The sequence below is a fragment of the Chitinophaga sp. genome (assembly GCF_039596155.1).
Classification (GTDB): Bacteria; Bacteroidota; Bacteroidia; order Chitinophagales; family Chitinophagaceae; genus Chitinophaga.
This window is the reverse complement of the sequence record NZ_JBCNKF010000019.1, coordinates 115344-161911: the sequence shown is the minus strand read 5'-3', so window position 1 is coordinate 161911 and position 46568 is coordinate 115344. Positions and strand designations below refer to the sequence as shown.

At 42.6% G+C, this 46568-nt stretch carries 39 protein-coding genes (1 of these 39 only partly in view); 33 read left to right on the top strand and 6 right to left on the bottom strand.

Features of this window, described 5'->3' with window-relative positions; all coding sequences use genetic code 11:
- The first annotated feature begins 835 nt into the window (after positions 1 to 835).
- The 18 genes from ABDW33_RS19080 to ABDW33_RS18995 all read left to right on the top strand — a co-directional run bounded on the left by ABDW33_RS19080 (position 836) and on the right by ABDW33_RS18995 (position 16760).
- Complete coding sequence (locus tag ABDW33_RS19080) at positions 836 to 1510, top strand: hypothetical protein (RefSeq protein ID WP_343691683.1); 675 nt, start codon at positions 836 to 838, stop codon at positions 1508 to 1510.
- A 221-nt stretch (positions 1511 to 1731) separates the two neighbouring features.
- Positions 1732 to 2004 carry a hypothetical protein gene (locus ABDW33_RS19075; protein WP_343691682.1) on the top strand — a complete coding sequence of 91 codons (273 nt, stop codon included), beginning with the start codon at positions 1732 to 1734 and terminating at the stop codon, positions 2002 to 2004.
- Complete coding sequence (locus ABDW33_RS19070; protein WP_343691681.1) at positions 2004 to 2450, top strand: hypothetical protein; 447 nt, start codon at positions 2004 to 2006, stop codon at positions 2448 to 2450. Before ABDW33_RS19075 ends, ABDW33_RS19070 begins: the two co-directional genes overlap by 1 nt.
- 722 nt (positions 2451 to 3172) lie before the next feature.
- Positions 3173 to 3460, top strand: a complete 288-nt coding sequence (locus ABDW33_RS19065; RefSeq protein WP_343691680.1) for a hypothetical protein — start codon at positions 3173 to 3175, stop codon at positions 3458 to 3460.
- Between the two features lie 681 nt (positions 3461 to 4141).
- Positions 4142 to 4744: a hypothetical protein gene (locus ABDW33_RS19060; protein WP_343691679.1), complete on the top strand. Its 603-nt coding sequence runs from the start codon at positions 4142 to 4144 to the stop codon at positions 4742 to 4744.
- Positions 4745 to 5041: 297 nt separating this feature from the next.
- Positions 5042 to 5551 carry a hypothetical protein gene (locus tag ABDW33_RS19055; RefSeq protein WP_343691678.1) on the top strand — a complete coding sequence of 170 codons (510 nt, stop codon included), beginning with the start codon at positions 5042 to 5044 and terminating at the stop codon, positions 5549 to 5551.
- 181 nt (positions 5552 to 5732) lie between these two features.
- A complete protein-coding gene (locus ABDW33_RS19050) occupies positions 5733 to 6056 on the top strand; it encodes a hypothetical protein (RefSeq protein WP_343691677.1) in 324 nt (107 codons plus the stop codon).
- Positions 6057 to 6059: 3 nt separating this feature from the next.
- Positions 6060 to 6473, top strand: a complete 414-nt coding sequence (locus ABDW33_RS19045; RefSeq protein ID WP_343691676.1) for a hypothetical protein — start codon at positions 6060 to 6062, stop codon at positions 6471 to 6473.
- Between the two features lie 565 nt (positions 6474 to 7038).
- Positions 7039 to 7398, top strand: coding sequence for a hypothetical protein (locus ABDW33_RS19040; RefSeq protein ID WP_343691675.1), 360 nt, complete (start codon positions 7039 to 7041; stop codon positions 7396 to 7398).
- 531 nt (positions 7399 to 7929) lie between these two features.
- Positions 7930 to 8199 carry a hypothetical protein gene (locus tag ABDW33_RS19035; RefSeq protein WP_343691674.1) on the top strand — a complete coding sequence of 90 codons (270 nt, stop codon included), beginning with the start codon at positions 7930 to 7932 and terminating at the stop codon, positions 8197 to 8199.
- 611 nt (positions 8200 to 8810) lie between these two features.
- A complete protein-coding gene (locus tag ABDW33_RS19030; RefSeq protein WP_343691684.1) occupies positions 8811 to 9611 on the top strand; it encodes an IS4 family transposase in 801 nt (266 codons plus the stop codon).
- Between the two features lie 1333 nt (positions 9612 to 10944).
- Positions 10945 to 11184, top strand: coding sequence for a hypothetical protein (locus ABDW33_RS19025; RefSeq protein ID WP_343691673.1), 240 nt, complete (start codon positions 10945 to 10947; stop codon positions 11182 to 11184).
- Between the two features lie 611 nt (positions 11185 to 11795).
- On the top strand, positions 11796 to 12623 hold the full coding sequence (locus tag ABDW33_RS19020) for a hypothetical protein (protein WP_343691672.1): 828 nt from the start codon (positions 11796 to 11798) through the stop codon (positions 12621 to 12623).
- Between the two features lie 1280 nt (positions 12624 to 13903).
- Positions 13904 to 14332, top strand: a complete 429-nt coding sequence (locus tag ABDW33_RS19015; protein WP_343691671.1) for a hypothetical protein — start codon at positions 13904 to 13906, stop codon at positions 14330 to 14332.
- A gap of 50 nt (positions 14333 to 14382) precedes the next feature.
- Positions 14383 to 14655, top strand: coding sequence for a hypothetical protein (locus tag ABDW33_RS19010; RefSeq protein WP_343691670.1), 273 nt, complete (start codon positions 14383 to 14385; stop codon positions 14653 to 14655).
- A gap of 4 nt (positions 14656 to 14659) precedes the next feature.
- A complete protein-coding gene (locus ABDW33_RS19005; protein WP_343691669.1) occupies positions 14660 to 15019 on the top strand; it encodes a hypothetical protein in 360 nt (119 codons plus the stop codon).
- A gap of 166 nt (positions 15020 to 15185) precedes the next feature.
- Positions 15186 to 15773, top strand: a complete 588-nt coding sequence (locus ABDW33_RS19000) for a DUF1801 domain-containing protein (protein WP_343691668.1) — start codon at positions 15186 to 15188, stop codon at positions 15771 to 15773.
- 30 nt (positions 15774 to 15803) lie between these two features.
- Positions 15804 to 16760, top strand: a complete 957-nt coding sequence (locus ABDW33_RS18995; RefSeq protein ID WP_343691667.1) for a family 43 glycosylhydrolase — start codon at positions 15804 to 15806, stop codon at positions 16758 to 16760.
- Between the two features lie 44 nt (positions 16761 to 16804).
- Here ABDW33_RS18995 and ABDW33_RS18990 read toward each other — a convergent pair whose 3' ends face one another.
- Positions 16805 to 17353, bottom strand: a complete 549-nt coding sequence (locus tag ABDW33_RS18990) for a hypothetical protein (RefSeq protein ID WP_343691666.1) — start codon at positions 17351 to 17353, stop codon at positions 16805 to 16807.
- A 237-nt stretch (positions 17354 to 17590) separates the two neighbouring features.
- Here ABDW33_RS18990 and dusB point away from each other — a divergent pair, with 237 nt between their 5' ends.
- On the top strand, positions 17591 to 18628 hold the full coding sequence (gene dusB, locus ABDW33_RS18985) for a tRNA dihydrouridine synthase DusB (RefSeq protein ID WP_343691665.1): 1038 nt from the start codon (positions 17591 to 17593) through the stop codon (positions 18626 to 18628).
- Here dusB and ABDW33_RS18980 read toward each other — a convergent pair.
- Positions 18588 to 19310 (bottom strand): protein phosphatase 2C domain-containing protein, encoded by a 723-nt coding sequence (locus tag ABDW33_RS18980; RefSeq protein WP_343691664.1) that lies wholly within the window; start codon positions 19308 to 19310, stop codon positions 18588 to 18590. The two genes, dusB and ABDW33_RS18980, sit on opposite strands and share 41 nt — an antisense overlap.
- Before the next feature lie 145 nt (positions 19311 to 19455).
- On the opposite strand from ABDW33_RS18980, the gene ABDW33_RS18975 reads away from it, so the two are divergent.
- The gene (locus ABDW33_RS18975) at positions 19456 to 20583 is read left to right on the top strand and encodes a Fic family protein (protein WP_343691663.1); all 1128 of its coding nucleotides are present in this window, start codon (positions 19456 to 19458) and stop codon (positions 20581 to 20583) included.
- A gap of 191 nt (positions 20584 to 20774) precedes the next feature.
- Here the strand turns inward: ABDW33_RS18975 and ABDW33_RS18970 are convergent, their stop codons facing one another.
- Positions 20775 to 25397, bottom strand: a complete 4623-nt coding sequence (locus ABDW33_RS18970; RefSeq protein WP_343691662.1) for an alpha-L-arabinofuranosidase C-terminal domain-containing protein — start codon at positions 25395 to 25397, stop codon at positions 20775 to 20777.
- 87 nt (positions 25398 to 25484) lie between these two features.
- On the opposite strand from ABDW33_RS18970, the gene ABDW33_RS18965 reads away from it, so the two are divergent.
- A complete protein-coding gene (locus ABDW33_RS18965; protein WP_343691661.1) occupies positions 25485 to 26006 on the top strand; it encodes an exonuclease domain-containing protein in 522 nt (173 codons plus the stop codon).
- A 32-nt stretch (positions 26007 to 26038) separates the two neighbouring features.
- Here the strand turns inward: ABDW33_RS18965 and ABDW33_RS18960 are convergent, their stop codons facing one another.
- A complete protein-coding gene (locus ABDW33_RS18960) occupies positions 26039 to 28693 on the bottom strand; it encodes a TonB-dependent receptor (protein WP_343691660.1) in 2655 nt (884 codons plus the stop codon).
- Positions 28694 to 28804: 111 nt separating this feature from the next.
- Here ABDW33_RS18960 and ABDW33_RS18955 point away from each other — a divergent pair, with 111 nt between their 5' ends.
- From ABDW33_RS18955 to ABDW33_RS18920, 8 genes are all read left to right on the top strand, one after another.
- A complete protein-coding gene (locus ABDW33_RS18955) occupies positions 28805 to 29392 on the top strand; it encodes a sigma-70 family RNA polymerase sigma factor (RefSeq protein WP_343691659.1) in 588 nt (195 codons plus the stop codon).
- A 789-nt stretch (positions 29393 to 30181) separates the two neighbouring features.
- Positions 30182 to 31120, top strand: coding sequence for a FecR domain-containing protein (locus tag ABDW33_RS18950; protein WP_343691658.1), 939 nt, complete (start codon positions 30182 to 30184; stop codon positions 31118 to 31120).
- Positions 31121 to 31160: 40 nt separating this feature from the next.
- Positions 31161 to 34613: a SusC/RagA family TonB-linked outer membrane protein gene (locus ABDW33_RS18945; RefSeq protein WP_343691657.1), complete on the top strand. Its 3453-nt coding sequence runs from the start codon at positions 31161 to 31163 to the stop codon at positions 34611 to 34613.
- Positions 34614 to 34631: 18 nt separating this feature from the next.
- Positions 34632 to 36089: a SusD/RagB family nutrient-binding outer membrane lipoprotein gene (locus ABDW33_RS18940; protein ID WP_343691656.1), complete on the top strand. Its 1458-nt coding sequence runs from the start codon at positions 34632 to 34634 to the stop codon at positions 36087 to 36089.
- Positions 36090 to 36102: 13 nt separating this feature from the next.
- The gene (locus ABDW33_RS18935) at positions 36103 to 36786 is read left to right on the top strand and encodes a glycerophosphodiester phosphodiesterase family protein (RefSeq protein ID WP_343691655.1); all 684 of its coding nucleotides are present in this window, start codon (positions 36103 to 36105) and stop codon (positions 36784 to 36786) included.
- Positions 36786 to 37598: a glycerophosphodiester phosphodiesterase family protein gene (locus ABDW33_RS18930; RefSeq protein WP_343691654.1), complete on the top strand. Its 813-nt coding sequence runs from the start codon at positions 36786 to 36788 to the stop codon at positions 37596 to 37598. Before ABDW33_RS18935 ends, ABDW33_RS18930 begins: the two co-directional genes overlap by 1 nt.
- A gap of 26 nt (positions 37599 to 37624) precedes the next feature.
- Positions 37625 to 39187, top strand: a complete 1563-nt coding sequence (locus ABDW33_RS18925; protein ID WP_343691653.1) for a metallophosphoesterase family protein — start codon at positions 37625 to 37627, stop codon at positions 39185 to 39187.
- Entirely contained in the window at positions 39184 to 40908 is a 1725-nt protein-coding gene (locus ABDW33_RS18920; RefSeq protein ID WP_343691652.1) for a cytochrome c peroxidase, read from the top strand. Before ABDW33_RS18925 ends, ABDW33_RS18920 begins: the two co-directional genes overlap by 4 nt.
- Here the strand turns inward: ABDW33_RS18920 and ABDW33_RS18915 are convergent.
- Positions 40905 to 41600, bottom strand: a complete 696-nt coding sequence (locus tag ABDW33_RS18915; protein WP_343691651.1) for a hypothetical protein — start codon at positions 41598 to 41600, stop codon at positions 40905 to 40907. The genes ABDW33_RS18920 and ABDW33_RS18915 overlap by 4 nt on opposite strands.
- Positions 41601 to 41606: 6 nt before the next feature.
- On the bottom strand, positions 41607 to 42680 hold the full coding sequence (locus ABDW33_RS18910) for an acyltransferase (protein WP_343691650.1): 1074 nt from the start codon (positions 42678 to 42680) through the stop codon (positions 41607 to 41609).
- Positions 42681 to 42809: 129 nt separating this feature from the next.
- Here ABDW33_RS18910 and ABDW33_RS18905 point away from each other — a divergent pair, with 129 nt between their 5' ends.
- From ABDW33_RS18905 to ABDW33_RS18890, 4 genes are all read left to right on the top strand, one after another.
- Entirely contained in the window at positions 42810 to 43397 is a 588-nt protein-coding gene (locus ABDW33_RS18905; RefSeq protein ID WP_343691649.1) for a carboxypeptidase-like regulatory domain-containing protein, read from the top strand.
- Positions 43398 to 43491: 94 nt separating this feature from the next.
- The gene (locus ABDW33_RS18900; protein ID WP_343691648.1) at positions 43492 to 44094 is read left to right on the top strand and encodes a DNA-3-methyladenine glycosylase; all 603 of its coding nucleotides are present in this window, start codon (positions 43492 to 43494) and stop codon (positions 44092 to 44094) included.
- Between the two features lie 345 nt (positions 44095 to 44439).
- Positions 44440 to 46044 carry a Na+/H+ antiporter gene (locus ABDW33_RS18895; protein WP_343691647.1) on the top strand — a complete coding sequence of 535 codons (1605 nt, stop codon included), beginning with the start codon at positions 44440 to 44442 and terminating at the stop codon, positions 46042 to 46044.
- Positions 46045 to 46165: 121 nt separating this feature from the next.
- Positions 46166 to 46568: the 5' portion of a M2 family metallopeptidase gene (locus tag ABDW33_RS18890; RefSeq protein ID WP_343691646.1), read on the top strand. Its footprint extends 1421 nt past the window's final position; 403 of the gene's 1824 nt are visible here — the first part of the coding sequence; the start codon lies at positions 46166 to 46168; its stop codon lies off the right edge, out of view.

Genomic DNA, 46568 nt, shown 5'->3' with positions numbered 1-46568 from the left:
GGATCTATTTGAAAAACTTTCCTTCTCAAAACGATTACCCAAAAATCAATATAGGGCGACCCTTAAAATGCTATATAACTCAAAAAAATGAGAGGGTGCCTCATTTACTTATGAGACACCCTCTTCTATTTTAACCTCTGTTAGCTTAATAGATGTTTCTTCTCCATCTGGTCAGTATGCCATTAAGCGATTAATCTTATGCTTATAGCATATTTTATCATATAAGAGACTCACTGTCGAACAACATGCTTCCCTCTATCACCTACCTGATGAGTATGCACTTGTAGATAGTGCATATGACGGTACGGTAGGTTTACATGTTTGCCCACAGGCATTATCTCCTGAAGCATTTGCAGCGCACTTCAAACCATCCTGAGCAAAGGTGCGGGTTCAATTCCACCCTGAGTACTGCCGTTACCTGGTTACCTGAAATATACTTCTTATGAAAATGCATTACAATGAGACATAACCTTTGAAGAAGTTGAAACATAGAGATTCATCCGCATTGCTGTCATGAAAATATGGACCATCAGGTCAACCTGATCCATCGCTGATCTTTAAGACCAATTCGTCCCGGGATAACACCATTAATCCAGTGTAATACAGCACCTGCTTGTACCAGCTGTCAGGAGTTATCAACACTGTATGCCAGCTATAATGCTACCTATCCTGGGCTGGCACCTGCTTATGAGGATACGAGTAGTCTGCAGCAACAGAAGAACAAGCTGTTTGCCGCGTATATCAATAATGCTACGGGGTATAATTATCAGGCGTGGCAATATTTTGCATTCAGGGATACCTGTGCGTTGTCTCAATTAACGGATTCTGTAGCTGTATGCACCACTGCCAATACGGTTCTACACTCCAGACCTATAACAGGAATGGTTACAGTAGTGTCTTTTATGATATAATTAATACAACAGATAATGGTATGCTGCTCGCGGGGCAAATCAAAAACGCTTCTGGGAATTATGACGCATATCTTGTGAAAACAACTGCAACAGGGCAGGTAAGCTGGGCAAAGACCTATGGTAATAATGGAAATGATTATTTCAATAGGATTCGCATTATTGGCGATAGTGGCTATATTGCACTGGGTACTACCAGTGTTGGTGTTACTAATTCTGCATTTATTGTCAAATTACAGTCTAATGGTGATACGACCTGGAGTAGGGTACTTAATGATAGCAAGGGTATAACCGGACAGGATATTATACAGACAGTTAGTGGATATGTCATGGCATTAAGGCATAAGACACTTTCTGGTCATGTCAGTGGCCTGGTGGTGTCATTGAAACCTAATGGAGATGCTCGTTGGGCATATATACTGGATTTGAAAGGAAATGGTAATGAAGGCTATTCAATCGTTCAGAATAAAGACACACTGGTGATGGTAGGATGTTCCTTTGCGAATATTTTCAAGACTTCGATGTATAATATGGTAGCGACCAAACTGTATTTATCGACGGGAAACGTCATCCCTAATTCTACCATTATGAGTTTCAAATAGATTTTAAGAAAACTAAAATTCAGGAAAATAGTACTAACTTATATTCATTGAGAAATGGATATATAAAAGCAAACCTGATGAGGTTGATAGAAAGGATGCGAGTGCAGTTATGGATGTATACAATATTGATGATAATTGCAAAAAGACTACCGTCGGTTTTGGAAAACAGTTTGATAAGACACAATATGTAAAGATGGAGATGGTTGGCTATATTTCTGGGTATGATATTCAATTTACATCCTACGAAAAAAATTGAGCAAAAAATCGACTCTTATTTGTCGTCTTTAAACGCTACGGCAGGTATTAAGGATCCTGAAATACTTATTAATATGTCGACTCCGACATTTTTTAAGGAAAAATATAGACCTGATTTCGAGAAAAAATTAAAAAAAAGATTTGAGGAAAAAGTACAAATCCAGTGGCAGTTTTTTCAGGTAAAAAAGGAAACAAAAAAAGAACATAATGCTAATATTTCAATTACAATTAAAAAATAATGAAACACTTTTTATTACACTCAATTTTTTTTATTTGTTGTTTTTGTCGGGCAGTTTCTCAAGATACTGCAACAGTTTCCTTTCTTGGAAGAAATGTAACGATATTACCCAGCGACGGTAGTGTGAAATGGTGTGCCAACAACCCAGAGAATAACGATACAATAATATCCCTAGGAGCGGATAAATATTTTTATCTGAAAAGATCAAATAACGATAGCCTTCCAGTTTTAACTGGACAACTTGGGTTATATAAAATATCCGATCAACTTATTTTATTTCGCGAGGGATTTTGGATTGTAGAAGATGAAGATCGGAAGATAATGTTTTCTAATAATCATGAACCTGATCAAATAATATTGGAATATCCTGTTAGTACAGAACCGGCAAATATTAATATGCCCCAACGCAAAAAAAGTAGGAGTAAAAGGGGTGGGAAAGATATTTGAGAAAGAAGTGAAAATTTAGTGAAGTGTAGGTAAGGAAACCGTTCTTTACCTGCATTTTTTTTGATACTTAGTATCCGTTTGAACTAGGAATTAATATAAGAGAAATGGTCTTAGAATAGCGAGCAAAAGAGACATTTTCGTATAATAACGAGGATTTTTTCTAATTATAATTTTTAAAATAACTATATGGGTATCAGCACTCCCGATGACTTCTTTACCCACGTTTCCCAATGAAAACCGAACTCCTCACACTCCGCAAAATCAATTCGTAGTAACAACGAACCTACAGAATATGTTGCAAGAGAAAATATTACCTTTGAAGCCGGTTTCGTAAGTATTTAAATGCGTATGAAAATTGTTTAAGTGATTTGGGACTTGAGCAGGAATGTAATTTTATTTGTAGTTCCCAGTTTTAGATACCAGAGCGGTAGTAGCTGTTTATGGAAGCTCTTATATTTAAAATCATTGTTGTCCGGGCAAACCGTTTTTAAACTCTTTTTATTCTATATTAATTGATGAGACAATATTACATCCATTTACTACAAGACAATCTATAAATAAAGCAACATGAATGGAGTTCACAGTTTTTATCGAGAGGATGGACATTACGTAATAAGGGAAAATAACACTAATGATATTATTCTAATTAGCAATGGGTTAGATCTTGATTGGAAGCCTGATCCAACTATTATTAACCCATATATTCCTAAAAAATAGCAAAAATGAATAAAGTTGAGAATCTATTTATAGAAAAAGCAATTGATGTATGTGGAATTATTGTTTATTCAAAAAAAGAAACGTTGGATTTTATCGAAGCGTGTAGAAATTTTGAAATTGGTATTCTTGGAATAGATGCATTTTTTATAGCAGAAAAAATGACTCAGCCAAGAATGGAGGATAGCATAAATTATTCAAGATATACAAAGGATAAGAATATTTATTATAGTGCATTGGAATTTATTTCAGAACGAGACGATAATCTATTTTTTGAAATAGTATGTGATTACTAGAAAACATCAATTTATTATTGAGCAGTTTTGCGCTATAGTTATTTTATTTAAATCATAATCTCAGCAATGCATCTAGAACTGATTTCATAATTGCTATTTGGATTTTTTGGGAAAGTGTTAAGTTAACTGTGTAAACTATCGTTCTTAGATTTGAAGGTTGCATCGTTCTTGACCAAAGCTATTGATAAATTGTAATAACATATTGGGCCATTCCCTTTGGGGCATGGTCCATTTTTTGCAATTGGACTAAGATTGTTAAAAGTTGTAGGTAGTGTGTATTAGGTACTGTAAATTTTAGGGGCAAATAGTGGCACGTTGACATTTTTTAATCACAGACGATGAGAATAACAAGCGGTTACCAAATGGTGTACCTTTAAAAAAAAGGTCTTTCGCAATTATACCCCTGGTACAGATCTGACGACGAATGCAGTTGTAAAAAATATCGAAGCTTCCTTTTCTATCACCTTTAAGAAGAGCCAAAAGAGAAAGAACATTTTACGATTTCAAAGATAATATATGTCTATAACTAAAAGTTATTTTTTTCTTCCTCCTTGATTCTCCAGTTTTATGAAAGGCTTTGCATAAGAATGAATTAAAATCTAGGAGAAAAGTATAATTTAAAACCGATTTTTGGGGAATTAGGACTTTTAGGGAAAACGGTACTTTTAAAATTAAAAAATAATGGAATTATTAGATGAATTAAATAAATATTATCCTGATGACAGGAGAATATTTGTAGAGAAAGTTGATTTTGTAGGTGAGACTCCCTATTTAATCTTAAGATTTAAATTGGCGGATTATATTGATGAAGAGGATGGTGTAGATCAACGCTGGAAAGTAAATATAAAAGGATTTAAAGAAGCAAACATTAAAGCAGAAACCTCTACAAGTGTTGAATGTGAAATGGAGCATCCATTATCTTGGCAATACCAGGATACAAATACAAGTTTGTACTTTAGAGGAGTGCCGGAGGACATATGGAAGTTATATTATGATTTGACTCTATTGCATAATAAATTATTTGAGTATTATTTAGAGGTTGATCGTTTTTTAAATCCAGTATACTTCGATAAGTTATTAAATGCAGGTGCAGGACTTATAGCGAAAGGGCCGCATCGACTTATGTTAGAATATGCAGCGTTATTGGAAAAGCATAATGTTAAAACGAGTATGATATTAAATAAGGGATTGAATCAGGACTTGGACAATTCACCTCTTATTGTAATGTTTATTGCGAAAACGTATATTGTAGCGGAAGAATATAATGCAATAAGACTATTATAAAATCACATAAGCGTAGCATAAATTTCGTTATTATAATACAACTGTCGGAAATAAGCACTATTTCAGAGAACTTTATAAATGATCGAAATAGAAATTGTTTTGGTATTATTCTTAAAAAGCTTCAATAATTTTAAATATTTTATAAAGAGCACGGGATCCTACCGGATTCTTTCAATTCATGTTTTGCCTTCTAAATTTATTGTTATTTGAAGGTGAACAGAGAGGTCGCTCCTGGCATTGAGGCAACTCCAATAAACCCCAATCCACCGATAAATATTTCATTAAAAAAAGGATAATATGCGATTCCCAATTTTGATTATATCATTTATATCAATATTTTGTATTTCAACAAATGCCCAGGTTATTAAAGAAATGCCTGATCTTCCGCCAATTCCAATGCCAGCTGATAGTTCTGATCCTCATGATGGTAAGGATCCTGGAATGATTAATCCTCCAATTCCGCCTGGTTTTCCGGGAGGGACTGATTCATTGGTCGTTTATTTAAAACGGCATATAAAGTTGCCACTTCTAAAATCAAATAATAATAAATTTTTCTGTTTGATTGTAGGAATTAAAATTGATTCCTGTGGTAATTTTACAGAAGTTCAAACATATTGGGCACCGGAAAACGAGTGGCCAGAAATGGAAGAACTAATCAAAGCAGCAATAAAACAAATGCCCCAGTGGATTCCTAGGATGTCATACGATAGAAAAGAACAGTTAAAGTCAATTGAATCTTTTGTATTTTATGCACAAAATAATCATCTTGTATTCGAAGGGGATCGAAGGTACTTGCAAATTTTTTAGATAATTGGAATTTAATAGATGATGGGAGTATTCATTGTATAGGTACGGCCTGGCTGCACCTGTATTATTCCCGAGTGGTAGTATATCTTTAAAGTCTTTATTTTTTTTTATACAATGAAAAGTGTTTTTGTTGGAATGTTTGTGGATGCGACTGTTCAAACAGTTTTTCAGGTGGTCGCTAATGGCAACGTACAAATCGATAAATACGATTATTCGAGTATGGAAGCAAACTTTTTCTTTTTCAAATCCATTTTTGACAGTTGCAATTGGTTCTGGTCCGGAGTATACTGCAGAGAGCGGAATTTCTAATTCTTCATTGGTAAATAAAACCGCTACTCGTTGGGGCCTTGAAACTTTTGTAGGAGGAACTTTGAATGTCGCTGCAGGAAAAGGAGCAAGTGCGATGACCCCAGATTTGGGCAAGGTAACAGCAAAGGCAGCTTCTTTCTTTTGGGGTAATTCATATGGAAATATATTTATTAATAGTTATGATGAAAAAATATAAAAGATGCTTCTAAAAAAAGCCAATGAGATGAAAAGTAATGAGAAAGTTCTAATGGTGGTTTTGGCGATGGCCCTTATTGCTTTTGGCTTCTGGATGGGAAACAGGCGAGCAAACAGGCTCTATGAATATGGCTATTGGACAAAAGGTGTCATTTTTGAACTGGGTACCGATTATAAAGGAAGATCTGCCTTTAATTACGAATTCTATGTTGGTGGAAAAAAGTATACTAGTCAGGCTTCTGGAGTTGGGATACGTCATGGAGCGTTTCAGGACTTTATCGGTAAATCGTTTCCTGTAGTTTACAATTCAAAAGATCCAATGGAATGTAACATGTTGGTGCGACCCAGTGATTTTTCATCTCATGGAAGAGAATTACCTGATAGTTTATTATGGGTTTTAGGTTGTATGGAAAAATGATTGGAAGTACTATGTAAAGATTGCAAAGGAAACACAATCGTTATCTCATTATGATTTTGATGAAATACCAGGTTATACAGAAGTGAAGAGTTCTTGGCAAAATTTTGAAGGATCATTACTTATGCAACAGATGTAGTTCTAAATACGAATGGTAGAATGTTATTTAATCTGAGTGGTGTAGATCATGATTTCGCATTAACGATAAAATCAAGTCCTTGGCTTTATGATCAGTTAGCAGAATATGGAGGTCGTAGCCTATGGGAGGAAAGCAAGATTACAGAATGGGCGCTTAGCCGAATTCTAAATAATAAAAAGCTATTAAAACATACTGAATTTTACGAGGGAGGAGAGACAGTTGATATTAAACAGTTGTTGAAAAAAAGTTGTAGGATCAAGTAGTGGAAACGTAACATGGAAATGTCAACGCGCCACTACTTGCCCCTACATTTAAAAGACAAAACCCACACTGGTAATTTAAAAGTGAATCTAGAAGGGGCTCAAGGCATTGAGCCAACTTTAAAGACAGATAACCCTTCTGTAAATATTTCATTAAAAAAAGGATAATATGCGATTTCTACTTTTAATTATATTAGCTACATTATCATTCTGTAAATCAATAAATGCCCAGTTTATTTCAGAAATGCCTGATCTCCCAGCAATTCCAACAAAAGATGATAATCCGAACTATCCTGTTGGTAAAGATCCAGGGATGATTAACCCTATTATTCCAGCTCATTTTCGAGGGGGGACAGATTCATTAGTCGCTTATTTAAGGCGCCATATAAAATTACCACTTTTAAAATCAGATAACAGGAAAATGTACAGTTTGATTGTGGCAATTAATTGGATTCTTGTGGGAAGACAACAGAAGTTGATACACCTTGGGAGACTGAAAATGAGTGGCCAGAAATGGGAGAACAAGTAAAAATAGTGATAAAAAAAATGCCAGATTGGATACCAGCAACGTCGCAGGATAGAAAAGATCGGTTTAAGTCACTTGAAGTTTTTGAACTTTACGCACAAAATAATCATCTTGTAGTTGAGATAGCTAGAAAGTACTTTAAAATCTATTAGACATTAAGATTTAAGTACTTGATACCTTTGTCGTGATTTAATCAAGTTTTAAATTGTCTAGGTACTGTTCTTTTGAATATTGACCTAAAAAGACGATTTGAACGCTAGTTATAAAATAGCAAGGCGATTGTTGCATTAGTTTTAAGCAATGATATAAATAAGTAATAAGCCCCGGTCTGCTCTGGGGCTTATTATTTTGTGCAAACGCCTTCTATAATACTCCGCAAAAAAATCCATACTCCAACTACTATTGATTATTTGTTGCCTGATCAATGGCTGATTTGTCCGGGTTGGTAACTATTCAACAGCCGAAATAGGATCAGATACATACTATCAAGAACAACGGATACAATTTATTTATAAAAATTACAAGTTTAATGGTTTGGCGGATTTTGGAAATTATCATGCAGGATATATGGGGATTCAAGCAGGAGTACCTGAATCTGATCAATACATGTGGGCTGGGCTAGGTGAGTTGTCTAAGTTTCATAGTAATTTCTTGGAGCGAATTAAACAACTTGATGAGGGACGAGCTCCATATGGAGATCAACCAATAGACTATCTTTGGAATAGACAAGGAATGAAAGATTCTAAAGCTAATTTAATCCAGAATCCTACTATCCATGGATCCAATTTTGCAATCTATCCTTAAAAGTAAAAAATATTTTCATGAGAATTTTTATAGGGCAATTGGTTCTTTTTGTAACTATTCTTTTTTGTTTTTGTTCGAGTTTTAGTGACTATAGTTACAAAAATGCATTTAATTTAGAGATGTTTGTATGGACAATCTTTCTCGTGGGGTTGGGGATATGGACATTATGGTCGCCAAGGTTAGCTTTTATTTTTATTTTGATTTACTATTCATGTACTGCTATCTATAGATTCTTTATTTTAGAAATTGATATACTTTTGTATGTTCTGTGGCATATTATTTTTATCATTACTATGTGCTTGTCGATATCGGGGGCATATGCTACAAAAAGGGAAAAAAAAGGAGTTAATAATGAGCAGATATTGAAAATTTTCTTTAAAAAGTTAATGAATGATTAACGTCGATTTTAGTTTTAATTTTAGACAGAGTAACTTGGTAAATTGTTATTTTAAATAAATTAGGATCCAAGTTTACAGTGATTCACAATCATGGTTAAATAGCAGTGAATTCTAGTTAATAATTGTTTCCATAGTGGTGTTAGTTCTTAAGTCTATAGATTTTCCATTATTTTTAGATGGAGATTATGTAATTATTAATTGAGTTAAGAAAGCCTGGTAGCCACCAGGCTTTCTTATTTAAGGATCTCCTGCTGTGCAGATTTAGCAAGGAGGGCATCGCAGAGTGGGATAAAAGTACACGCGATGATGGATGCATTTAGCGGAGTTACTGAGTTTATCAGGATCACAGCAGCTAAAGAGCATGACAGGAAGTTCCTGTATCATTTGAAATTACCTGCCGGTAGCTGGTTGGTATTTGACAAAGCATATAATACTTACCACCATTTTGCCAAATGGACTACGCAAAAAGCATGGTTTGTGAGTCGCATGAAAGATAATGCAGTCTTCCAAGTAACCAAAGTATTGATAGATAAAACCAAACGAAAACAGTCGATTGGCGTGATAAAGGAACAATATATTACTGTCGGAATTAAAACAAATGGAACGGTAACAGAACGGCTAAAGCTGCGGCGGGTAACTTATAAAACAAAGGAAGGAAAGAGGTTGGTGTATATCACAAATGATTTTACACTGCCAGCATCAAAAATCGCTACTATTTATAAAAACCGCTGGATGATAGAGTTGCTCTTTAAACAGATCAAGCAGAACTTCCCGCTACGATACTTTTGGGGAGAAAGCGATAATGCCATCAAAATGCAGGTTTATTGCGTACTGATCGTTCAATTGCTAATGGTTGTAATCCGTAAAAAAGCAAATACCAAAAAATCATTTGCAAATATGATTACGGTAATCCGGTTACATTTAATGAGTTATGTAGGCCTGTTGGAGTTCATCAAAGACACTTATAAGGCTTGGCGGAAAACTCATAATGCGTCGTTTGATTTTTCAACCTAGAAAATATGGGGGAGCTACCCCATATTTTTAACACATAATATTTACCCTTGCATGCCTTGACTACAAAGCATACAAGGATCTTTTAACCCGGTTTTACACGGAAAATAATGATATTATTATTATTATTATTTATTCAAATTTGACAAAACAGCGTTAAGTTTATTTTATGAGAATTATTTTAGGACAACTGGTTCTTGTATTAACTATACAATTTTGCTTTTTTTTAAGTTTTAATGATTATCGTTTTCCAAACCATATTAATATTGAAATACTAGTGTGGACGATATTATTATCAATAATGGGAGTTTGGACAATCTGGTCTCCGAAACCAGCATTTATCATAATTTGGATTTACTATCTGACAACAGCTATCTATCGGGTTTATTTTTTGGAAATTGAAATTCTTTTATATTTTTTGGGCCATTTTTTTTTTATCTCTGTCATTAGTTTATCCATTTGGGGGGCATTTAGTAATGAAAAACGAATAATTGATTATAAATAATAAATTGAGAAAATCTTAATATTTATATGATTATGCGTTCAGCTAAGAGCATTTTTAAAATTTCGAACGACTCATTTTAGAAGTATATTAATGAAGGCTACTTGGATGAATGCAACAGATGATTCAGGTAGCCTTTCATGATCCTTATCGAAGCTTCTGAAAAAATTCAGCCACGTGAATGATCGTTCAACCTGCCACCAACCGGTTTATGAAACAAAACCTTTTACTGTCGGCGGTTTCTGAGTTATTTCTATATTCCATTTAGTACTTTTCAACAGTATCACTAAATTCACCCCTGTAGGCCATGTCAGTACGAATGAGCTTCATTCTTGAATTATTTTTTTTCTATTCTTCACAATAAGTCAAATCCACCTACTGAGTCATGAATATCTGCTGCACTGACACTGATCGCTATTGGTAAGCCCAGACTATCCACCGCCAGGTGCCTTTTTCGTCCATTAATATGCTTTCCGCCATCAATGCCTGTTTCAATATTTATAAATGGACTTTTTTTATACTCTGGCTATCAATCGCTGCTGCAGAAGGTGCATAATTTCGGCCCTGCCTCATTCGTTCTTTTCTTACAACCTTACTCATAACCTTTTCAAAGAATCCATTTTTCTTCCACTTGTTAAAATAATAGTAAACGATCTGTCAGTAAGGGAATTCGCTGCTTAAATTGCGCCATTGGCAACTCGTTCTGCAGATTCATAGAATAGCATTGAATATCTTTCGAAGACAATATTTACGCTTTCTTTCGTCTGTTAATAATTTTTCAATAGAATCGATAATGTCGGAGTTACGAGCTATAAAGAGAGAGTAGGAGCGAGCTTGAATGCTTTAGGTAATTTTGCTCTTCCTGCTTTAGAAGAACGTGGATTAACCCTTGGAGGAAATCTTATTGACAATGCTGAGTTAACACTTTTTAGAAGAGGAAATATAGGTGCTTTTTCAGAATTGGAAGTGCCGATGATATTAAAGGACGTGAAAAACGCTGCAGAAAGGGCTGGGGTTGGATTAAAAGGAGTGAGGCTTAGGGTTGATAGAGATATAAGTACAAAACCTAATTAACTATCTATGAAATATAGTGTTTTTTTAGTTTTATTTTGTCTTGCAGGTTTAAACAGGATGGAAAGTTAACTGGGATTCGCTTAACTGAGAAGAACTGCCTGTCATGTCATAGAGAGATACTATTAAATCCAACAATTATCGGAGCACTATAGTACAATAACCTTGTGCAAGATATTAGGTTGTAGCACACCTCATATAAATCACAACTATAAAATGACTCCTTGTATCTAAATATGAAACTAAATATTGTAGAAGGTATTTTTCCTCTGCAAACAGATCATCTCCTTATCAGTGGGATGCCTTTTTTCGGAAAACGCTTTGGTCACTTGCTGCACATGTTACTTTTTCTAAACATAAAGCATGTTAGGTCCTGTAATCAGGGGTAAGTAGATTTAATATTAATGAATTCAAAAGAATAGATCGTCTCAAATGTTCGAGCGTCCCCTTTTATATTTTTATATGGCTACGTCCGCACAAAAGGTAGGTGTGTTGAGTAATGTATTGGACGTGAGTAAGAATAAATTGGTCCGGAATAACTTATTACCTTTACGGATGCCGGTTTCCTGGATACAGATGCTTCGAAGCGATGACAAAACTCAATACCGTTGGAAATGAAATATCTAAGTATAAATCCGATTTATAAAAAACGTGAGCCATTGTTATTTCTTTGGCTATTTTTTAGCATTTTTTCTTGTCAAGTAGTAGCACAGAACCTTCCGTTTTGTAGTTTTCGGCAGCTAAGCCATGGGAAAAAAACTGCGGTAGTGGAAGAATTGAAGCTATATCCCGCGTTATTAAAGACTGAATATTTGAATCTTCCGATTGTAGACACCTTTTTGTCATTCAAAACTTGGATTCTTAACGATTCATTCAGAATTGAACATAAGGTGCCAAGCTATGGTTTAAGACTGTTCCGTGATTCGATAGCGGACACTTTAATAATAAATAACCAAAAATATGATTTAGAAAGAATTGTAAGGAAGCCCATAGTAGCTATTATCAGTAAAGTAGTAGCATTTAAGCTCGGCAGCAATAATTTCTTGTGTTTTAAAGTACTTAATGCAGGAGATGGACGCATTTTAACCTGCAATTTATTGATTTTTAACATAACTGATATTACTCATGTTGTGTGTTTAAATGAACTTGCAGATGTTCCAGGTGAAACTTGGATGGTAAAAGAGAACCTTATAACTGATTTGGATAATGATGGGGTATTGGAGGTGAATCTGGTTGACTCGTTAGAGGTAAGGCCATATTTGATTTATCCATCATTACTATTGAAATCAGATAAGCATTTAGTCTTGCGACAAGTTGAGGATATGAAATATTGCGTGGATTTACAGCAATCACGGTGGTACTTTGATATTGGCAAGCATTTGCAGGAATGTCGTATTTGTGATTTTGATTTTGATGAAGAGTCACAGGAAATGAGTTATTAATATCTCAAATCATAAAAAAATGATTCTAGTCACTATTGGCTTTGCTTATGGGTTTATTTTCTTGTAGTGATGGATATGTTACCAGAAGTAGTAACGGCCGGTGGCATTCTTCAGTAGAGATGAAGAAGGATAGTATAGAGAAAGCAGAGGTGTTGCATGTCCTAACTCAGGTTACTACTGATGATGTAACCAATTGATGAATCGTCTTGTTCAGAGTAGTTCTTTCAAATCTGTTTCGCAGAAAATGAGCTTGTTATTGCGGCGGGCGTCGATATTCCTTGTCATCAGATCCAGCCGACAGGATGAATACTCTGAGGGGACTAGTTTTTCCTGGAGGGGGTAGTGAGAGATATAATTTTACGTTAACAGATAAATTTATAAAATGGTGAATCCACGGTGGATGGTCATTCGAGCGATTGAAAAATTCGCCAACTTATAACTTCATAAATACAGCTATTCAAGTATGGGCGTTTTTTTTTGTTGACAGCTGCAATTGTTTCTGGGCTTGATTATACGACACAGAACAAATTTCAGATTCTTTATTTGGAAATAAGACCGCTTCTCGTTGGGACCTTAAGAATTTTGTAGGATGATTTCTGAATGTAGCAGCCGGAAAGAGTGCAAGTACGATGACTCCACATTTGGACGAGGCAACACGAAATGCGGCCTCTTTACGCAACCATGGGTTACTGGATGCTTTCTTTGCAAATTATTCAGCCTGAATCTCCTGACGCGGGAATATTTAAGGATTTACCAGCCTTCGGGGATCGGCCACGTAGAAGATAAATAACATTAAGCAATATGAGTAATAACTATATTAAAAAGATAATAACATTTAATTTAATAATTGGGCTTACAGGAATATCTGTATTATGGATGTTGATATTATTGATGCGAATGACTAAGAGATTTGTAAATATATTTTTTCTGTTACCCCATATAATTATTTATATGCTTTTTTTAAATGTTGGTTATTTTATTCTTTTAATTTACTCGGAAAAAATTGAAAAGGTTCTCAATGTTAAGTACAGTTTAAAGAGAATTTATTTATTAGCGTGTATTATAATTAATTTCTTGCTTGGTATAGCTTTGATTTTAGAGTTTTCTTTATATTGAAATCCTTCTTGTGTAAAAGCATTGTAGCTGATGTTGATTATTAAGGCTTGGTACTAAAAGTAGTAGAATAAATAAAAAGTCCCCGTTCGAATTAGGTAGGGGATTTTATTTAGTACCATCCGGGAACGGAACGGCATTTTTGAAGTATTCCTTATTGGAAAATATTGGGAGCTAAGAATGGTGGTGTAACTAAAATAGAATGGAAAAAATCTGGTATGGAACATGTAAATGAGTATAAATCATTGATAGAAAGCTTAAAGTTATTAGCTTGTTCTTATTATGAACAGGAACTACTACTGCCGGATTTTGTAGATGTACAGGATGAAGTATTAAATACTTTTTACGAAAGTTTTTTATTGTTACCTACTCTTATTGAAGGAGATTGTATGTCTATGCGAGGCATTGCAGCAATTGTTCGATTAAATAATTGGATAACTTTAGCGGAGCAAGATGAATCTTCGATGAATTTAGTATCTTTTAAGGAAGGTTCAGAATGGAGTAAGGTAAGGGCATTAGCTAAAATTGCGCTTGATGAATTAAATGAAGGGTTGACTTTGCCTGATCTAAGTTCGATTAGTTGGTTGCCAAAGTAATTTGAAAAATGGATAATCAAAGAAAGGATATCCACTGATAATCTTTTTAAATGAAGAGCCTTGTTGCAAAGTCAAACATGGAGCCTTCAATTTTTAAATGCGATAACGTAGTATCCCTTGCAAATAAAATCTCTCAAAGTTTAAAATGCATATTGACAGCAATAGTAGATAGTAAGCCAAAATTGAGGTTTATAAGACAAATTGAATTTAATAGTCCTATTGGATATTATAAATTTAAGAACTGGAAGCTTACTCCAACAATGACAGTTATGCCAAATATTAATGTCGATTTGATTACAGCAACACCAGAAACGATAAAATAATATAATGAAGCTTATTGGTAGTAAAATAGAAAATGAACTTAGGACGTCACTTACAGCGTCGAACTTGTCATTGTTTAATTCTAATAATGAGGTAATTAAGAAATTGAAGTTAGTTTATCCTGAGATGATTAGCGCCTATATCCTTAATTGGATACCTGAACAGGGAGAGGATATTTACTTTATATTAATTAACGGTTCTATTATTGTGCAGATTGAATACAATCGAGAGGATGACGAATGTTATATTACAGAAACATTTAGCATACCTGAGTATTATAAAGGAATAACTAAGACTAGCAAACTTAAACTAACAATTGCTCTTGAACTAGCCACTAAAGAAATGAACAAGAATGCAGGTAAGTAATTAACTGATTCCTCTGTGCTTGTTTAATGAGCAGATATCGAAAGTTTTCTTTAGAAGGTACCTAAATGATTAATATCTATTAGTTCTTGCTAATACCTCTTAGATTAACACACCCTCAAAAATCACTAACAAGGATAAAATCCTACCTTTATACAAATCACCTCTCATGCCTACCATCGCCACCCCCAACGACTTCTTCACCCACCTTTCCCAGTGGAAAGCCGAACTCCTCATCCTCCGCAAAATCCTCCTCAGCACCGGCCTGGAAGAAACCCTCAAATGGGGTAAGCCTACCTACACCGCCAATGGCAAGAACATCGTCGGCATCAGCGACTTCAAATCTTACTGCGGCCTTTGGTTCTTCCAGGGAGCTTTATTAACAGACAAAGCCAAAGTATTGGTCAACGCCCAGGAAGGCACTAAAGCCATGCGTTCCATGCGTTTTGCCTCTGTCAAAGACATCAATGAAAAACTCATCAAAGCTTACATCGCCGAAGCGGTTGCCAACGAGGAAAAAGGAATCAAAATCACGGCTGATAAAAATAAACCCCTCATCATCCCCGAAGAATTACAATCCCTCTTAAACACCCACCCGATCCTCAAAGAGAAATTCGCCGCCTTCAACAAAACCAATCAACGCGATTTTGCAGAGCACATCGCCACCGCAAAACAGGAAAAAACCAAACTGGCAAGATTAGAAAAAGTCCGCACCCTCATCGAACAAGGCATCGGCTTGCACGATAAATATAAATGATTATATTTGTCTAACTGACAATTATAATACATGAAACACATTCTAACAGGTCTCCTTCTTATACTTGCAACTCACCTGCATGCACAGATTATTCCCGGCGCCAAATGGCCCGATAACAACGGTGATCATATCCAGGCGCATGGTGGCGGCATCATCAAAATAAAAGATACCTATTACTGGTATGGCGAAGAAAGACGCCAGGGATTAGATACGGGTTACCGTTATGTAAGCTGTTACGCCAGCAAAGACCTCATGCACTGGACATTCAAAGGGGATGTTTTAAAATTATCAGATCCTGAGAAACTTGGGCATCACTGGGTACTGGAAAGACCCAAAGTATACTTCAACAAGAAAACTAAGAAGTACGTCATGTACTTCCACCTCGATAGCCGCGATTATAAATTTGCCCGTGTAGGGATTGCAGTAAGCAATAAACCTGACGGCAACTATACTTACGTAAAGAGCTTCCGTCCACTGGGCTTTGAAAGCCGCGATATCGGGCAGTTCATCGATGACGATGGTACCGCCTACATTGTATTTGAAGACCGGCCCAATGGTTTCCACATCGCGAAGTTATCAGATGATTATATGACCGTGGAGAAGGATATGAGCCTGGTAAAGGCGCCGATGGAAGGCGGAGCGATTGTGCATTATAAAGGACTGTATTATTCTATCGGCTCCCGTCTCACTGGCTGGGATCCTAACCCGAATAAGTATGCAACCGCACCCACGCTGGAAGGACCGTGGACGGAATTCGAAGACATCGCACCCCCTGAAAAACGAACCTATGGTTCACAATCTACCATGCTCCTGAAAGTAGATACCACCGTTATCTTCATGGGCGACATCTGGAAACCCAGGGAACAATGGAATTCTGCCTACCTCTGGATGCCTTTGCAGATAGGCGACGGCAAACTCTTCCTGCCACAACCGGAGCCCTGGACGATCGATGTGAAGACAGGGGCCTGGAAACGACTGGACAAGTAAGCGGCGCTTTATATACTAGAGCAAAAATTGGTAAAGGCAACGGCTTAATCACGCCTTAGCAATAACTCCTTCAACGTCGCATTTCCCAGCAAATCTACTGCTACAGCCAGCACCCTGCCTCCTGCAGGCAGGGTAGCTGGCTTATAATACCAGTCTACGCCATTCCTTCCCTGGACTGCCGCGCCCCGTTCCAGTAAAACACCTTCCGCATCCACTACCCGGACCTCTACCTCGGCTACTTTGAAGTCATCTTGCGCCGTCACGATCACCGTCTCTTCTTCCAGCCTGATACGCTGAATTTCCGGCGAATTATAAGCGTCTTTCACCGCCATATTATAGGCATTCTGCTTCGATCCCACGGCTTTGGCGGCATAATACGCCTTCATTTCCGGATCTTTCAGGATCTCATTCGCATAAGCGGCAGCTATTTTTAGCTTATATCTCGCCTCAAGTTGTTTGGCAGAAGGCTTTTTCGTGGAGGGGCAAGGCCTTTTGGCCAGGATGATCTGCCCATTCCTTTCATAAATAACGAATAGATCACCTAATGCTCCCTGGAGGAGCAGGAGTAGTGTCCTGTCTTTAACAATTGCCATACAGTCAATTTTTGGGGTACACTATAAATATAATGCATAGCTCGCTATATTAGATCAACTACGCTACTAATAGTGTACTAAATCAGTACTAATGTATCACTAAAAGGGCACCGCTATATCAATTTGATATAGCGGTGCCCTTTTAGTGCCCTTATAGTGACCTGTTGATATACTTTTGGCTATGCCGTCGTTATGGTATCGGCTACTATTTACTACCTTTGCATGCTTATTTTAAATATGGTTAAGATCGATCAAATAGTGCTGCCCGACTTCCCCCTCCTCCTTGCGCCCATGGAAGACGTGAGCGACCCGCCATTTCGCGTGGTCTGTAAGGAGAATGGTGCCGACCTGATGTATACGGAATTCATTTCCAGCGAAGGATTGGTAAAGGATACCGAGAAATGCCGCCGCCGGCTGGCCATATTTGGAGAAGAAAGGCCCGTGGGCGTGCAGATCTTTGGGGGGGACGAAGAGAAGCTGGCCATGGCTGCAAGAATTGTCGATATGACCCAGCCTGACCTGCTGGACATCAATTTTGGCTGCCCTATTAAAGGAATTGTGAACCGCGGAGCCGGATCAGGGGTGCTCAGGAACATTGACCTCATGGTTCGCCTCACAGAAGCATGTGTAAAGGCCACTCATCTGCCCGTTACGGTCAAAACCCGGCTTGGGTGGGATGAAGATTCGAAGAATATTGAAGAAGTCGCAGAACGGCTGCAGGATGTCGGGATTAAAGCACTCGCCATTCACGGTAGAACACGTTGCCAGTTGTATAAGGGCCAGGCCAACTGGGACCTCATTGGTAAAGTGAAAAATAACCCACGCATCACGATCCCGATTTTCGGTAACGGAGACATTGACAGTCCGCAGAAAGCGCTGGAATATAAGAACCGGTATGGCATAGATGGTATCATGATCGGTCGTGCCGCCATTGGTTATCCCTGGATCTTCAGGGAAGTAAAGCATTATATCCAAACAGGAGAGCTGCTCCCCGGACCGAACCTGGCTGAAAGAGTCGCTGCCTGCAAGCTCCAGTTAAGTAAGTCTATCGAGTGGCGAGGTCCCCAAATGGGCGTTTTCGCCATGCGTAAACACATGACAACCTACCTGAAAGGATTGCCTGAATTCCAGGAGTTCCGTAAACGGCTCGTGTCTTCCACTATCCACGAAGAAATTGTGCAGGTGCTGGATGAGATCCAGGCTGCCTACAATGGGTTTGAGTTTGAAAACAAACCTATTGAGTTGGTGAATTATCATGAGAATTGCGCACTCTGATGATGGCTACATCATCTGTAGGCATTAATCCGGCCTGATGTTCCAGGTATTTTAGCTTTTTATCTAATGTTCCGGGGTCAGAGAGTAAATAGGAGAGAGGATCTATATCTGGTTCTCCACCTGCTAAAGCGGTAAACGAGCTGATGCCGTCTGTGGAGATGCTGACATCCGTATATGCAGGAATATGGATGAATGCCTGTTTCGTATACCAGTGCGCAAAATCTTCCTGCAAATGATAGCCTACATAGTCTGGCTTGTTATCCTGTTCAAATATACTCACCTGACCATCTATGCTTACGACACCATCGCCGACTACCAGCCCTGTACCGCCTTCTTTAGTCAGCAAGCACACAATAATTGTCGTCAACATCTCCCGCTGCTCTAACTGCAATTGATTTTTAACGATTTTCAGTTCGTTAAATAACTGGTGAATGATACTCTCTAACTGTTGCGATAAAGGTTGTGGTGATGGCTGGATGAATGCCAGGTAGTGACGTTCTTTGGCGATCTTTCGTAATAATTTCCCTACGAGGGTAGCAATTAGGTAGCTGTCGGTGCCCATTGTACAGCCATCCATCACTGCGCATAATAATGTGCCTGTGCCGATGTAGTCATGGAATAAATAATCTTCGCAGTGGTGCAAGTGGTAAGCGCCTATTTGAAGGGTAGAATCGATGTGCATAGGTGATAGGGTAAAGATAGGATTTAATTAGAATTACCGAGTTATGCAGTCTATAAGTGTACATTGCTTAATCTACGCAGAAAGTGCGTTGAATATTTCATTGTGCGAAGATTAAGTCGTATATTCGACGCAAATATTGCGTAGAATGAGCGGCATATACATATATCAATTAAAGGGCTGGCCAAATTTTCAATGGAATAACGAGGTGTTGACTGGCATTCTTGGTGATATACGTTTCCGACAGGGGCGTTTATTAGGTAGTATGGAAGGACTAGGCTTTAATTTACAAGATGAGGCGACACTTGCTACCCTTACCCTCGATGTATTGAAATCAAGTGAAATAGAAGGTGAGATCCTTGATCATGACCAGGTGCGCTCTTCAATAGCCCGCCGTTTGGGTATGGAAGTGGCCGGGTTAATCCCCGCTGACCGAAATGTAGAAGGTATTGTTGAAATGATGCTGGATGCCACCCAACACTATGATAGAACATTGACCACTGAACGCCTTTTTGGATGGCAGGCCTCCATGTTCCCAACTGGTTTCAGTGGCATGTATAAAATTGTAGTGGGTACCTGGCGTAACAATGCAAAGGACGATCCGATGCAGGTTGTCTCCGGAGGTATGGGCAGAGAAAAGGTGCATTTTCAGGCTCCTGATGCAGATAGCCTGGAAGCGGAAATGAATCAATTCCTCCGTTGGTTTAACTCCGAAAGTACAATAGATCCAATCATAAAAGCAGCCGTTGCCCATTTATGGTTTGTCACTATCCATCCCTTTGATGATGGTAATGGCCGCATTGCACGCGCTATCACCGACATGCAGCTGTCCAGGGCAGATGAGACCAGCCGCAGGTTTTACAGTATGTCCGCACAGATCAGGATAGAAAGAAAAGCTTATTATGATATGCTGGAACGAACACAAAAAGGAACAATGGATATTACTGAATGGATAACGTGGTTCCTTGGCTGTCTTAGTCGTGCATTCAATGCTACAGCACTTACACTGACGGCTGTTATTAAAAAAGCCCGCTTCTGGAATAACACTGCTATGCAGGAACTAAACAGCCGTCAAAAGCTGATGCTTAATAAGCTGTTGGATGGATTTGATGGAAAATTCACTTCTTCTAAGTGGGGGAAAATCGCTAAGTGTTCACATGATACGGCTGTCAGGGATATACAAGACCTGATAGACCGCAATATTTTGCTGAAAGACGGAGCAGGAGGGAGGAGTACCGGGTATTTGCTTAACGAAGCTATATTTGATGCAAAATGATCTGAAGATTTAATTGTTGTAGCATATCAGGTAATAGGCTATGCTGACAGGTGGAGTACAGTTTAAGCATTTTTATTTTCAAAAGAGCACCCCGGAAGGTATACAATGCTTGATAAGCATGTATGTACAGCATATCCAAACCCGATTTATTACAAGCTGGTTTTTCTTACAAAGAAAAACCAGCCCACCTGCTAAAGCTCCTTTATCCTGATCACATTCACCGAATTCGGCTTCAACAGCACCTGCAATGCATCCCCCATCACCACCGATGGTACATACTGCACCGGCGCCTCCATACTATTTTCTGCCGTCGCATCTCCCGAAATCGTACTAATAGTTAACGAATGCTTTCCGCCTGTCGCCAGCTTAAGATCTGCCAGTACTGCCGTCCCATAGCCATTCACCGCCTTTACAATAATATCCCCATTCTTTGCCTTCCCGGCTATGCTATAAAACTTCTGCGGAGGGATATAGCTCATGATCAGCGTATCGTTCAAGAAGCATTTCACCGTATCCCTGCCCACTACTAATTTCACATCATACCAGCGACCGGTTTCTAACGGATGCAGGCTCTTTTGATCCGTTATACCCGCTACATCATATCCATTCGTCACACTTTCAAACACACAATGACTATTCCAGTACGAACCAATATGTGCACGCAAATACGTATTGCTGTCCAGCACCGCAAACGGGATCATGAATGCATTCACACCGCCCGTTTTACGCGCCTTCAATGTCAATGTATAGGTGTCGAAGGTATGTCCTTTCAACATGGCCAGTTGCTGTGCACCCTCTGCCGTCTGCGCGATTGAAGTGTCTGATACCTTCCAGGTACCTCGCGGGAAAGTCCAGTCTGCAGACGAAAAGGCCTGCCCGTTTACTTTGATATCTTTAAATTCCGCTTCTGTATCCCAGGTACCTAATCCAATACCACCTGAGAAAAGTGGCCGCTCATTATCTGCCGTAATATGTACTGTAGCAGGTACATTGAAGTCTGCTCTATTATCCGCCAGTAGTTTAATCGCATAATAGGAGATCCGTGCATAACTCTTCGCTGCATCAAAATGTATCAAATTCACCGGCCAGTCTACATCATGTTCATTAACCAGTAAGGGCGCGTAAGAAGACATCCTGACAAGATCTGCATTCTTCTCCATGCTCAACACGTAAATGGCATCACTTACCGCGGCCTGCATATTACCTGTGCCTACGCCTGCATTCGTCGCATATTCGCCCACATACATATCCCAGTCACCACGTTTATATTTATCAAAATGATCGAAATTGCGCATGCTCCAGTATGCATCTTTGTAAGCATGTTCATCTACCCGCTGCACATGTTTCATACTGTCGAGTGTATGCCTGTTCACATCTCCGATCCCCATGCTGGCCAGGATAATGATATCCGGATATTTAGCATGTATCGCATCATAGAAGAGATTGTAGCGACGGGCATATACCGGTCCATGCTGTTCATTGCCTACCTCTACATATTTCAATGGGAACGGTGCGGGGTGTCCATTTGCTGCACGTACCGCCCCCCATTTGGAGGTCACTGGTCCGGTAGCATATTCGATGGCATCCAGCGCATCCTGGATGTAGGGTGTGAGTTGTGCATCAGGAACGGATGTCCCACTGCGATATTCACAGGAAGTGCCTGCGTTAAATACAAACAATGCATCTGCATGAATGTCTTCGCAGAACTGCAGGTATTCATGATAGCCAAATCCATCGCTGCTCCAATATCCCCATGGACTGAAAGTGCCAGGGCGATCTTCTAGTTTGCCTATTGTGTTTTTCCAGTTAGGCGCACTTTCAATCGTGATGCCTTCTACAAAACAGCCCCCCGGCCATCTTACAAATGAAGGATGGAGACTGTCTATCAGCGTTGCGATATCATTGCGTAAACCATTCGGCCTGTTATGAAAGGTATGCGCCGGGAATAATGAGACAAAGTCTACATAGGCGGTGCCTTTTGAACCAAATTCCAATACAAATTTTGCGGTGTCAGAAGAGGTAGTGGGGATGAACGTACATTCGTATTTTTTCCAGTCAGCACCACCCGCTATATCAAAATTGTGGGCAGCTATCAGTTGGTTCCCCGCTTTCAGTGCGGCGGTCACTGCTCCTTTGTAGCCCCTTAAATAAAAGGATAACTGGTAAGACTCACCGGCTTTTACTGCGATTCCCCAGAAACCATTGTTGATCAATACAGCAGGCGCCTTTAATTGTAATGAATGGGGCGTAGCAGCAGACAATGGGTGATCGGTTGTTAAAGCGGCAATGCCGGTAACAGGTATGGAACCAGCAGTATTGGCAGCATCAGCAACCAACACAGTATCATCAATAGCTGCGGAAACTACAGTCCTCGCACCCACCTTTTTTGCCGCACCTGACTCTAAGCGCCTCACCGACCATGCAGGCCAATCACTCTTATATGGCCACTCCATTTTCCATTCGGTCGGCGGCACCTCCAGCATACCATTTACCAACCGCGTGCCTGCTGGTATACGGCTTTCTTCAAATCCCCTGTTCTGGATCATTTCTCCATACAATCCACCTTCTCCTGCATGACTGATCTCTTCAAAAAAGATCCCATGTAATGTAGATGGAATGGCACTGCCTACTTCCTTGTCGCTGACTGCGATCCTGGCGGAGAGCACTGGCGTGGCTTTTATAAGCCTTACGCCATGGGGTGGTATTTTTGCATGATAGGTTCCTTTAAAAACACCTTCATCCTGCTGCCTCCATACATTCCGTATCAATACCGTTTCTTTGAGAGGAATTGATATATCCTGATACACCGTATCCAGGTTAAATATCCCAATGGCCTTACTGCCATCTGCCAACTCCTTCACCCACACCTGCTCATTCACTCTTACTGCCTGTTTCCCTAATGTATCCTGATCGATGGCGATCACTTCATCATTTGTCAATAAATTTAACGTGAAACTATCCAGCTTACTCATATCGCAACCAATCAGCAAGGGGGCCGACAACAGGCTCCACAAGCTGACATGCGTATACTGTTCGTCTGGTGTTAATCTGGAAGGATGCAGACTTTCACCCCAACCCACCTGGCCCACTATCATCATATCCGGATCATTCCACCTGCCCGGTCCCGCATAAGTGGCCAATGGCCCCTGCGAAAACCCGATATTGTATAAACTTTCCCAGGTGTCTTCAATATCCTCTGTCGTACGCCAGCTTTGTGCCCCTACAGTGGCGCCCCATTCCCACACCCGTTTCATTCCATACTGGCATAGGTTGTATACGATATCCCGCGGCTGCTGTGCCAGCGCCTCGTGCATCACTTTGAACGGATAGATGTAGGCGGCCAATGAGGTATCTGTTTGTACATAACTACACCAGTCATATTTTAAGTAGTCCACGCCCCATGCACCATATGCCTGCGCATCGGCTGCTTCATGCTGGTAAGCACCTACAAATCCACCGCAGGTCAACGGCCCAGGAGAGGAGTAGATCCCATATTTCAAACCCTGACGATGCAGCCAGTCACCCAGTGCTTTCATATCAGAGAAATGCGCATTCGGCGGTAAATGACCATCTGCGTTCCTCGCTGCTGCCTGCCAGCCATCGTCTATATTGATATAACTCCATCCATGATCCGCCAGCCCTTTGTCTATTAATGCCTGTGCCGCCTGCTTTACTTTATCCTCGCTGATATTTACGCCCCAGCAGTTCCAGCTATTCCATCCCATAGGAGGCGTTAATTGTAAAAGGGTGTCTACTTTGATCAATATGTTTTTGGTAGTGCGACCATGCGCATTGGAGACCTGTATATCGATATAATAATTGCCTTTGGCAGCGATGTTCCCTTTTATAATATTGCCTTCCTGCACCAGGCCCGCCGGCAACCCGGTTACCTGGTAAGATAACGGTGCCTCACCCGTAGCTGCTATCCTGAATAAAACAGGATGTCCCGGGCGGGCGCCTATCACGGGGGCATTGTTAATCTTAGGATAAACACCTGCCGCCGGCGTTTGTATATAAGGTACGATGATCTGCCCGGAAGTCTTCAACCCCGTGCCTGTTTCTTTAAAGGTATATTTGAATATGATCCCATCTTTCTGTGGCACATCATACGTGAATGCCTTGTCTTCAAAAGGTGCCAGGCTATACACATTCGCTGCCTGCTTTATAGGCTTGCCCTCATCTGTTATCTCATAGCTAAATGTACCGTCTATACGTACGCCGAAATTGTTTTTAAGGTGTCCTAAACTGACATGCACGCCATCCACTTTTTCCAGCATATCAACAAATGGCTGTCCCATGAAAATACCGCCCGTTCCCCCACCGTCATATACTCTTACTGCTATTACATTTTCCTGCCCCCACCTGATGGCCGGGTGATTGGCCGCCAGGTGATAAGACCGGGTGTTCGGCCACTTCGTTACGTAGCCCCCGGGGTCTTCCGGCATCCTCCCCGTCTTTCCAATCAATACACCATTTAAGTATGTTGCGTCCACATCATTTACATGTGCCAGGAAGATCCGCAAACTATCTTTCCAATGCCCGGTTTTCTGTAAACGCACGTGAAACCTGTACCATGCATAACCATGATAATCAGGATACCCCTGTTCCTGCCATACCTTGCCTGCCTCCACATGATTCCATGAACGGTCATCATAAGTGGCCGACGCCCATACCGCACTGTCGCCAGTTTTAAACTGTGCTTTAGACAACATCACCGCCCCGGTATGCTGGGCCAGCAGGCATTGTGGCAAGAGGATCTGCGTGATTGAAAAAGTAGAAAAAAACAACTGCAGGAAGGTCAGGCATCTGGTCATATCGCAATTTAAGCCGCGCCTCCCTTTGGGTGTTTACACATTTTGCCGTATCTTGCGCAGATTTTAGTAAAATTAAATGGTAACCCCATGCCTTACATTATGGTAGACATCGAGAGCGATGGCCCTATACCCGGAGATTTTTCCATGATTTCTTTTGGTGCCGTTCTCGTAAAAGAAAATTTAGACCAGACCTTTTACGGTCAGTTAGCCCCCATCTCTGAGAACTACATCCCTGAAGCGCTCGCAGTATCTGGTTTTAGCAGGGAAGAAACAAAAGCATTCAATGATCCGAAAAGTGTCATGACTGCATTCAAAACGTGGATTGAAACTGTCTGTGGCAAAGATCGCCCTATCCTGATCAGTGACAACAATGGGTTTGATAGTATGTTCATTGCATGGTACTTCCATCACTTTATTGGCGTCAATCCCTTTGGACACAGCTCACAGAATTTGGGCAGCCTGTTTAAAGGAATGGAGAAGGATATGTTTAAAAACTTCAAACATCTGCGTGTGACGGAACACACCCATCACCCGGTAGCAGATGCGAAAGGGAATGCGGAAGCACTGCTGACAATGAAAAACAAAATGGGACTTAAGATCAGGTTGTAATATGTGAAAATTTAATCATCCCCACCATTCATCTAAAATGCCGCTGGCATTGCTGCTGCTGTCTTCGCTCCACCGAACTGACTAATATTGTATGTAAATGAAAGCAATGCATATCGTCCCCTCATTTGCGTCCAGGTATCCGTCACACTCGACGGCCCTACCATCCTGCTCGCACCTGACTGCTGATTCAACAGATCCTTCACTGAGATACTCAACTGCCCTGCTTTCTTTTTCAAAAAGCGATACCGCACGGAAGGCGACAAATATGGGAAATCCGGCTGGTAATTAGCCGGCAGACTGCTGTTGTAATTATAATACATCGACAGCCCACCTTCCCAGTCCTTCCATGAATAATCTGCCTTTCCTGTGAGACCTGTACTGAAGAAAGAGGTGTTTAATCCAACACTTGTTGACATGAAATTATACCCGGGTGATACACCGAACATCATATCCAGCCCATTTTTATCTTGATAGTTCCAGGTGAAGCTGCCATTGCAATACAAAGCGCGGCTATCATTCCTCACGTTATTGCTCAACACCGGGTTCTTTGAATAATTAACGTTGCCGGAAATATTAAAACCCGACTTACCACTCCCTGCCGGTATCGCATAATTCACCATCACCCCGATATTTTCCTGCCCCTCCAGGTTTACGGGTTTACTTACACTGGCGCCATTACTCAGCAGGGTAGTTGCGGACCCGATACTGTGTGAAACAAAACTACCCATCACTGCAAAGGACAACATCTTCATGTCTTTCATTCTTATGTAAGTGGCGTTCAGACTATGTGTATAAGGTTGTTGCAGGTTAGGATTTCCCTCCTGTATAAACAGTGAATCCGTCGTTTGAGTCACAGGCTGCAGCTGCTGAATCATCACCTGGTTAGGTTGCCCGCTATAGGTTAGCTGCAGGGAATTGCTGACGGCAGGGCTATAAGTAAACGAAAACTGAGGCAGCACATTGATATACCGTTTTGATAAACTCGTATGATTGGTTTTATTCTCTCCGTGCAACCAATCACTTTCTATGCCTGCGCCTGCCATTACACCAAATTTACCCATCGTTCTGGTAATGCTTCCTTTCAGGGACCCGGCATGATAAGTACTTCCAAACGTATTGCTCTGTGTCGTATCCAGCTTGTCAAAATGCCCGGTGGCTTCATTGAACTTCAGGGTCCGGTATTTATTATTATCCTTGCTCAATGTATATCCTCCCTGTACCTGCAGACTAAACTTACTTGTCAACGGCAGACTATAGCTGGCGTGCGTATTTACATTCAGAGACTGGTTATTACTCTTATTCTGCTGATGAATTTCATTACTGTAAGTCGTATACTTTGTCTCCGTATTACTCGTTGACACAGACTCGTTATTATTGTTCATCACGTTCATCATCGCCATCAGTCTTTCTCCGGTCCGTTTGAAACCGTGTGAATAATGCATACTGGTACCCAATGACGTCCCGGTATTATTACTGCTATTGGTACCTGTTGACTGGTAAGTCTGCACCCCTGTTTTTTCAAGCTGCTGTGACGACTGTTGTGTAGAGATATTTTCCGACTTGTTAATTCCGAAACTCGGGCTCATCACAAAAGTAGACTTGCTACCTTTGCCTATATTCAGATTTCCGTTGAACTGGTGACTGTAATTATTCATCACACCTCCTGAATTGCGGTCCTGGATAGTGGAAGAGTCATTGGGGTAAATATTCAATACATGTGTGCGGCTTGCGTTCTCATTATGCATATTGGTCGTGAGCACATTGCCTGAAAATCCAACCTGCTTGTTCCTGCTATCCCTATAGTTCGCTCCACCATTGATCAGCCGTTGTTTACCGCTGTTCATGGCAGGCATGGCATCCATCCCCATTCTTTCCCGTTCCACATTTCCCAGGTCACCCAGTATAGAATATTGTTGCCCGCTATTCATCCGGTTCACGTCTCCTGATAACGTATAGGTTTGTGCAGTGCCTACACCTGCGCTGCCTTTCCCGAAGGTGCCTTTTCGTTTATTTGCCTGTAATACGATGTTCAATGTCCTGGGGCCGTTGATATTTTTATTCTCCGGGTCTGTAGCGTATACCTGGATCTTCTTGACAATTTCCGCAGGCAGGTGCGTCAATGCCATCTCTTTGTCGCCGGTAAAGAACGGCTCTCCGTCTACCGTCAGTTGATCGATGGTGATCCCATTCACCTTCATCGTACCATCGTTATTAATCTGTATACCGGGTAATAGTTTCACCAGCGACGACAATGCTGCATAAGGTTTAGTCGGAAAACGGCTGGCATTGAACTCCAACGTATCTTTTTTGATGACCATCGGCGGTTCGGCTACAACAATAGTATCCAGCGTTTTCGCGGACAGGAACATATAAATCGTGTCCATGTTCAGCGACGCATGCTGCGCATCGAGAGAAACAGCTTTCTGAACAGGTGCTAATCCCTGAAAGGATATATGTACGTTGTAATCGCCATAAGGTAAATTGTCACAACTAAATCCACCCGTTGCATTGGAGAAGACTGATTTCTGCACCGTGGTGCCTTTCAGGATCGTGATATAAGCGTCTTTCAGTGTGAGATGAGTAACGGTATCTGCCAATTGCCCGTAGATCTTACCCGTTTTCTGGGCAATAGCAGGCGTTGATACAAATAGTACCAGGTACAGCAGAATATTCTTTAACGATGGCATCCAGGTTAAATGGTTGGGTTTGATCGGCGAAATTACTGAATAAACACGGTTAACAAAAAGTTAATATGCTACAACTCCATATTAGAATAGCTTTGCACCTACTCAAGTCGTATGGCAGTGGGACAAAACGATGATATACTACTTTGGGAACAGTTTTGCAAAGGGGATAAGCGGGCATTCGACAGGGTGTGGGCTTATTGGTTCCCTATCCTATACAAATACTGTAACAGGTTCACTGACGACAAGGGCCTGATCAAAGATGTATTACAGGATTTTTTTATTGACCTGTTTACCAGCCGTTCCCAGCGTAATCATGTACAGCATCTGAAGAGCTATTTGATGATTGCAGTACGTCGTAAACTGTTGCGCGCTATCAGTCAACAGAAAGCCCGTTCCACAGAAGACCTGGGCAACGAGGAAAGCTACGGCTTTTACCTCGATCTCTCCGCCGATCATCCCATCATCCAGCAACAGGAATTGCATCATCGCAAACAGGTTGTACAACATGTAATTAATGGGCTGAGTAATCGTCAGCGGGAAGCCATTTATCTCTATTTCTTTGAAGACATCGGTTATGAAAGTATCGCTGAGATTATGTCTATGAAAGAAGTAAAGTATGCCAGGACCCTTATCTACCGAGCGCTGGATGAAATGCGCGAGGTGATCACACGTAATAAACAACTCACCGAATTATTGTAATCTTTAAAGGTTTGGAATTGCTGCAGGTGTTTTATGCACGAGTGGTTTCCTGTTGTTGAAAAGGAGATCAGACACTAGCAGGAATGCACTTGACAATTTCGTTAATTGGGGATTGAGGGTGTTCAATTTCGTTAAATCGGCATTGAGCATGTTCCTACCTTTTGTTAATGAATGGAGCAGCATGTTATCAAATACCATAAATAATGCACTTGATAATTTTGTCAACCGGCGCCTGAAGGTATTTAGAGTACTTCGTACCACTTATTATATGAAAAGGAAATAGTGGATGTCATCCATGTATAAGACTAACTACGCTTAACAATTTGTTTAAATAGCGGCTGAGGGTATTTGCATCACTTCCTGCCTCTTATTAAGTGAAAGGGAAATAGCAGACGTGATCCATGCATAACACGCTTAACAATTTGTTTAAATAGCGGCTGAGGGTATTTGCATCACTTCCTGCCTCTTATTAAGTGAAAGAGAAATAGCAGATGTGATCTATACATAACACGCTTAACAATTTGTTTAAATAGCAGCTGAGGGTATTTGTATCACTTCCTGCCTCTTATTAAGTGAAAGGGAAATAGCAGATGTGATCCATGCATAACACTAACTACGCTTAACAATTTGTTTAAATAGCGGCTGAGGGTATTTGCATCACTTCCTGCCTCTTATTAAATGAAAAGGAAATAGCAGATGTGATCCATGCATAACACTAACTACGCTTAACAATTTGTTTAAATAGCAGCTGAGGGTTTTTGCATCACTTCCTGCCTCTTACTTATAACAATGGACCAAGAACAATATACAGTAGCGGAACTGATGACAAATCTCAGTTTCAGGGCATGGGCCAATCAATCTGACGATGAGGCCCGTGTATACTGGGAACAATGGTTAGCTGCCCACCCGGATAGTCGTGGCGATATAGATACCGCACTCCTTTTACTTTCTGTATTGAAAGCAAATGAAAACGGTCCCACCACTGCAGACCTGTCCGAAATGCAGGAGAGATTTGATACGGCCCTCGGACGACGCCGCCGTATCTCGTTGTATCGCTGGACAGCCGTTGCCGCATCACTGTTATTCCTTATAACTACAGGTTTCTACTTTTATAATAAACGAACCACTATCCATACCGGCATCGCTATGACTAAGACCATACAATTGCCGGATGGTTCCAGTGTCGTACTGAATGCCAACAGCACCCTCCAATATAAAGGACATGATGTATGGATCGACGGGGAGGCCTACTTCAGTGGTGAACACCATGACCTGAAAGTGCACACAGGGGGGATGGACGTAGCCGTGTTAGGTACAGCCTTCAACATCTACAACCGTCATCAGCAGATTGAAGTATTGCTGGAATCCGGTAAGGTCCATGTAACAGGCGCCGGTTGGGCGGCTACTGCAGGAAGTATCGACATGGCTCCCGGCGAGATGATCCGCCTCGACGCCGTCCATAAAAAAATGGAACGCATCACCCCGGAGTCTTATACCTCCTGGAAGAGCGGTCGACTCATCTTTAAAAATACGCCACTTTATAAAGTAGCAGCCTTACTGGAAGAAAATTACGGTTTTCATGTACAGTGGAAAAGCAACAAGTTAAAAAATGAACGCTTTTCCGGCTCCTGTCCTTTAGATAATACAGACATTCTCCTGGCTGCTATCAGGTCAGTGTACAATGACCAGCTATCAGTCCAGGCTAATCATACGATTGTATTCGAATAAGCTATTATCACTTCGTAAACAGAAAGCGCATTAATTTTTTATGAAACGCAAATTGAACAGGTACGTTGTCCTGACTGTCCTCCTATTGCTGGAAGTCTGGCAGGTTAGGGCTCATACTGCTCCCATCGCCTATAACTATGTGAGTGAAAAGGTCTCGCTGATTGCAGCACTCCAGAAAATGGAAGACATTTTTCATGTGAACTTTAACTACAATGACGCCACTGTGGCCAACAAATATGTGTACCTTGAACAGTTCCCGCAGCAGGGTACTTTCAATGTAAACAAGGTCGCACAAGCCCTGCAGCCACTGGGCCTCACCATCGTGAAACTGGGCCATACAGATTATGCTATTCAGCGGATCACGGCTGCCCATACCATCACCATCACCGGTGATGACCACAAGGTGATCAATGGTACCGTTACCAACGACAAAGGTGAACCTGTACCAGGCGCACTCATCACCGATCAGGCTACAAAGAAAATGGTGGTGGCAGACGATCAGGGCCACTATTCTATAGAAGTTGATGGCGCTACCACCCTGGTTATTCACGCTGTTGGTTTCACCAACAAAACCGTGAAAACCGGTAATAGCAACATGCTGAACGTACAGCTGCTGCCCGATGTGAAAGACCTCTCTGCCGTAGTCGTGACTGCCTTAGGTATCAAACGTGAGGAGAAAGCACTGGGTTACTCTATCGCTACTATGGATGGCTCTAAACTCAACACCGTAAAAGATGTGAATGTGGTGAACAGTCTTTCCGGTAAGGTAGCAGGTGTTGACATTCGTGCTGCCAGCTCTGATCCGGGTAGTTCTGTGTTAATCACTATTCGTGGCGCCAGTTCTATTGCTAACAACAACCAGCCACTGTTTGTCGTAGACGGGGTGCCTGTCGCCTCGGCTAACAGGAGTCCCAATACACCGGTAGGCCAGGTAACGGTTGACTATGGCAGCCCGATCTCCGATGTAAGTCCCGATGATATCGCCAGCGTAACTGTACTGAAAGGTGCCAGTGCTGCAGCATTATACGGCAGCCGTGCGGCAAATGGTGTGATCCTCATCACTACCAAAACAGGCAATGGCAAGAATAAAAAAGGTTTAAATGTGAGCGCGAACTTCAGCGCTCTCTATGATAAAGCGTGGCAGTTCCCCGACTTCCAGAGTGAATATGGTGCCGGCGATGCGACCGGTTCTGTAGATCCTTCCAATACACTTTCTACTGCATCATGGGGACCTAAGCTGAACGATGGCTCCAAGCATATCCAGTGGAATAGTCCTACCGATGAAAACGGTAACCTGGTTGCGACGGACTGGATTGCTTATCCTAACAGGGTAAAGGATTTTTATGAAACCGGTTCTACCTATACCAGCAACGTTGCGGTGACGGGCAGTAACTTCCGGCTCTCTTATACCAACCTGCAGAATAAAGGCATCACGCCTAACACAGGTCTGCAGCGGAATAACATCAACCTGGCAGCAGGGTACGATCTGAATCCGAAGATCAAGGTGACGACCAATATCGCTTACACCAACAATAACAGTAATAACCGGCCTACGTTCAACAGGGGTAGTTCCAGTTATATCCTGTATACCATGCCGGCGAATATTAACTCCGAACTGCTGAAAGACTACTGGCAGAAAGGGCAGGAAGGATTGCAGCAGTTTTCTCAGGACCAGGGGAGTACAGATAATCCTTACTTCGTAGCTTACCAGCTCACGAATGCCTACAACCGTCACCACGTAACGGGCAACGTTCAGTTGACCATGGAACTCGCGAAAGGACTTACATTAATGGGGCGTACAGGTCTCGACTGGTATACTGAAACCGACGAAAGCAAACGTGCGGTAAGTGCCGTTAAGAATCCTAATGGTGGTTATTATATCGGTACTCTTTTTGGCAGCGAACAAAATACAGACTTCCTGCTCACGTATAAGAAAAGTCTTCAACACGATTTTGCATTTTTCGTAAGCGTAGGTGGTAACCGCATGGATCAGCGTTCTAACTCGCAGTCACAGTCCGCCAGCAAACTGGTAATGCCGTCCGTATACAACATCTCCAATGCGGCTGCAGGTACCATCACCAATGCATCTTATAAGGCCACCAAGCGCATCAACAGTTTGTATGCGATGGGCGAACTGTCTTACAAGAGCTATGCATTCCTGGATCTGAGTGCTAGAAATGACTGGTCCAGCGCGTTGCCTGCTAACCACAACTCCTACTTCTATCCGTCTGCCTCTTTGAGCCTGATCCTTTCTGACATGCTGAAGATTGAACACGGTGCATTGTCTTACGCCAAAGTAAGAGTAAACTGGTCAAAGGTGGGTAGAGACACTGATCCTTACAGCCTGTACAACAGCTTTACCTTCAGCTCACCTGACTGGGGAGATGTAAAGATGGCGACTTTCAGTACTACACTGAAGAACAACAACCTGAAGCCGGAGATCGCCACTTCTTATGAAGTAGGTACGGATCTCAAATTCTTTAACAACAGGCTGGGTATCGAAGCGACCTGGTATACAACGGACAGCCGTAACCAGATCATCCAGATCCCGACCACGATGGCCAGCGGCTATAGTGCACGTATCATCAATGCCGGTGAAATCCGTAACAGGGGTTGGGAAGTAGCTGTACATGGTACACCTGTTTCAGGCAAATTCATCTGGGATATTGGTGCCAACTTCACCCGCAACAGGAACAAAGTGATTACACTGGCAGATGGTATTACGTCTTACCTGCAGGGTACTGCAGAAGGGGTGCAATACCAGGTGCGCGAAGGGGAATCACTGGGCGACATGTATGGTGGTACCTGGAAGACAGTACCTGACGGACCTTACAAAGGACAGGAACTGCTGGATGAAACGGGTCATAGCCAGAATGCTACTAATCTTGTGAAGATCGGCAATTACAATCCTGACTTTTCACTGGGTATTACCAATACATTCAGCTATGGTCACTTCACCCTGAATACACTGATCGATTATCGGCAGGGTGGTAAGTTCTTCTCTTATATGTTTATGAACCTGCTGTCGGATGGTCGTACAAAAAATACACTGAGAGGCCGTGACCTGGCCCATGGTGGCCTTGCCTGGAACGATGGTACCAGCGATCGTACAGATGGTATGATTGAAGATGGATATATCGACAATGGGAATGGCAACTATGTGAAGAATACCAACATTACAGACCCTGAAAGTTACTACGGTGATTACTATTGGAAAATGCATAGCCGCAATACTTTCAGTGCTACCTATGTAAAGCTGCGTGAAGTGAGCCTGACCTACCTGTTCAGCAAGGAGCAGACGGGCAGACTCCCTATCTCCAACCTGAGTGTGTCACTGATAGCCCGCAACCTGTTCAGCTGGTCAGCAGCAGGCAGCGGGTATGATCCTGAAACAGCGATGACCATCAAAGGTGGTAGCATTACGCCAGGTACAAGTAGCTGGTCACTGCCATACACCCGTTCTTATGGTGTGAAACTGGGCCTTAATTTTTAATATTCATACGACGATTATATGAAAAAGATATATGCCATTGGAGTGCTTTTCCTGTTAAGTGCGTGTACGAAGAACTTTTCGGATATCAACACAGATCCCAATACGGCGACTACAGTCAATCCGCAATACCTGTTGTCTACATCACTGGTAGCTACAGCATATCCTTACCAGGATGATGCATTCCTGGATAAGCCTGCCGAAGCAGCCCGGTATATTACGAAGGTGCGCAATGAAGGTGATGACCTGTTTGGCTGGTCGGGAAATAACTGGGATGGGTATTTCGGTGCCCTGACCACCAATAAAACCTTTCATGACCTGGCCGCTGCCAGGGGAATGTTGCAATACACTGCAATATCTGATATCATCAGGGTTTTCAACTTCGCTTATATTACAGATCTATATGGAGACATACCTTACAGTGAGGCCTTACTATCTAAAGATAGTAGTATAGTACATCCCAGATATGATCAGCAGAAGGATATCTATCCTTCACTGATGGCCACACTTACCGCCGCCAATGATACGCTGGCTGCTACTACAGCGGCAATCGATGCTACCTACGACATCCTGTATGGAGGTGTAGCCCTGAAATGGCGGAAATTTGCCAATGCACTGCACCTGCGCCTGTTACTGCGGATGTCTAAGCAATCTGCCACTGCTTATACCGAGATGCAGAATATGCTGAACAATCCTTCCAGGTATCCTTTGTTCGCAGACAATAGTGATGATGCTGCACTGAAATACCTGGGCGTGAATGCAAGTGACAGCTGGCCGGGTGGTAACCTGAATAATAAGACAACAGAAATTGATAAGTACAAACCGTCTAAAGAGATCGTAGACACCCTGCTGCGCCTGAATGACCCAAGATTGTCCATCTGGTTTGCACCTGTATCCAGTGCTACGGGCTACACGGTAGATCCTAATCAGTATGTAGGTGTACCGAATGCCATTCCTTCTCCGTATGATTACAACGGGGGCGAAACGCATATCTCAAAGATGGCTGCCATCTTCTACGCTAACCAGAATAAGTTGCTCCGGGCGAGTATGATGTCGTATACAGAACAATGTTTCATACTGGCAGAAGTGGTACAGGCAGGTAAGGTAACCGTGAGTGGGGAAACAGCGGCTTCATTGTATAATAAGGGGATCAGTGCATCGCTGGATGCATATGGTATTTCTTCGACAGCAAAGGCAACTTACCTGGCACAGGCAGCCGTGCAGTACAATGGTACATTGGTGCAACTGATCACGCAGAAGTGGCTGGCGAATTTCCTGAAGGGACCAGAAGGATGGTTCGATCACAGGAGAACAGGTTATCCTGCATTCGTAACTGGTCCGCTGGCGGCTATTTCAGAGATCCCTTCCAGGTATAAGTATCCTACTACAGAGCAGGCTTATAACCTGGACCAGTATAACGCAGCGGTATCCAGGCAGGGTGCGGATGAGATAACAACCAGGATGTGGTATTTAAAATGATAAACAGATAGCTATGCAATTTTATTTAATGCTGTTGATTGCATTGCTGCCAGTTGTAAAGCATAAACATGTCGTGATCGCCCATAGAGGCGATCACACTGTTTTACCGGAGAATACATTGGCGGCTTATTCAAGTGCAATTGAGAAAGGAGTAGATTATGTGGAAGTAGATCTGAGAACGTTTAAAGATGGACGTTTATATATTAGTCATGGCCCGCTGACGGAGCTGAATGAAAGTGTGCCTTCGTTTGACGAGGTACTGAAGTTATGCAGGGGCAAGGTCAACATCTACCTGGATTTTAAGGATGCAGACCCGGTAGTGGTGTATCCGATAATCAGGAAGGCAGGAATGGAAAAACATATCGTTGTATACTGCAATACCCTGGCACAGGTAGATGACTGGCACAAAGTAGCACCGAAGATGCCATTGATGACGAGTATACCAGCGGAAGTGAAAGACCTGCATACGTTTCTTGACAGGTACCCGGTATCAGTGGTTGATGGGGATATTGGTCAGTACACCCCTGCCATGCTGGCTGTTTTTAAAGCGAGGCATGTGGCCGTCTGGCTGGATGTGCAGGCAAGGGATGAAGGGCCGGACAGCTGGCAAAAGGCCCTGGATACATCCGTACAGGGCCTGCAGACAGATCACCCGGGCGCATTGATCAATTATCTTATACAAAAAGGGACCAGGTAATGAATAAGCTATTATTTTTACTGTTATTTATGGCGCCGGTGGACACCATTATAAAGGACTTCTATCACCATCACCAGTATATTTTGGTAGCGGCTCACCGTGCCGATCATGAGGTGTACGCGGAGAATTCCCTGCCGGCTATTCAGCGGGCTATAGAGAAAGGTATTGACATTATAGAAATAGATGTCAGGGAAACCAAAGATGGTGTATTGGTGTTAATGCATGATGAAAGCATTGATAAGAAAACAGACGGGCATGGAAAAGTGGCAGAGATGACATTCTCTGCATTGCAGGCCGTACACCTGAAAAGAGAAGGTGTGGTGACGACGGAAAAGATTCCCTCCTTTCAACAGGCATTGCAGATGGCACGCGGCAGGATCATGATTGATATTGACTTTAAGGCAGATACCCGTAGCGCCATGGTTTCGACCTGTAAGCTCGTAAAAGCGATGGGAATGGAAAAACAGGTGTTATTCTTTGTATATGACTATAAAGATGCCGATCTTGTACGTGCAATAGATCCGGATATACCGGTGATGCCGAGGGTACATAATGCTGCAGAGACCATGGCCGTGGTGAGCCAGGGACGTTATCCTATCCTGCATGGAGATGATGATTTTTATACAGATAGCCTGATGCAGGTGGTGAGGAAAGCAAATATGCGGGTGTGGATGAACGCGCTGGGAGACTATGATGACCTGGGCGAGAAGGGGTTTGATTCATTGTTACAGAAAAAACAGGTGAATGTGATACAGACGGATAGACCGGAAGAATTGCTGGCCTATTTACGCAAAAAAGGACTACACAGATAAATTATCACAAAAAATCATATAGCAAGATGAAGCAGGGATGGTTGCTACTTTGTTTATTTTTCTTTTCGTTTTTAACGGTCCGTGCGCAGAACAGTGATGGCGATGAAGATCCGATCACCGTGATCAGGGGGCCTTACTTACAAGTGGGATCGCCCACAGGTATGACAATCCGCTGGCGTACAAATGTGGCGACCCGTAGCCGGGTACGTTTTGGAACTACCGTGAATAAATGGGATATGCTGCAGGATGATTCTACGATTACCACGGAGCACATCGTGCGAATTACCGGATTACAGCCGCATACGCGCTATTATTATACGGTAGGCACCTTTGCCGATACCCTGCAGGGAGATGCGAATAACTACTTCTACACACTGCCCGAAGTGGGCAGTAAAAACCTGATCAGGATTGGTGCATTTGGCGATTGCGGGAATAACTCTGCTAACCAGCGGAATGTAAAACAATCGGTGCTGAAATACCTTGGCAACAACTATATGGATGCGTGGATATTGCTGGGCGACAATGCTTATGGCAGCGGTACTGACCAGGAGTTCCAGACGAAGTTCTTCAATATTTATAAGGATGACCTGTTAAAACAACATCCCATGTACCCTACACCGGGCAACCATGACTACAACGACCATGATTTTCCTGGCGCAGTAGAAGTGGCGGTACGTACACACAAGACTGCTTATTACCAGAACTTCTCCATGCCTACCGAAGCAGAAGATGGGGGTGTTCCTTCTCATAACAAAGCATTTTTTTCCTTTGATATCGGTAATGTACACTTCATTTCGCTGGATAGCTATGGTAAGGAAGAAGACCAGTATAAATTGTATGATACACTGGGACCGCAGGTACAGTGGGTAAAGCGCGATCTGGCAGCCAATAAGAACAGGCAGTGGGTAATTGTTTACTGGCATCATCCTCCTTATACCATGGGATCACATAATTCTGATGAAGCAGAGGACCTGATCAGCATTCGTGAGAACTTTATCAGGATCCTGGAACGTAATGGCGTAGACCTGATCCTGTGTGGACATAGCCATGACTATGAGCGTTCACGCCTGATGAAGGGACACTATGGCATGATGGATTCATTTGATCCGGCGGTACACAACCTGAGTCGTTCCTCAGGGTTGTATGATGGCAGTGAGAATAGTTGCCCGTATGTGAAAGATTCGCTGAACGCGGGAACGGTGTATGTGGTAAGTGGTTCGGCTGGTAAGCTGGGTGGCAGGCAAAAGACGTATCCACACAAGGCCATGCAGTATGCGAACGACACGAACGGTGGCGCGACAATGCTGGAAATTGAAAACAATCGCCTGGACCTGAAATGGATCTGTGGAGATGGTGTGATCCGTGATCATTTCACGATGATGAAGGAAGTGAATAAGCACAATGAGATCAAGGCAAAGGCGGGTCAGCCACTGACATTGACGGCTTCATTCGTGGGAAACTATAAATGGAGTGAGAAGGGGGCTTCTACAAAGTCCATCACCGTGAAGCCAGCAAAGGGCACCACGATATATACAGTAGAAGATAAGGAAGGTTGTATAAAAGATACCTTTACAATTACAGCGCGATGAAGAAGATAAAGGTGCTCACCGGGATGTGTTTGTTATTGTGTATGGGGATAGTAGGTGAAGCGCCGACAGCATACCCGGAGCAGACGGTCAGGTATTTTAAAGAACAGCAGGTAATATTTGCTGACAAGGCAAAAGCATTACAGGCTGCGATCTCAAAATACGATGTAAAGGATCGGGTGGCCGTGGAGCAGGCAAAACATGCATTGAAGGAATGCAGGATTGCTTATAAGCACATCGCGTTTTTCCTTGAATACTTTTTTGTAAGTGAGGCGTATGTGTTTAATACACCGGCAAAATACGAGGTGGAAGAGCCTTATATAGAATATGAAGAGCCGGTGGGATTACAGCAGATAGAAGCATTATTATATAGTCATGCATCGAAAGAGGAATTGATGCAGCAGGCAGACATTGTCGCGGAAACGGCGGCAGGTCTGCCTGCTTTGTTATATCACTTTAAGGCCACGGATGCCCAGGTGATGGAAAGTGTGCAGTTGGAACTGATCCGGATCCAGAGTCTGTATATTACGGGGTATGATGCACCCTCCCTGCAATGTGGAATAGAGGAGGCAGCGGCGGCAATGGATGCTTTACGGCATGTAATAGGCGTGGATAGTATCTGGGCTGCAATGTCGGCTGCATATACCTACCTGGCTGCGCATCCTGATTATAACAGTTTTGACAGGCTGACGTTTATTACTGACTATGCGATGCCGGTACAGCGGATGCTGTCTGTCCAGGAGGCCACACACACAGTGAGGGCATTGAAAACAACGGCGATTTTTGGCTCCCGTGATCCTTTTAAAAAGGAGACATTCACACAGGGAGCAGATATTACGGTAGATGGGTTGGGGGATGTATTGCGTAATGGAGATAACAGTGCGCCGAAGATTGGGTATGATACTGCTTTGGGGCGCCAGTTATTTTTTGAGAAGCGATTGTCAGGAAACAGGCAGCGTAGCTGTGCCACCTGTCATTTACCGGATAGGCATTTTACAGATGGTATGCCGCAGAATGCTTCCCTGTTGGGCGGTTTCCTGCCAAGGAATACCCCTTCACTGTTATATGCTACTTACCAGTATGCGCAGTTCTGGGATGGTCGTGCAAAGAGCCTGGAAGAGCAGATAGATGTTGTATTGCATAGTCCGGCGGAAATGGGTGGGTCGGATGATAGTATCGCAGCGCGGATGCAGTTGCCGAAAGGGAAGATCATTCGTGCACTGGCGGCTTATATACGTACCTTGACACCGTTTAATTCCCCGTTCGATCATTATTTAGCTGGAGATAGAAAGGCAATGACGGCGCAGCAGCGGCATGGGTTTAACATTTTTATGGGCAAGGCCCGTTGCGGCAGTTGTCATTTTGCACCCTTGTTCAATGGGTTGACACCTCCGTTGTTTAACCGGACGGAATTTGAAATATTAGGTGTACCGCGGGATAGCAACCTGCAACATCCGGTAGCAGATACAGACAGGGGAAGGATTGCCGTATTTCCCGTCACCTTTTATGAAGGGGCGTTTAAAACACCTACAGTAAGGAATGCGGCGGCGACGGCGCCTTTTATGCATCATGGTAACTTTAGAACGATGCAGCAGGTGATAGATTTTTACAACCAGGGTGGCGTAACGCCGGTGATGCACCAGACGTTGTCGACTGATACGTTAGGGTTGAGTAAAGAGGAGCAGCAGGCGGTTATTTCATTTTTGGATGCTTTGGTGGATTAGGGGAGTATTGTTGAATGGCGTGCATGGTTCAGTGCGCGTTTGGGCGGATAAAGTAATTGTTTGAGGGGGTACCATGCATCAGAGGAATCTCTGGAACAGATATCCCGATACACCCATTGACCATCGTGTTTTTCCAGATAATCAGGTATGTCAGTGAATGGTTTGCCCGATTTAGTTGTATGGGCAGTGTAAAAAGCGGATTCCCTGATTTTAACATGCGCTAATTGCCGCCAGGTCCCTTTCCTATAGTATTGAATTTCAAAATGATTTAACAGTGAAAAATCAGGAACCTGTTCGCAGTAAACAATAGCGGTATCGCCAATAGTAAACAGGCAGAAAGGGCCGGAGCCTGTGCCGATAAAAAGCGTGTCTTTAGGGTGACCGGATAGCAGGATATATGCTTCTACATTCCCGTAATAGCTGACTAATGCATCTTCATTTACTGTATCGTCTAACTTGGGTACACTATCTAGTTCATGAAGAGCATCCCGTAATTTCAGGTGTGAACGCACGGTATCCTTCCGCCCATCCCCATCAAAGTCGCCATAAGCTTGCAGATGTGTGACAGCTACCAATTCCTGCCGGAGGGTTTGGTGGGATTTGGGTTGAGTGATGATTTGCTTTGGAGCCGGCCTTTTTTCTGCACAGCTCCATAACAGGATAAGTATATAACAGCATACATATCGGTTCATAAATATTCATTTTGCAAGTATCCTCTCTCTCCATTTAAGGAACGGCTTTTCAATCAGCATCCTCATCAGCCATGCGGCAACCAGGCAGTTAACTGCGCAAATGATAAACATAAGTGTACTCTCTTTGTCAACTCCCCATTGTGAGATGATTTTCTGGGTCACATTGATGACGATCTTGTGGCTTAAATACAGCGCATAAGAGAGCGCTGCCAGGGAACCTGTCAACTGATTACCATGTTTATATAAGAAGCAGTCTGGACTTGCCGCCGCTGCTACAATACATCCATAACCAATGGCGATCAGAGGGAAACCATAAATGCTTTGATTGAACAGATCTTCATCATCACACAGGATGTAGGCACCAGCCAGTATGAAGAGTCCTCCAATGAGTAGCGGGGTACTGTACCTGTATAGTTTCTCTTTGACAGCAGCCAGGCTGATACCCACCAGTAACCCATCGAGGCGGGAGAAGGTGGGATAATAGATCCATTTGTACCACACCATCCAGTTATCAGTAGTGGCAGGGAGATAAAAATGATTCCAGCAGTAGTAACGAATACCAAAACCTGCGAGGAAAAGGGAGGCGACAAACCATGGCGCGATTTTAGTTAACCTGTTATTTCTGAAAAAGATAATCAATATAGGAAGGAACAGGTAGAACTGTTCTTCGATACAGAGGGACCATGCATGGGAAAAGGCACCGGTGTTTTTTAAGTCAAGACCGATGTTTTGGGTGAAGGTGATAAATTTCCATAAAGGTGCAGGTGTATCACGTTCCCGTAGGTACGGGAATAAAAAGTACAACGCTACGATAAAGAAATAGGCGGGGAAGATGCGGAAGGCTCTTTTGGTATAAAACGTTTTCAGTGAGATGGGATCTTCGGCAAAGAGCTGGCCGGCAATGAGGAAGCCACTAAGCACGAAAAAGAGATCAACACCTGTCCAGCCAAAGCTACTGATGGTTGGAACCCAGGCCGGATGACCGAAGCTGTTGTAATGGAACAGGAAAACGAAGGTAATAGCAAATGCGCGAAGGTGGTCAAGCCCATAGAGCTTGCGGGCAGTAGGTGGATGTTGCATAGTAAGTAAAAGGAAACAGCTGCAAAATAGCTGTTTTTAAATACCATCCAACGGGTTGGCTTATATTTTTTTTTATTCTGCGTAAATTTGCACAGACTTTGTATTAAACAGAAAAACCTAATGTACTTTATGAGAAGAATCGTCATGTTGTTTGTCCTGACACTCAGTGTACTTGCCAGCAAAGCCCAAAAGAAAAACATTATTTACCCCGAGGTGTATTTTGATTCAACGCAAGCGAAGAAAGCGTTAGGAATCGGGAAAGGGACAATCGAAGGAAGAGCTTTTACAAAACCCCGGAATGGTTATGGATTCAAAGCACCGTTAGCCAACAAGATCTATGCGTCAAATTCTACGGTGATCTTAATTCCGGTGACGCCTTATTTTGAAGCGTGGTATGCGCTTAGGAAGAAAAAGGAGGGAAAGAAGACATCTGTGTATATGTCAGATGAGGCATATCGCTGGCGATTGGAGGCGAAGACGGATGAGGAAGGACGGTTTTCATTCCAGAAGATGTTGCCCGGCAGGTATTTTCTGCAGGTGATTATCGGGTATTCCACACAGTATACGCAGAATGTATATACGGGTAGTGGGTATAATAGTTATGGAAGAACGGATTATTATACGCCGCAGAGTTATTATGTAGATCATAGTGAGCGGGCGGAAGAGTTTGTAGACGTGAAGGAAGATGGGGAGACAGTGAAAGTGAAGTTGCATTAGGGGGATGAGCATTTGACAGGGAAATAGCACCAGAAGGATTTTTTATTGATCGCCTTTCCTGCTGGGGAGGCGATTTTTATTTATATTCATAGTAATGAAAAAACTGACTGCGAAATTTTACAACCGGCCTGATGTACTGGAGATAGCGAGGGATTTATTGGGCAAGATTATCGTGACCAGGTTTGATGGTATGCTGACGACGGCGAGGATCGTGGAGACGGAGGCATACAGGGGAGTGGTGGACAAGGCGAGCCATGCATATGGCGGGCGGCGTACGCAGCGAACGGAGGTAATGTTTGGAATGCCGGGAAATGCTTATGTGTATCTTTGTTATGGAATTCACTACTTATTTAATATAGTCACCAATCAGAAAGATATTCCCGAGGCAGTGCTGATCAGGGCTGCAGAGCCACTGGAAGGAATTGAGACGATGTTGAAGAGAACGGGAAAGGCGAAGGCAGATTTTACGCTGACGAGGGGACCGGGGAATGTGAGTAAGGCATTGGGCATTGACAAGGCGCATACGGGGGCAAGTTTATATTCAGCAGAATTTTACCTGGCGGACGATGGGTATGTACCGGCCGGGATCGTGGCAACGCCCCGCATAGGTGTTGATTATGCCGGGGCGGATGCTTTACTGGATTACAGGTTTGTGGTGAAAGGAAATAAATATGTGAGTGGTAAGAAAAGTAGTTAGTAACCTGCCGGCAGGCAATCGCGCGAAGTTAGTGCTAGTAGATAATCGTCCGAAGGTTATTACCCTGCCAGCAGGCAATCATCCGAAGTTTAGTGCTAGTAGATAATCGTTCGAAGGTTAGTAACCTGCCAGCAGGCAATCATCCGAAGTTTAGTGCTAGTAGACAATCGTCAGAAGGTTAGTACCCTGCCAGTAGACAATCGTCTGAAGTTTAGTGCTAGTAGACAATCGTCCGAAGGTTAATACCCCAGTTTATTCAGATAAGATTAAAAGAAGATAATACCGGGCTTTCCCGCTTTTCACTTTCCGTTGTTGACATCTATTATACCAAAATCTATCGCCCATATGCATTTCACCTTTACGGTCTATATTGGAATTCTATTAGTCATTCTTTTTTTAGTGATGCTCGCCGGGCGGTTAAAGATCTCATACCCTATCGTATTGGTGATCGGGGGGCTGGCCATCAGCTTCATTCCCGGACTGCCCCAGATCAGCATTGATCCGGAACTGATCTTCCTGATCTTTCTTCCTCCTTTATTATATGAAGCGGCGTGGCAAACCAGTTGGAAGGAACTGTGGCGCTGGCGGCGGATTGTGAGTTCATTCGCTTTTTTAATTGTGATATTGACATCTGGCGTGATTGCCCTTGTATCCAGTAACCTGATTCCGGGGTTTACGCTCGCATTGGGTTTTTTGCTGGGAGGGATCATTTCCCCGCCGGATGCAGTGGCTGCTACCACGGTATTGAAAGAGATCAAAGTGCCCAAGTCGTTAGTCAATATATTAGAAGGAGAGAGTCTGTTGAATGATGCGTCCAGTTTGATTGTATTCCGGTTTGCACTGGTGGCTGTGACGACGGGGAAATTTGTATTTCATGAGGCGGTGACGAGTTTCTTCCTGGTGATTTCAATGGGTATCTTAATCGGTCTGGCGATAGGAATGATCTTTTATGCCATTCATCGCTGGTTGCCCACGAATGCGAGTATGGATACGGTACTGACATTTGTAGCGCCTTATGTCATGTATATCTCTGCAGAAAGTATGCATTTTTCCGGGGTATTGGCAGTGGTAACAGGTGGTTTGTTCATGTCGAACAAGAGCCATCATTTCCTCACTCACCTGAGCCGGATCAGGGGGGTAAATGTATGGTCCACCATAGGGTTTGTATTGAATGGAATTATCTTCCTGCTGATAGGGCTGGAGTTGCCGGTGATTGTGCGGCAGCTGGGAGAGGTCTCTTTTTGGAGTGCGATTAAGTATGGACTGATCATCACACTTGTAGTAATAATCATGCGTTTGTTGTGTACCATGGGGGCGTCGTTGTTTACGCGGCTGGTGAGCAGGTATATCAGGACGGCGGATAATAATCCGGGGTGGCGGTTACCCTTTGTGTTTGGCTGGGCAGGGATGAGAGGGGTGGTCTCGCTGGCATCTGCATTATCTATTCCTTTGATGATGGATAAGCACCATGCGTTTCCCAAGAGAGACCTGATCCTGTTTATAACGTTTATGGTTATTTTGATCACGCTGGTGTTTCAGGGAGTGACGTTGCCATTGGTCGTGAAATGGATGAAGCTGGGCGAGGACCGGTTCTTTATGCCGGAGCATGAACAGGAAGCGATCATGCGGAAGAAGATGGCGTCGTATGCGTTGGACCTGTTGAACAACAAGTATGGAGCGGAGATTGCGGGCAATGACTTGCTCGTGTCTTTGAAAGCAAGGCTGGAAGGGGATGTAACGTTTGCGCAGAATTATATTGCTTCTGAAGAGGGGGACGAGGCGGTGTCGCATAAGATCGGGAGGTACCGGGTGATATTGACGGACCTGATCAATGAGCAGCGGGGTATCCTGCGGAAGATGAACAAGAAGGATAGTATAGATGAGGAGATCATCAGGAAGCACCTGGCACAGTTGGACCTGGAGGAGGAGTACCTGGTACAGCGTTTTTGATGGTGTTCCCAATCGGCTGGTTGTGAACGCTGCATGACCGGGAATGTTCATTCCGTTGCCACTCCGCTATTCTATGAACACAATATTTTTGCCTACATTCACCTGGCAAAATCTAACCTTTATGAATCGTATTACCCTTGTCGCTACAGGTGCCCTGCTATCGCTGGCGGCCTGTCAATCTTCCGACAGCAGTAAGAACCAGCTTACCCGGCAACAGGCGCAAACCTACCTGGACGGCTACAATAAAGAATACCAGGACCTTATTTACAAAGACAACCTGGCGCAATGGACGCTGAACACCCGCATCGTAAAAGGCGATACCATCAGCCAGCAACTGGCAGATGCAGCCGATAAGGTAACAGCGGAATTTACGGGTAGTAAGGCAAACATCGACTCTGCTCAAAAATACCTGCAACTCAAAGATCAACTCACCCCGCTGCAGGTAAGGCAGTTCGAAGTGATCCTTTTCAACGCAGGCAATAACCCTGCTACTGCCGGCGATATCGTGACCCGTCGTATCAGTA

Bases quoted from the DNA above. Each gene is read 5' to 3' on its own strand.
- ABDW33_RS19080 (WP_343691683.1), top strand. From the start codon at position 836: ATGCACCACTGCCAATACGGTTCTACACTCCAGACCTATAACAGGAAT.
- ABDW33_RS19075 (WP_343691682.1), top strand. From the start codon at position 1,732: ATGATATTCAATTTACATCCTACGAAAAAAATTGAGCAAAAAATCGAC.
- ABDW33_RS19070 (WP_343691681.1), top strand. From the start codon at position 2,004: ATGAAACACTTTTTATTACACTCAATTTTTTTTATTTGTTGTTTTTGT.
- ABDW33_RS19065 (WP_343691680.1), top strand. From the start codon at position 3,173: ATGAATAAAGTTGAGAATCTATTTATAGAAAAAGCAATTGATGTATGT.
- ABDW33_RS19060 (WP_343691679.1), top strand. From the start codon at position 4,142: ATGGAATTATTAGATGAATTAAATAAATATTATCCTGATGACAGGAGA.
- ABDW33_RS19055 (WP_343691678.1), top strand. From the start codon at position 5,042: ATGCGATTCCCAATTTTGATTATATCATTTATATCAATATTTTGTATT.
- ABDW33_RS19050 (WP_343691677.1), top strand. From the start codon at position 5,733: ATGGCAACGTACAAATCGATAAATACGATTATTCGAGTATGGAAGCAA.
- ABDW33_RS19045 (WP_343691676.1), top strand. From the start codon at position 6,060: ATGCTTCTAAAAAAAGCCAATGAGATGAAAAGTAATGAGAAAGTTCTA.
- ABDW33_RS19040 (WP_343691675.1), top strand. From the start codon at position 7,039: ATGCGATTTCTACTTTTAATTATATTAGCTACATTATCATTCTGTAAA.
- ABDW33_RS19020 (WP_343691672.1), top strand. From the start codon at position 11,796: ATGAAATATCTAAGTATAAATCCGATTTATAAAAAACGTGAGCCATTG.
- ABDW33_RS19010 (WP_343691670.1), top strand. From the start codon at position 14,383: ATGAAGAGCCTTGTTGCAAAGTCAAACATGGAGCCTTCAATTTTTAAA.
- ABDW33_RS19005 (WP_343691669.1), top strand. From the start codon at position 14,660: ATGAAGCTTATTGGTAGTAAAATAGAAAATGAACTTAGGACGTCACTT.
- ABDW33_RS19000 (WP_343691668.1), top strand. From the start codon at position 15,186: ATGCCTACCATCGCCACCCCCAACGACTTCTTCACCCACCTTTCCCAG.
- ABDW33_RS18995 (WP_343691667.1), top strand. From the start codon at position 15,804: ATGAAACACATTCTAACAGGTCTCCTTCTTATACTTGCAACTCACCTG.
- ABDW33_RS18990 (WP_343691666.1), bottom strand. From the start codon at position 17,353: ATGGCAATTGTTAAAGACAGGACACTACTCCTGCTCCTCCAGGGAGCA.
- dusB (WP_343691665.1), top strand. From the start codon at position 17,591: ATGGTTAAGATCGATCAAATAGTGCTGCCCGACTTCCCCCTCCTCCTT.
- ABDW33_RS18980 (WP_343691664.1), bottom strand. From the start codon at position 19,310: ATGCACATCGATTCTACCCTTCAAATAGGCGCTTACCACTTGCACCAC.
- ABDW33_RS18975 (WP_343691663.1), top strand. From the start codon at position 19,456: ATGAGCGGCATATACATATATCAATTAAAGGGCTGGCCAAATTTTCAA.
- ABDW33_RS18970 (WP_343691662.1), bottom strand. From the start codon at position 25,397: ATGACCAGATGCCTGACCTTCCTGCAGTTGTTTTTTTCTACTTTTTCA.
- ABDW33_RS18965 (WP_343691661.1), top strand. From the start codon at position 25,485: ATGCCTTACATTATGGTAGACATCGAGAGCGATGGCCCTATACCCGGA.
- ABDW33_RS18960 (WP_343691660.1), bottom strand. From the start codon at position 28,693: ATGCCATCGTTAAAGAATATTCTGCTGTACCTGGTACTATTTGTATCA.
- ABDW33_RS18955 (WP_343691659.1), top strand. From the start codon at position 28,805: ATGGCAGTGGGACAAAACGATGATATACTACTTTGGGAACAGTTTTGC.
- ABDW33_RS18950 (WP_343691658.1), top strand. From the start codon at position 30,182: ATGGACCAAGAACAATATACAGTAGCGGAACTGATGACAAATCTCAGT.
- ABDW33_RS18945 (WP_343691657.1), top strand. From the start codon at position 31,161: ATGAAACGCAAATTGAACAGGTACGTTGTCCTGACTGTCCTCCTATTG.
- ABDW33_RS18940 (WP_343691656.1), top strand. From the start codon at position 34,632: ATGAAAAAGATATATGCCATTGGAGTGCTTTTCCTGTTAAGTGCGTGT.
- ABDW33_RS18935 (WP_343691655.1), top strand. From the start codon at position 36,103: ATGCAATTTTATTTAATGCTGTTGATTGCATTGCTGCCAGTTGTAAAG.
- ABDW33_RS18930 (WP_343691654.1), top strand. From the start codon at position 36,786: ATGAATAAGCTATTATTTTTACTGTTATTTATGGCGCCGGTGGACACC.
- ABDW33_RS18925 (WP_343691653.1), top strand. From the start codon at position 37,625: ATGAAGCAGGGATGGTTGCTACTTTGTTTATTTTTCTTTTCGTTTTTA.
- ABDW33_RS18920 (WP_343691652.1), top strand. From the start codon at position 39,184: ATGAAGAAGATAAAGGTGCTCACCGGGATGTGTTTGTTATTGTGTATG.
- ABDW33_RS18915 (WP_343691651.1), bottom strand. From the start codon at position 41,600: ATGAACCGATATGTATGCTGTTATATACTTATCCTGTTATGGAGCTGT.
- ABDW33_RS18910 (WP_343691650.1), bottom strand. From the start codon at position 42,680: ATGCAACATCCACCTACTGCCCGCAAGCTCTATGGGCTTGACCACCTT.
- ABDW33_RS18905 (WP_343691649.1), top strand. From the start codon at position 42,810: ATGAGAAGAATCGTCATGTTGTTTGTCCTGACACTCAGTGTACTTGCC.
- ABDW33_RS18900 (WP_343691648.1), top strand. From the start codon at position 43,492: ATGAAAAAACTGACTGCGAAATTTTACAACCGGCCTGATGTACTGGAG.
- ABDW33_RS18895 (WP_343691647.1), top strand. From the start codon at position 44,440: ATGCATTTCACCTTTACGGTCTATATTGGAATTCTATTAGTCATTCTT.